A 56,823-nucleotide genomic window follows, 5' to 3' on the forward strand; every position below is an offset into this window, starting at 1 on the left:
CCAATCCTCACGTAAAGTGGTCGATATCATCAGCGTCATTGATAGTATCGCCTTCCAGACCAATATCCTGGCGCTCAACGCCGCGGTAGAAGCGGCGCGAGCGGGCGAGCAGGGCCGTGGATTTGCCGTGGTGGCATCAGAGGTGCGTAATCTGGCGCAGCGTTCGGCCAACTCCGCACGTGAAATTAAGAAGCTGATTGAGGAGTCGGTGGCCAATATCGATACCGGCAGCGATCTGGTGCAGCAGGCCGGGCAAACCATGGATGAGCTGATGCAGGGGGTTAGCAGCGTTACCACGTTGATGAGTGAGATCATGTCGGCGAGCCGCGAGCAGAGCATGGGGATCGATCAGGTCAACGTGGCGATTACTCAGCTGGATGGCAGCACCCAGCAGAACGCCGCGCTGGTTGAGCAGGTTTCAGCCGCCGCTCAGGCGATGGAGCAGCAGAGCGTACAGCTGGAGCTGGTGGTGCAGAGCTTTAAACTTTAATCCTGTGCCAAACGGTGCGCATGGATGCGCACCCAACAATTGTAGGGTCGCCATTTATGGCATAATGCCGCTCACTTAAGCAAAAAAATGCCTGTTTATGCAGGTGCGCATGAATGCGCACCCTACGAAAAACCGGCGATATTCACGTAGGGTCACCATTCATGGTGACCGATTCACGCTTAACTGACGAGCATTACGCCATGAATGGCGATCCGCTCACACTCTGCCCACATCTCCTCTGTTAACGCCTTTTTCCGCCTTTTTATGCTGAAACGCCCGCAGGCTGCTACGCTTTACGTTGCCCCCGTTAACGCACGGAATGTGCGCTATTTCCTCCATCAAACTTTTGGCGGTTGTGTACAATAGCTGCGAATTTTCCGAAGGAGTTGTCATGTCCGCCATTGAAGTTATTCTCGTTGACCACCTCGATCGTCCTATCGGCCAGATGGAAAAGCTGGAAGTGCATGAGAAAGGATTGCTGCATCGTGCGGTAACGGTTTACGTGTTCAATTCGCGCCATGAAGTGCTGTTACAACGCCGGGCCAGCGGTAAATATCACTGCGGTGGATTATGGAGTAACACCTGCTGCAGCCATCCTTATCCGCAGGAATCGACGCGCGATGCCGCCGAACGCCGTCTGCGTGAAGAGATGGGCATGAACCTGGCGCTGACGCCGGTGTTTGAGTTGAGCTATAACTTGCCGCTCAGCAACGGCTTAACTGAGCATGAGTATGGTCACGTGTTTTTTGCCATCAGCGATGAGCAACCGGAACTCAATCCGGATGAAGCCGATGCATGGTGCTATCGTTCGATTGCGCAAATTCAGCAGGAGATGGCAGAGAATCCCGAGCAGTTCACGCCGTGGTTCCTGCACACCTTCCCGCGCATCCCCAATACGCTCGGCGATTTCCGCCTGACCGCATAATGCTGGAGGTCGCCATCAATGGCGACCCTACGACGTGATGCAAGGTCGCCATTGATGGCGACTATGCGACGTGATGTAAGGTCGCCATTAATGGCGACTCTGCGACGTGATGTAAGGTCGCCATTGATGGCGACCTCTGTTAATCAATCACTGAAAATCTTCCGCATCCACGTCGTAACCCGACGGCTCCCAGCGAATCGCCAGCAGCGCCAGTAAGCCAATCAGCGGTGCGAGGAAAATCACCCAGAACACGCCGGTGCCAAAGGCGGCGACCAGCAGCGGGAAAGCAAACAGCGACACGGTTGAACTCCCGCGCATCAGCGTCTGATTGAAACCCACGCCAACGCCCCGCAGCGAAGCGGGATAGCTCAGCGAGGCAAAGGTCATCGTATGCGAGCCGGGACCAAAGCCCTGGCCAAACAAGAACAGCGCCAGCATGGCAATCGCCACCGCGGCCTGTTCGCCACCTTCTGGACGACCAATCAGCGCCAGGCCCAGCAGCGCTATGCACTGGCACGCATAACCGGCAACCGACATTTTCCACGCGCCAAGCCGCGGCACCAGCCGCACCGCCAACAGACCGCCAACAAAAGCGAACAGCAGATTCAGCGCCAGCGACACCAGAATGGTGGTCAGCATCGATTGGGCAAAAAAGCTGGAGATTATCACCGGCAGGCCAAACGCCACCGCGTTATAGGCAAAGGAAGAAGCGATAGAGGTGACGGTCGCTAACAGGGTGCGACGGCGATAAACGCCCTGCAGCAGCGCGCCGTAGTTGCGCCAGCTGGCCTTACGCACCACCTTCTGCGGCGTTAAATCGGCATCCTCCGCCACCTGCGCGTTGATGTTGTAGGCGCTGCGCAGAATCTCCGCCGCACCTTTCAGGTTACCCTGATTGGCGGCCCAAATCGGCGATTCACTCATATAGCGGCTGCGAATGGCAATGATCAGTAGCGCGGGCACTGCGCCAAAACCCAGGATCAAGCGCCACAGCCAATCGGTGTGGGTTGCCGGCAGCACCGCATACAGCAGCAGTACCAGCAAATAGGAAATACTGATCGCCGCATACCATGTCGGGCACCACATCGCGATGCTGGCCGCTTTATTCCCTTGTCCGCGAAGCTTGGAGAACTCCGCCAGAAACGCCATCGCCACCGGTAAATCGATACCGACGCCCAGGCCCATCACGAAGCGCGCAGCGGCCAATACGTATTCGTTAGGTGCAAACGCACAGGCTAACGCCGCCACCACGAAGAAGAACATGTCGGCCATAAACACGCGATAGCGGCCAATTTTGTCAGTGAGATAGCCGCCGATCAAGGCACCGACTATCGCGCCAAATGTGATCGCCGAGGCCACCATGCCGGTGCCCGCTGGCGTGAGCTGGAACTCGCGCGTCACGTCTTTGATGCCAAAGGCGAGTGCGCCAAGATCGTAGGCGTCGAGGAACACGCCGCCCAGCGCAATGGCGATAACGATACGCGCATTGCTACGCGATTCGTTGCTGTTATTAACCAAACCAGAGACGTCGGCCGCGCTGCGGATCCATTTCGTCTCACCGCCTGGTGTATTCCCTGCCTGCGCGACATGCGCGGGAGAAGCTAAGTCGGACATGATGTTATGTAATTTATTGTAATGAGTGGGACTGTGAGAATAAGCCGCCGCCACGCCATTAAAAATTCCATTTGGTTATAAGTGCTGCGTTTAGGTTATAACCAGCGCGCTATTGATAGCAGAAAAAGAACGAAATGCAGCGCTTGACCGCACCCATCCGCTTTCGCCAGGCTACGCTTGATAGTCACACAATGAAAACAAATGAGGGAAGCACAATGATAAAGCAGGGGTTATTGGGGATGATGGCACTGGCGTTGAGCGTAAGTGCGGCACAGGCAGCGGACCCGGTAAAAGTCGGTTCCAAGATTGATACCGAAGGCTCGCTGCTGGGTAACATCATCCTGCAAGTGCTGGATAAGCATGGGGTGAAAACCGTCAATAAAATTCAGCTGGGGACCACTCAGGTGGTGCGCGGCGCCATTACGGCTGGTGAGCTGGATATCTATCCGGAGTATACCGGCAACGGTGCGTTCTTCTTCAACGATGAGAAAGACGCTGCGTGGAAAAACGCCCAGCAGGGCTATGAGAAGGTGAAAAAACTCGATAGCGAGAAAAATCACCTCGTGTGGCTGGCACCTGCGCCCGCGAACAACACCTGGACGATTGCGGTGCGCGGTGACGTGGCGCAGAAGAATAACCTCAATTCACTCGACGATTTGAGCGCCTATCTGAAAAAAGGCGGCACCTTCAAACTGGCGGCCTCGGCGGAATTTATCGAACGCAGCGATGCGCTGCCAGCATTTGAAAAAGCCTACAACTTCAAGCTGGAGCAGTCGCAACTGCTGTCGCTGGCCGGTGGCGACACCGCGGTGACCATCAAAGCCGCTGCGCAGCAAACCTCGGGCGTGAATGCGGCGATGGCGTACGGCACCGACGGTCCGGTGGCGGCGCTGGGCCTGCAAACCCTCAGCGATCCGAAAGGCGTGCAGCCAATTTATGCGCCAGCGCCGGTGGTTCGCGAAAGCGTCCTCAAGCAATATCCCGACATTGGCAACTGGCTGCAGCCGGTATTCAGCAAGCTGGATGAGAAAACCCTGCAGCAGCTGAATGCGCAGATTGCTGTCGATGGCCAGGATGCCAGCCAGGTGGCGAAACAGTGGCTACAGCAGAATAAGTTGTTGTAAGCAGTGCTGTCGCTGTTACTCAGACCACGCCAGCAGCCGGTGCTGCTGGTGTTAACCACGCTTATCACGCTGGCGCTATTTGCCTTGCCGCTTCTGAGCTTTGCGGCCAATCGGCTGGTTTCCGGCCAGCCGCTGCTGTTTTGGCAGGTGTCGAACAGCTGGTTGGTATTGCTGCCGCTACTTTGGCTGTGGCAAGGATTATGGTGGCCCGCACGCCGCCTTAGCGCGGTGATGGTGCTGCTGGATGCCGAAATCCTGCTGGCGCTGCTCTTCTGGCTGGCGGGAAATCAGGCCACCGAGCTGGCCAACAGCGGCAGTCCGCTGGCGCGCACCGCGTTTGGCAGCGGCCTATGGTGCGCGGCTGCGCTGTCACTGCTGCTGGCGGCGGAAGCGGTGCGTCAGATCACGCGCAGTACGCCGTGGCGCATCGTACTCAACCTGCAACTCTGGCTGCTGCCGCTACTGCTTCTGCTCAGCGGTCATCTCGATCGACTCTCTCTCCTGAAAGAGTACGCCAACCGGACGGCGGTATTTGACGCGGCCTTCACTCAGCATTTGTGGCTGCTTGGCGGCACGCTGCTGCCAACAGTGCTCATCGGTTTGCCGCTCGGTCTGGCGATTGCTCGCCGTCCGCGCTGGCAAAATGCCGCCTTCAGCGTGCTTAATCTGATTCAGACTGTGCCATCGGTGGCGCTGTTTGGGTTGCTGATTGCGCCGCTGGCGGGCTTGGTGGCGCACTTTCCCGTGCTGGCGCGCTGGGGCATTAGCGGCATCGGCATTGCACCGGCGCTGATTGCCCTGGTGCTGTATGCGCTGCTGCCGCTGGTGCGCAGCGTAGTGGCCGGCTTGCAGCAGGTGCCGCAGGAGGTGCGTGAAACTGCACGCGGTATGGGCATGAGCGCGTGGCAGCAGTTCTGGCACGCCGAGCTGCCGCTGGCGCTGCCGGTGTGGCTTTCTGGCTTGCGCGTGGTCGTGGTGCAAACCGTTGGCCTGGCGGTGGTGGCGGCTTTGATTGGCGCGGGCGGGTTCGGTGCCATTGTTTTTCAGGGATTGCTCAGCAGCGCGCTGGATCTGGTGCTGCTTGGCGTGATTCCGGTTGTGGCGCTGGCGGTGATTTTTGATGCGCTGCTGCGTTTACTGTCGGCATTGCTGGAGAGACGTCATGATTGAATTTCACCAGGTGAGCAAAGTGTTCGCCGGGAAAGAGGCGATACGTAACTTATCGCTAAAGATTGAGAAGGGCAGTTTTACCGTGTTGATTGGCACCTCGGGTTCCGGTAAATCCACCACGCTGAAGATGATCAACCGCCTGGTGGAGCACGATAGCGGGGAAATCCGCTTTGCCGGCGAACCCATTGAGCGCATGGATGCACGCGCCTTACGTCGCCGCATCGGTTACGCCATTCAGTCGATAGGCCTGTTCCCGCACTGGAACGTCGCCCGGAACATTGGCACCGTGCCGGCGCTGCTCGGCTGGCCGCAGGCGAAGATCAATCAACGCGTCGAGGAGCTGCTGGCGCTGCTCAATCTCGATAGCCATCTGGCAACGCGCATGCCGCATCAGCTTTCAGGCGGACAGCAGCAGCGCGTGGGGGTGGCGCGTGCGCTGGCGGCCGATCCGGAACTGCTGCTGATGGACGAACCGTTCGGCGCGCTCGATCCGGTCAATCGTCTGGCGCTGCAACACGAGATGCTGCGCATCCAGAAAATGACCGGCCGCACCGTGGTGCTGGTGACGCACGACATTGACGAAGCGCTCACGCTGGCCGATCAATTGGTGCTGATGGACGGTGGTGAAATTGTGCAGCAGGGCAGACCGATTGATTTGCTGACGCAGCCGGTGAATGACTTTGCCCGCGAATTCTTTGGTCGCAGCGAGTTAGGCGTACGTTTGCTGGCATTGGGGCGTGCAGGCAGTGCCGCCCGACGCGGCGAGTGGCTTGATGCCGAGCCGATAGCGGCATCACTGACGCTGCGTGAAGCGTTATCGCAGTTTATTGCGCGCCGCACCGACAAACTGCCGGTGGTTGATCAGCAGCAACAGCCGCTTGGCGTGCTGCACTTTAGCGATCTGCTGCGCCAGCGGGAGGCGAGCTGATGCGCCTGTTACGCGATCCGCTCTACTGGCTGCTGGCGGCCTTTCTGCTGTTGCTGTGGGGATTGCCGCACAGCGGTCCGCTGTTTGCGCACTGGTTCCCCCAGCTTGAGCGTCCACTCTATCAGCAGGAGAGTTTCTGGCGACTGGCACTGGCGCATCTGGCGCTGGTGGTGAGCGGCAGCCTGCTGGCATTGGTGGTGGGCGTGGGCTGCGCGGTGTTTGCTACTCGTCATGCCGGGCGCGCATTTCGTCCGTTACTGGAAACGGTGGCCGCGGCAGGTCAGACGTTTCCACCGGTGGCGGTGCTGGCGATTGCGGTGCCGGTGATGGGATTTGGCGCAACGCCCGCGATCATGGCGCTATTTCTCTACGCGCTGCTGCCGATCCTGCAGGGCACGCTGGCGGGATTAGATAGCGTTCCGGCCAGCAATCGCGAAATTGCCGTGGGCCTTGGCATGGGGCCGTGGCGACGTCTGTGGCAGATTGAGCTGGCGCTGGCTGCGCCGGTGATCATGGCGGGGGTGCGGACGTCGGTAATGATCAGCATCGGCACCGCGACCATCGCCTCCACGGTGGGAGCTGAGAGCCTGGGGTCGCCGGTGATTATTGGCCTGAGCGGTTTTAACACCGCGTACGTCATTCAGGGGGCGCTGCTGGTGGCGCTGCTGGCGTTGATTTGCGATCGCCTGCTAGAGCGCGTGCAGCGCAAACTTAGTTGGTATGCACAATAAGGCTGTAGCCGACCAGCATCATGCCGCCCATGCCGCCAATTGCCATAATGGCAAACAGAGAACCGACAAGCAGTTTATTCCAGTTCATAACGGGACCTGAAAAAAGAAATTGAGGGCGGCATCATAACGCGCACACCTGGCCAGGCAAAGGCCGTGTGTGCGATTTTTACTTACGCGGGATCGTGCAGGTGGATGGCAAAACCTTGTGCCTGCCAATGTTCAAACTGCTCAATCTGGCGACGCGTCGGCTTTTTACCGGTCCAGATAAACAGGTTTTGTCCGGGGAACAGTTCAGGCCGCGGCATGTCGAGCGGCTCTGCCAGCACATCCATACGCCAGCCCTGCTGCGACAAGCGCCAGGCCTCCAGCCAGATACGGGTGCGATCTTCCACGCCCCAGCCAATCATCAGCGCATCTTTTCCGGCTTTCTTGCGTGCGCCTGTCAAACAAAACGCCACATAATCAATCAAGGCGCCATCAAGCAGGCTGCACATCGTGCGCGCGGTGTTTTGATCTAAGCCCAGGCGCTGACGAACCGGCACGAACACGTGATCGATCAGCGCATCAACCGGATGTTCCCGGCCGATGGTGGCAATTTTCGCGCGCAGTTTTGCCGGACGAACGTGACGCAACACGCTCATCAACTCTTCCTGCAGGGCGCTCCAGCCGTCATGTGCGTTAACGGTTTCGCCTTCCAGCAACGCTTTTACCTTGCCAACAGGCACGCCACTCTCTATCCAGCGTTTTATCTCTTCAATACGCTGAACATCTTCATCATCAAATTGCCGATGACCACCTTCGGTGCGCTGGGGTTTTAACAGACCGTAACGTCGCTGCCATGCGCGAAGCGTTACCGGGTTGATTCCACAGCGCTCGGCAACATCCCCGATACTGTATAAGGCCATAGTGCCCTCGAAAATTCTGACCTGCATTACAACACCTTAACCCCCCAATCTGGGTTGTACAACGATTTTTTAGTTGTACAACTTGACCGTGTGGCGGATTCGTAGTGTTATCTCATATATGAGATTTAATTCCCAAAAGTGAGAGGTTAACATGTCTGTGACGGATACCGACGACCGTTTGGCGTCGCGACTGGCCGAATTACGTGTACAACGCGGTTGGTCATTAGATGAATTAGCGATGGCGACCGGCATCAGTCGGGCATCATTGTCGCGCATTGAACGCGCCGAAACTAGCCCCACAGCCGCTTTGCTTAATCGGCTATGCGTGGCCTACGGATTGACCATGTCGCGCCTGCTAAGTGAAGTGGAAGAAGAGGCGGCGCTGCTGCTAAAAGCAGATCAACAGCCGGTATGGCATGACGATGCCAGCGGTTTCCAGCGCCGCAACGTATCGCCACCCGCCAACCACTTTAAAGCGGAGCTGGTGGAAGGCGTGCTTCGTCCCGGTGCGCGCATTGAATACGACGCGCCGCCGGTGCAGGGGCTGGAGCAGCATATCTGGCTGCAATCAGGCGAGCTTACCATCAGCATGGATGCTCAGCGCTGGACGCTACACGCGGGCGATTGCCTGCGCTTTCATCTCACTGGCAAATCCACCTTCGCAGCCCATCACGAAGGCGGTGCGCGCTATTTTTTAGTGGTATGCAAACCATGAATGATATCGAACTGTTAAGCGCCACCCAGGCGCAGCCGCTGCTGGCGGCATTGTGTGATGTATTACAGGCGTGCGTGGCCGATGGCGCCAGCGTGGGCTTTATTGATGCGCACGATCGCTCGGCGATTGAGCGCTTCTGGCAGGATAAAATCTTCAGCCTGGCAAGCGGCGACAATCAGCTGCTGGTGGCGTATCAGCAGGGTGTGATTATGGCAACGGTGCTGGTGGGTTTCAGCGCGATGCCGAATGGGCGTCATCGCGCTGAAATCAGCAAGTTGCTGGTGCATCCCCGCGCGCGACGTCAGGGCATTGCGCGTCGCCTGATGCAGCAGGCGGAACAGCTGGCAGCGCAGCAGGGGAAAACCCTGCTGGTGCTGGATACCCGCAGCGGTGACGTGGCAACCACATTGTATTTGTCGATGGATTGGCACATTGCCGGATCGATTCCGTTCTATGCGGAGTCAACCGAAGGTGTGCTGGATGCGACTACGGTGATGTATAAGGTGTTGCGCTGATTTTCCCCTCACCCTAACCCTCTCCCGCAAGCGGGCGAGGGAACCGATCGGAGCGAGCATGTGGCAGCATCGCCCTCTCCCTGTGGGAGAGGGCCGGGGTGAGGGCATCAGGCCGCACAATCCCAAAATGCACCAACTCAGTGCGCCGCATCCGCCTCGGCAATCCCCAGCGCCTGCATAAACAAACGGATAATCGGATTTATTTTGCGGCCCTTTTTCATAATCAAACAAAACGGGTTTTCGCGGCGAATCGACTCATCGCCCAGTTCGCATAATTGACCGCGCGCAATAAACGCGGCGGCATAATGCTCGGGTAAATAACCAATAAAATGGCCGGTTAAAATCAGCATCGCCACCGATTCGACCTGTACCGCTTGCGCACCGCTCTCCTGCAAAGGAATGATGCGACGATCGTCACGCGGGGTCACATATAAATGATTAATAATCTTCTGCTCACGTAATGTTTCCAGCGATATATTTTTATCATGTGATCCTGAATATAAAGGATGTGACATGGAGCAATATAATTTTGAATATTCCTTATAAAGCGGGAAGTAATCAAAGTCGCTTTTCATTTCATAAACCGGGGCAATGCCACAATGAAAACGACCTTCGCTGATGCCGCGCTCAATATCATCTAATTGCGCGGTTTGCAGGCGGATTTGTACCTTTGGCGCTTTCTGGTGCAGCTGTTGCACCGCCGCGGTGACCGGGGATTGCGCATCGGAAATGGTGTTATCGACGACGCAAATGGCAATATCGCCCAGCAGTTCGTTGCGGCTATTGTGCAGCCGCTCACGAAACAGATTCAGCGACACGAACAGCTCTAGCGTGGCTTGATACACGTTAATGCCGTATTGCGTCAGTTCAAAACCTTCGCGCCCGCGGCTGCACAACGTCATGCCGAGACGTATCTCTAAATCGGAAACCTGTTTACTGATGGCCGCCAGACCAATATTCAATTCGTGACTGGCAGCGGTTAATCCGCCGGCTTCCACCACGCATTTAAATACGCGCAGCAATTTTAAATCGATATTACTCAGTGCCAGAACCGCATTATCACTACGATTATTTGCATTGTTTCCGGACTGGGAAACTTTACTTTCCATTTTTGCTATTCAACTCCGGAATAATTGCGGTAATTGTACAGTGAACCTGAAATGCGCGGTATTTACTAGTTTGTTCATAAAATAAGTTTTTATTATCGCTAGTGGCGCAACCATATCTTTTTCATATCGCTGATGATTATCTGTAAGGGGAAATAGCATGTCTGATAATGCCGAACTGTTATGGGGCGCGCGTTTTAAAGCGGCACCGGCGGCGAGTTTAACCGCGCTGTCTCGTAGCCCGGATTATTATTTTGCGCTGGCACCTTACGATCTGGCGGGCTGCCGGGCGCATGCCCGTGAGCTGGCGCGCGGCGATCTGCTGAGCGCAGAAGAACTCAGCACCATGCTGGCAGCGATTGACGCATTGGATGCCGATTATCGTGCCGGTCAGCTGCATCCGATTGCCGCCGATGAAGATGTGCACACCTTTATCGAACGCGCGCTCACCGAACGCTTAGGGCCGCTCGGCGGCAAGCTACGCGCCGGACGTTCGCGTAACGATCAAACCGTCAACGATCTGCGTCTCTATCTGCGCGATAACGGCCGCAAGGTGGTGAGTGCACTGCTGGCGTTGCAGCAGGCGCTGGTGGAGCAGGCGGCAGCGCACACCGAAAGCGTCGCGCCCGGTTTTACCCATTTGCAGCAGGCGCAGCCGATTGTGTTTGGTCACCAGCTGCTGGCCCATGCGCAATCTTTTGCTCGCGACATCGAACGCATGCAGGATTGGGATCGCCGCAGCGCGCGCTGTCCGCTCGGCGCCGCCGCCATGGCCGGTTCCGCCATTGCGCGTCAGCCGGCGCAAGCCGCCGCCGATCTTGCCTACCTCGCGCCGTGCGAAAACTCGATTGATGCCGTTGCCAGCCGCGACTACGCCGCTGAATTCCTGTTTGTCACCAGCATGATCGGCATCAACCTGTCGCGCCTGTGCGAAGAGGTATGCATGTGGGCCTCGCGCCAGTTCCGCTGGGTGGAGCTGCACGACAGCTACGCCACCGGCAGCTCAATCATGCCACAGAAGAAAAACCCGGATATCGCCGAGCTGACGCGCGGTCGCTCTGGCCGCCTGGTCGGCAACCTGATGGCGCTGTTGACCACCATGAAAGCGATGCCGCTCTCCTACAACCGCGATCTCAGCGATGACAAGCGCAACGTGATTGATGCGGTAGATACCCTGCTGCTGGTGCTGCCGGCGATGGCCGGGATGATGGCAACGCTAACGTTCAATACCGAGGTGATGCGCGAGCAGGCGCCAGATGGCTTTACGCTGGCGACGGAAGTGGCCGACTGGCTGGCGATGCGCGGCGTGCCGTTCCGTGAGGCGCATGAAATTACCGGACAGCTGGTGCAGCTGTGCGAGCGCGAAAGCTGCGGGCTGTCGGATCTCAGCGATGCGCAGCTGCAGACGGTAGACGCCCGCTTAACGCCCGAGGTGCGCCACGCCCTGACGCTGGAAGCCGCACTGGCGGCGCGCAGCGGTTACGGCGGCACCGCGCCGGCACGGGTGCGTGAGCAACTGGCGCGTCTGCAAACCCTGATGCAGGACCAGCAGCGCTGGACCGAAGATTACGCTGGCCCGCGCGCCTGAGGAGGCTTTTATGTCGTCAACGCCTATTGAGCCGAGTTTAAACAACAGCCGCGAGCAGACGCATTACGATCTCGATCGCTATCAGGTAGTGCCACGCCGCTACTACGGCCGCATAACGGCGTCGGCGGTGATTCTGATCCTGTTAGCGCTGCTGGTGAATGCGTTTGCCCATGGCAATATTGAGTGGTCATTTGTAGCGCAGTTCTTCACCGCGCAGGCGATTCTCAACGGCGTGGTGAATACGCTGATCATGTCGGTGCTGGCGATGGGACTTGGCGTGCTGTTCGGCGTGATCACCGCCATCATGTATATGTCGCCGAATCCGGTGCTGCACTACATCGCCGTTGGCTATGCATGGATCTTCCGCGGTACGCCGCTGATTTTGCAGCTGCTGCTGTGGTTCAACCTCGCGCTGGTGTTTCCCACCATCAGCATTCCCGGTCTGTTCAGCGTGCAAACCGTCACCTTTATGACGCCATTCCTCGCCGCGCTGCTTGGGTTGAGCATCAATCAGGGGGCGTACACCTCGGAAGTGGTGCGTGCCGGATTGTTGTCAGTGGATACCGGACAGTACGAAGCGGCGAAAGCCATCGGCATGCCGCGTCTGCAGGCGCTGCACCGCATCATTCTGCCACAGGCGATGCGCGTGATTCTGCCGCCGGTCGGCAACGAATTTATCAGCATGATCAAAACCACCAGTCTCGCCAGCATGATTCAGTACTCCGAATTGCTCTACAACACGCAAACCATCTACTTCGCCAACGCGCGCGTAATGGAGCTGCTGTTCGTGGCGGGCATCTGGTACCTGATAGTGGTCACGCTGCTGTCGTTTGGGCAAAGCAGACTGGAACGTTACTTCTCACGCGGCCATCGTCAGCGTCAGTAAGCAGGAGCCAAACATGAGAAACATCGTGCGCGCCGTGAAGGTGAACAAATATTTCGACCAGTTCCACGCCCTAAAGGATGTCAGCCTCGAAGTGAACTACGGCGAGGTGATGTGCATCCTCGGCCCGTCCGGTTCCGGCAAAAGCACCTTTTTGCGCTGTATCAATCAGCTGGAAAAGGTCGATAAAGGCGGGATTTGGGTCGACAACGAACTGGCGGGCTATCGCATCGCTGGCAACAAATTGCATGCCTTAAGCGACAAGCAGATTGCGCGTCAGCGCCTACAAACCGGCATGGTTTTCCAGCGCTTCAATCTCTTCCCGCACAAAACCGCGCTGGAGAACATCATCGAAGGGCCGTGTCGCGTGCTGCTGCGCCCGAAGCGTGAAGCCTGCGAAGAGGCGATGGCGCTGCTGGAGCGCGTGGGCATGGCGCATAAAGCGCATGACTATCCGCAGTCGCTCTCCGGCGGCCAGCAGCAGCGCGTGGCGATTGCCCGCGCGCTGGCGATGAAACCCAAACTAATGCTGTTTGACGAACCCACTTCGGCACTGGATCCGGAGATGGTGGGCGAAGTGCTGGCGGTGATGCGTCAGCTGGCAAAAGAGGGCACCACCATGCTGGTGGTCACCCACGAAATGGGTTTTGCCCGTGAGGTGGCCAATCAGGTGGTGTTTATGGACGAGGGACGCATTATCGAGCAGGGCGCACCGGAAGACATTCTGCTGAACCCGCAAAATCCACGGATGAAAAACTTTATTAACGCGATTCTTCTTTAACGTGACCGGGGTGAATATGAAAAAGCTGTTATTGAGTGCCATCAGTGCCGCCGTGCTGCTGCAATCGTCTGCCTGGGCAGATATCGCCGTGCCTGCCGCCATCAAAGAGAAAGGGCTGACGGTAGCGATCATGCCGAACTATCCGCCAATGGATTTCAAAGATCCGGCCACCAACCAGCTAACCGGGGTGGATTACGATCTCGGTCAGGCGATTGGTGAAAAACTCGGTGTGAAGATCAACTGGCAGGAGATCGCCTTTGAACAGATGGTGAACGCGGTAGTAACCAAGCGCGTCGATCTGGTGATGTCCGGCATGACCGACACCAAAGAGCGCCAGCAGGTAGTGAATTTTATCGACTACTTCAAAACCGGCCCGCAGTTCTATACCCAAACCGCGCGCAGCGATATCAATAGCGCGATGGATCTGTGCGGTAAGAAAGTCGGCACCAGCCGTCGCACCACCTTCCCGTTAGAAATTGCCAACTGGTCTAAAGCCCACTGCGAGGCGGCTGGCAAGCCCGCCATCATCGTGGTCGGCGCCGAAGGTACCGCCGATGCGCGCACCCAGCTGCGTCAGAACCGTCTGGATGGCGTGGTGCAGGGCAGCGAAACCCTGCCGTACATCATGGATCTGGAGAAGGGCAAATATAAGCCGCTCGATAAAGCCTTCTCCTTCCAGTACACCGGCATGGCGGTGGGCAAAGATGCGGGCGAACTGACCACGGCAATTCAGGCAGCGATTGATGCCATGATCGCCGATGGCTCTTACCAGAAAATCCTCGGCAAATGGGGCCTGGCCGATAACGGCGTGACCAAGGCAACGGTCAACCAGGGCTAAAGGAGCGAGCAGATGCAACAACCGGGCGCAGTGCGCTGGCCGCAGGGAAAACGCGGCTGTATGGCGCTGGCGTTTGACCTCGACGGTCCCACCGGCGATGCCATGTTGAATGGCAGCCTGTGGTCAACGCCAGAGTATTTCACCTTTGGAGCCTACGGGCCGTACCGCGCGCTCGGGCGTCTGCTCGACCTGCTGCGCGCCTTCCAGATTCCCGCCACCTTTTTCGTTCCGGCGTGGGTGGTGGAGCAGTGGCCGCAGCAGTGTCAGGCGATTATCGAACAGGGCCACGAAGTGGCCTATCACGGCTATCGCCACGAATCGTTCTGGTCAATCTCCCCGGATGAACAACGCGCAGTAATGGCGAAGTCCGCTGAGATTTTTAAACAGTATCTCGGCATCACCGCCTGCGGTTTTCGCACGCCATCGGGCGACTGGCATGCCGAAACGCCGCAGATTCTGCGCGACGCGGGCGTGATCTACTCCAGCAGCATGCGCGGTGACGATCGTCCCTACAGCATTCCGGTGGCGGGGCATACGCCGCTGGTGGAGATCCCCGGCAAATGGGAGATGGACGATTACGCCTCGCTGGCTTATACGCGCCAGCCCGATTTCCCCAAAGGCGGCGATCGTATCGCTAGCTATGCGCACACGCGCGATAACTGGCAGCGCGAGTTTGATGGCGCGATGGATGAGGGCTTGTGCCTTACCACGCTGTTCCATCCGAAAATCTCCGGCCAGCCGGGACGACTTCTACTGTTGGAACAGCTGTTTGAACAGATGACGGCGCGCGATGACGTGTGGTTTGCGCGCTGCGACGCAGTGGCGCAGTGGTATCTGCAGGAGCAACAGCATGACTGAACCTTCACGCTGGCCGCTGGGCTTCCAGTCGGCGGCGATCCTCACTATTGATTTCAACGATATTCACGGCATTCTCACCCAGGCACCGGCGGTGGCGGGCCGCGATAAAACCCTGTCGGTGTGGCGTTACGGCACGCTGCGCGGCGTCGATCGCCTGCTGGCGCTGCTGGCGGAAAAGCAGCTCAAAGCCAGCTGGTGCATGCCGGCGATGGTTGCCGAAGAGCAGCCGGAATTAGTGCAGCGCATGGTGGCGGATGGCCATGAAATCGCCTGTAGCGGCGATGGGCATGAAGATTTCTCGGCTTTAACGCTGGAGCAGCAGATCGCCAGCGTGACGCGCGGTTGTGACAAGCTGGCGCAGCTCACCGGTCGCGCCATCACCGGCTTTCGCACGCCCGCCGGCCAGTGGAAACCGGGGCTGGCGCAGGCGCTGGTTGAGTGCGGCATTCGCTGGTCATCGAGCTGGCGCGGCGACGATTTGCCGTACTTCCATCCCGGCACGCGCTTAGTTGAGCTGCCGATGCACTACACGCTGGAAGATGAGCCGTACTTTGCTTTTAATCTCAGCCCGGCGATCCCGCCAGGCCAATCGCGCATCGCGCCCTATGGCGAAACGCTGGCGAACCTGACGCAGGATTTTCACGGCTTCCACCGCTTTGGTCTGTGCTATTTGCTGCGGTTGCATCCGGAAATCATCGGTACCGCCGGACGCATTGGCCTGCTGCGTTCGCTGCTCGACACGCTGCAACAGCATAACGTGTGGATCGCCACCGCTGAGCAGGTGGCGGCGCACTGGCAGACGCAGCCGGAGAACGATTTCTCGCATCCGGCGGAGGTGTTCAGCCGCATCATTGGAGGTGCACATGACGAGCACGCTTGATCAACTGGCAGCCTTTATCGCCGAAACCCGTTTTGCACAATTGCCTGCGCCGCTGGTGGAGCAGGCGAAACGCCATCTGCTGGATACGCTCGGCGCTTCACTGGCGGGCTGCGATAGCCCGATTTGGCGTGAGTGTCTGGCACTGGTCAATGCTGAAGGGGGACGCGAAGAGGCGCAGGTATGGGGCAGCGCGCAGCAGGTTAATGCGCGTCAGGCGGCGTGGCTGAACGGCGTGGCGGCGCACATGTATGAACTGGATGATACCGGCGGTTGCGATCACTCCGGTGCGGTGGTGATCCCGGCGCTGCTGGCGGCGCTGCCGCTGGCAACGCAGCCGGTGGATGGCCAGGCGCTGATCGTTGCGATGGTGATTGGCTATGATGTTGGCCGCCGTGTGCTGGAAGCCTGCGGCGGCTATTCTGCCCACAACGGTGCGGGCTGGCATTCCACCGCCAGCTGCGGCGTATTTGGTGCGGCAGCGGCGGTCTGTTCGCTGCTGCAACTGGATCGCGCGCAGTGTGCTTCTGCGCTGGGGATTGCCGCCAGCTTTAGCGGCGGTTTATGGGGCTTTATCCACGACGGTTCGCACACCAAAAAACTGCATGCCGCGCGTGCCGCAGAAGGCGGCGTGCAGGCGGCATTGCTGGCGCAGCGCGGCATTAACGGGCCTGCCACGGTATTCGAGGATCGCTGGGGCGGTTTTCTGCAAACCGTAGCGCCAGAGACGCAGCAGCCGCAGGCGCTGACGGCGGATCTTGGCGAGGTGTGGAAGCTGGCGCGCTGCTCAATCAAGCCGTACGCTTCGTGTCGTGGCACCCATGCGGCGATTGATGCGCTGAATATATTGCTGCAACAGCATGATGTGCGCGTGGAGCAGATTGCGCGCATCGTGGTGGGGGTGAATTCGTTCCTGCTGGAGATGTGCGGCGGACGCGAGCTGCGCAGTCTGGCAGCGGCGCAAATGAGCTTGCCCTATGCGCTGGCAGCGCGCGCGCTGTATGGCTCGGCGGAGCTGGCGAGCTATGACGACGCTAAACGCCTGCATCCGAATGTGGAAGCGCTGCTGGCGCGGATTGAGCTGGTGATTGATGAGCAGCAGAGCCGCGACGACGAGCCGTGGGTGAGGCTAGAAACGCAGCAGGGCGCACAGTGGCAGCAGCATGTACCGGTGCCATCGGGCGCGCCGACCAATCCGTTAAGCCTTGAGGCGCTGTTGACGAAGTACCGCAGTCTGGCGGGGCGCGTGCTGCCGCTGCCGCAGGTCGACCAGCTGGAAGCGGTGTGTCTGGAATTGGATGAAGTGGCCGACGTACGCGAAGTGGTGGGGCTGTTGGCGGTCAGGTAAAAACCAGGTCGGCATAAATGCCGACCCTACAACGTCAGCAATTACGTCAGTGCCGCCGACCCTACAATGACCGTAGGGTCGCCATTTATGGCGACCGCTATCAAATCCGTGCCGCCAACCTTTCAACCCGCTCAATCGCCGCCAGCAAACGCGCCTCTGTCACCGCTTCGGCCATATTCGCCATATCCGGCGCGTGCACCGATTCACGCACAATCAGCGCCAGCTCACGCTCATCCAGTTCTGCAATCTCGCCCAGCGTCAGCGGCACGCCGCAGTCGCGCGCCAGGCGCATCTCATCCAGCACCTCTTCATCCGCGCGGTGCTCCAGCGCCAGCAAGCACAGGTTGCCGAAGCCCACCAGCAAACCGTGGCCAAATTCACGCGTTTTATCGCAGAAGGTGAAGCCTTCATAAATCGCATGCGAAGCCGCCGCGTGCGCGCCGTTGCTCATCAGCGAGGTCAATCCCGCCCAGGTAAAAATCGCATCCAGCACCTGATCCAGCGACGCGCTGCTCTCACTGCGCTGTACTGCGGCATAGGCCGCTGGGCCGTGTTCCGCAATCACGTCATAACAGATTTGGCTGTGCGCCAGAGAGGATAACGCATTGCCTGCGCGCGCCGGATGACGTGCACTGACCGCGCGGAACTCGTACCATTTCGCCAGCGTATCGCCCAAGCCAGCCGCCAGCCAGCGCGGCGGCGCGTTGGCCAGCAGTTCGCTGTCGATAATCACTGCCGCCGGTGCCTGCGGCAGCGGGAAGATATCGAAGAAATTGCCGTTATCGTCATAGCGAATACTCAGCGGCGTCACCGCTGAACAGGTGGCGGCGATGGTCGGCAGCGTCACCACCGGCAAGCCGAGCTGCGCGCCGACCGCTTTCACCGTATCCAGCGACTTACCGCCCCCAACGCCAATCAGCACCTCGGCGTGCAACTCGCAGGCGATGGCGGCCAGACGATTGATGTGCGTGATCGAGGTTTCGCCGCCAAACCATTCCTGTGCCAGCAGCGTGACGTTGGCCGTCAGCAGCTGCGCGCGTACCTGCGCTTCTACCGCCTGCAATGCCTGATGGCCGCCAATCAGCAACGCACGTTGGCCGAGTCCGGCGCAAATCGCGCCCAGTTGATTGATCACGCCCGCACCGCGCAGCACGCGCGCCGGAAACACCAGATTCTGTTGTGTCATCACTTGTTCTCTGTGTAACGGACGCCGGGCAACACGCACAGCATCTCATAAAGGATATTGGCCGCCAGCTGTGAGGTCATGCCGCTGAGGTCATACGGCGGCGACACTTCTACCAGATCGCCGCCCACCAGGTTCAGCCCACGGCAGCCGCGCACGATCTCCAGCCCCTGCATTGAGGTCAAACCGCCCACTTCGGGCGTGCCGGTACCGGGCGCCCAGGCGGGATCGAAGCTGTCAATGTCGTAGGAGAGATACACCGGGCCATCGCCGATGCGCGCGCGCACCTCGGCCATCAGCGGCGTCATCGAGCGATACCAGCACTGCTCGGCAGGCACCAGATGGAAGCCTTGATCGACGCCCCATTGGAAATCGTCGGCGGCATAACCCTGCGCACGCTGGCCAATCTGCACCACGCGTTGGCAGTCAAGCAGCCCTTCTTCCACCGCGCGGCGGAAAGTGGTGCCGTGCGCGATCTTCTCGCCAAACATCTCGTCGTTGGTATCGGTATGCGCATCAATATGAATCAATCCCATTGGGCCATGCTTCTTCGCCAGCGCGCGTAAAATTGGCAGCGTTAGCGTGTGATCGCCGCCGAGCGTTAAGGGAATAATCGGCCAGTTATTCAGTTCGGTATAATAGTTTTCAATGATATCGACCGATTTCAGCAGGCTGTAAGTGTTAATCGGCACATCACCGAGATCGCCAACGCGCAGCGAATCAAACGGCGCTGCGCCGGTGGCCATGTTGTACGGGCGAATCATCACCGAATCGGCGCGAATGGCGCGCGGACCATAGCGCGTGCCGCTGCGCTGCGAGGTGCCGATGTCCAGCGGGATACCGACAAAAGCGACGTCCAGATTGGCTGGGGACTCCACGGCGGGCAAACGCATCATGGTGCCGCGTCCGGCGAAACGGGGCATTTCATTGCCGCCTTGCGGCTCAGGGAAATCGGTCATCACGGGCTCCTGCGGCTAAGTGAAGCCCATCTTTACCCAGGCGTTGCGCAGGAAAAATCCTTGACAGCAGATAATCACTTCAGAGATTACTTAACTTTAGCCAGCAATCTCTGAAGGATAATCGGTGCAGACGCTTCCCAATCTCAAACTGCTGCAGGTGTTTGCCAGCGTGGTGGAACATCAGGGTTATTCGCGCGCGCAGCAGGCGCTGAACATGACCACCCCGGCCATCAGCGCCTACATGAGCGAACTGGAAACCCAGCTTGGTTTTATCCTGTGTCAGCGCGGACGCGGCGGCTTTACGCTCACCAGCAAAGGCGAACAGTTTTATCGCTACAGCCAGGAGATGCTGGCGACGCTGGCGGGATGGCAGCAGCAGGTAGAAACGTTGAAAAGCGCGCAGGGTGGCACTTTTTCCCTTGGCGTAGTCGATGCGACCGTCACCGACGGCACGCTGGATCTGCCCGCCGCGATTGCCCGCTTCAACCAGCGCTTTCCGGCGGTGTTCTTTAATCTGAGCGTGCGCGATCCCAATGAGTTGCAGCAGCAGTTGCTGGAAGATCGGCTCGACCTGGCGATTGGTCACTTTCCGCTGCGCGCCAGCAATCTGGTCACCGTTCCGCTGTATGAAGAGCAGCATTGGCTCTATTGCAGCCCTGAACATCTGCTGGCTGAGGGCCATCCAGATGTGCGTACCGTGCAGCAAACCGGCATGGTGACGCGGCGTTACTGGAATCAGCAGGAGCTGAACAAGCGCGGATTCCGCCAGAGCAACGCGTCGGTAGAGAGCATCGAAGCGCAGCTGACCTTAATACTCTCCGGTCGTTTTATCGGCTATTTGCCCGAACACTACGCACGCGGCTGGGAACAGCAAGGCGCGTTATGCCGCCTGCTGCCGCAGCATTTCCACTTCCGCGCGCCGTTCTCCTTTGCTTTTCGCCGCGGACGTGCGCGCGAAATGCTGATCCGCGCGATGCGTGAAATTCTGAATCCAGCGCGAAAAAATAGCAGCGAAAGCTGACGCTGCGCCAATACTGTGTAAAAATACAGGCCAATTCAGCAAACAGTAATGAATATGGCCCTGACAGCAGCGATAAAAAGCCAGATTGCGCAATGGTATAAGGCGCTGCAGCAGCAGGTTCCTGACTTTATCCCGCGCGCGCCGCAGCGCCAGATGATTGCCGAAGTGGCAAAAAGCCTGGCCGGTGACGAGGGGCGCCATCTGGCGATTGAAGCCCCAACCGGCGTGGGTAAAACGCTGTCTTACCTGATTCCCGGCATTGCGGTGAGTCGCGCCGAAGAAAAACGCCTGGTGATCAGCACCGCCAATGTGGCATTGCAGGACCAAATCTTCAGCAAGGATCTGCCGCTGTTGAAGAAAATCATTCCCGATCTCACCTTCACCGCTGCCTTTGGCCGCGGACGCTATGTGTGCCCGCGTAATCTTGCGGCGCTGGCGGCCACCGAAGATCAACAGGGCGATTTATTGCTCTATCTTGATGAAGAGGCGGTGACCGGTTCGAAAGAGGAGCAGAAATTCTGCGCCAAATTAGAGAAACAGCTCAGTAGTTACCGCTGGGATGGCTTGCGCGATCACACCGATGTGAACATTGAAGACAGCTTATGGAAACGCCTCTCCACTGACAAAGCCAACTGCCTCGGCCATCACTGCCGCTGGTATCGCGAATGTCCGTTTTTCGTTGCACGTCGCGAAATTGAGCAGGCGGATGTGGTGGTCGCGAACCATGCGCTGGTGATGGCGGCGATGGAGAATGAATCGGTGCTGCCGCCGGCAAAAAACCTGATGCTGGTGCTGGACGAAGGCCATCATCTGCCAGAAGTGGCACGCGATGCGCTGGAGATGAGTGCAGAAATCACGCCGGGCTGGAGCAGTTTGCAGCTCGACCTGTTCGTACGGCTGGTGGAAACTATTATGGCGCAGTTTCGGCCAAAATCGCCGCCGCCGCTCACCAATCCGGAACGCCTCAAAGGCCACTGCGACGAAATGCGCGAGCTGTTGCAGATGCTTTGCGATGCCCTCAATCCTCTGCTGCCGGGCAACAATCAGCCGGGCGAATTCCGCTTTGTGCTGGGAGAGCTGCCCGAAGAATTGCTGACGATGTGCGCGCGGCTGTTCAAGCTTAGCGATGCGCTGCGCGGTTTAAGCGAAGGCTTGCTTAACGAGCTCGGCGATCAAACCGGTAAAGCCGACATCATGCGGCTGCATAAAGCCATCATTCAGCTCAATCGCCATTTCGGCTGGTTCGAATCGATCAGCAAATTGTGGCGACTGGCGGCGATGGAGAAAGCCTCGAATGCGCCGGTATCGAAGTGGATCACGCGCGAAATCCGTGAAGGACAGGCGCATCTGCTGTTCCACTGCGCGGGCATTCGCGTTAGCGATCAGCTGGAAAAAATCCTGTGGCGCAAAATCCCGCACGTGGTAGTAACCTCGGCGACGCTGCGTTCGCTCAACAGCTTTAATCGATTGCAAGAGATGTCGGGGCTGAGCGAAAAAGCCGGCGACCGCTTTGTGGCGCTGGATTCACCGTTTAACCATATCGATCAGGGTAAGCTGGTTATCCCACAAATGCAGTTTGAGCCGCTGATGGCGCAGGAAGCCGAACACATCGCCGAGATGGCGCGTTTCTTCCGTCAGCAGATTGCCGAAGAGAAACACAAAGGCGTGCTGGTGCTGTTCGCCAGCGGACGCGCGATGCAGCAGTTTGTTAGCCACGTTACCGATTTGCGCTTGTCGATGCTGGTGCAGGGCGATCAACCACGTTCGCGCCTGGTGGCGCTGCATCGCGAACGTGTGGAAGCGGGCAAAACCAGCATTCTGGTCGGGCTGCAATCTTTTGCGGAAGGGCTGGATTTGAAGGGCGATCTGCTATCACAGGTGCATATCCACAAAATCGCTTTTCCGCCGGTGGACAGTCCGGTAATTTTGACCGAAGGCGAATGGCTGAAGAGCCTGAAACGTTATCCATTTGAGGTGCAGAGCTTGCCGAGCGCCTCGTTTACCTTGATTCAGCAGGTCGGGCGTTTGATTCGCAGCCACAGCTGCTTTGGCGAAATCGTGATTTACGATCGCCGCCTGCTCAACAAGGCTTACGGCAGTCGACTGCTGGCCGCATTACCGGTGTTCCCGATTGAGCAACCGCCGATGCCGGAAGCCAGCGGTGAAAAAGCAAAAAAACGCCGCAGTAAAAAAACCTAATTATCAATGTTGGCAGCCGCACTGCGGCGCGCCCTGGAAGCGGGAATGCCTGATGGAACTGAACAAAATCATTAAAGAGATTGGGCGTGGCAAAAATCACGCGCGCGATATCGATTTCGACACGGCGCAGGCGCTATACAGCGCGATGCTGGCGGGTGAAGTACCGGAACTGGAGTTGGGTGGCATCCTGATTGCGCTGCGCATTAAAGGCGAAGGTGAAGAGGAGATGCGCGGTTTTTACCACGCGATGCAGCAGCAGATGATGCCGCTGCAGGCGCCCGCTAATCGTCCAATGCCGATCGTTATTCCCAGCTACAATGGCGCGCGTCGTCAGGGCAATCTGACGCCGCTGCTGGCGCTGCTGCTGGTGAAACTCGGCTTTCCGGTGCTGCTGCACGGCGTGAGCGACGACCCGACGCGCGTCACCAGCGAAGCGGTGCTGGCGGCGCTGGATATCGCGCCCGTCACGACAGCGGAACAGGCGCAGGCGAAGCTGGATAACGGCGAACTGGCGTTTATCACTATCGACCATTTGTGCGCGCCGATGGCGAAACAGCTGTCGCTGCGCTGGCGCATGGGCGTGCGCAACAGCGCGCATACGTTGGCGAAGCTGGCCACTCCGTTTGCTGAGCGCGCCGCGCTGCGGCTGGCCAGCGTGTCGCATCCGGAATATGTGCCGCGCGTCGGTAAATTCTTTCAGGACATTGATGCACCGGCGATTTTGCTGAATGGCACGGAAGGTGAGGTGTATGCCAATCCGCAGCGCTGTCCGGCGATTAACCACATTCGCGGCGCAGGAGCCGAAGCGGAAGTGTGGGTTGAGCGCCAGCCGGAAGTGAGTGTGGAGCTGCCGGAAAGTAAAAGCGCACCGGATACCGCCGCGTGGATCAAGCAGGTGTTAGCCGGTGAACGCGCCGTGCCGCAGGCACTGCGTTTGCAGCTGGCATGCTGTTTGGTGGCGACCGGTGAATCGGCCAACCTGGCAGACGCGGACGCGCGTTTACAATTGGCAGAGATTTAATCGAATGGGTGTCGCTGCCCGGTGCGCATTAATGCGCACCCTACAGGTTTCGTAGGGGCGCCATTTATGGCGCCCAAAAGGCGTAATCATTGTTGTAGGGGCGCCATTTATGGCGACCGCGATCAGGTTTTCGCCAGCACGCGCTCCACTAACTGCTGCCAGAAGGTAATACCAATCGGCAGCAGCTCATCATTAAAATCGTAATGAGCGTTGTGCAGCGGTGCGGAAGGTGTCGCGCCATCGGCACCTAACCAGAAATAGGCGCCGGGACAGGCTTCCAGCATGCAGGCAAAATCTTCTGATGCCATAGAAGGGTTAACCTGCCAGCTAACCTGCGCCTCGCCGAGCATATCCACGGCAACTGCGCGCACCTGCTCTGCCTGCTTGGCATGGTTGGCAGTAACCGGATAGCCGGGATACCAATGAATCTCGCCGCTGACGCCAAACGGGCGCGGCAATGTCGTCACAAAATCCTCAATCAGACCGCGCACGCGATTGCGCACGTCGGTCTGCAAACATCGCACCGTGCCGCGCAACACAATCTGCTCGGGGATAACGTTAATCGCTTCGCCACCGTGGATCTGCGTTACGCTCACTACCGCCGATGCCAGCGGCGACAGCCGACGTGACGGAATGGTTTGCAGCGCCAGAATCAGTTCCGCCGCCACCACCATTGGGTCGGCACCGCTTTCCGGCATCGCTGCATGGCAGCTTTTACCGTGCAGCGTAATTTCAAACGAGTCGAGTGACGCCATCATCGCATCAGGATTCACTGCCAGCGTACCCACCGGCATACCCGGCCAGTTGTGCATGGCGTAAACCGCATCCATCGGGAAGCGCTGAAGCAGACCTTCTTCCACCATCTTGCGCGCGCCGCCGAGATTCTCTTCGGCGGGCTGGAAGATAAAGTGAAGGGTGCCGCTAAAGTTACGCGTTGTCGCCAGATGACACGCCGCCGCCAGCAGGATAGCGGTGTGGCCATCGTGACCGCAGGCGTGCATCACCCCCGCTTGCTGTGACTTCCACTGGGGATCGCCTTTTTCGGTGATCGGCAGCGCATCCATATCAGCACGCAGACCAATTATTGGGCCGGGACCGTTTTCTAACGTGCCAATGACGCCGGTGCCCGCCAGGCCACGAAACACCTGTAATCCGGCATCAGCCAGAACGTTAGCGACCAGCTCGCTGGTTTGCTGCTCCTGGTAACCCAGTTCAGGATGTTGATGTAACTGACGACGCCAGTGCAGGGCGTTTTCCAGCAGGACAGCAGGCAGGCTCATAAGATAAGGCTCTCCATCAGCAGCAAGGGCTGCAAAATAATGTATTTACTGTAGTGGCAAGCGCATGGCGGCGTCTATCGTGGAGCGTAAGAATTTGGCTATAGGGTATAGCGGAATGGAATAAAGGTTTGGCTCGATCGGCCCCTTCTCTCGCGAGCGGGAGAAGGCTGGGATGAGGGGAATGGGGCAATGTTCAGATAGTGCGTGCTGGCCCTCACCCTAACCCTCTCCCGCTGGCGGGAGAGGGGACTGATTGGAGAACGTGGGTTAGACGTTACTTCTGCATCGGCAGGTTTAAGTCATGCTGTTGCGCACAGGCCTGCGCCTGCTCGTAACCCGCATCCGCGTGACGCATCACGCCGGTCGCCGGGTCGTTCCACAGCACGCGACCCAAGCGTGCATCGGCTTCTTTCGTGCCGTCACATACAATCACTACGCCGGAGTGCTGCGAGAAGCCCATGCCGACGCCGCCGCCATGATGCAGGCTCACCCAGGTTGCGCCGCCTGCGGTGTTCAGCAGGGCATTCAGCAGCGGCCAATCCGATACCGCATCTGACCCGTCTTTCATCGCTTCGGTTTCACGGTTAGGTGATGCAACGGAACCACAATCCAGGTGATCGCGCCCAATCACGATAGGCGCTTTCAGCTCGCCGTTGCGCACCATTTCATTGAACGCCAGCGCCGCTTTATGACGTTCGCCAAGGCCGAGCCAGCAGATACGTGCCGGTAAGCCCTGGAAGGCGATGCGCTCCTGCGCCATATCTAGCCAGCGATGCAGGTTTTGATGGTCCGGGAACAGCTCCTTCAGTTTGGCATCGGTCTTGTAGATATCTTCTGGATCGCCCGACAGCGCTACCCAGCGGAACGGGCCTTTGCCTTCGCAGAACAGTGGACGTATATAGGCCGGTACAAAACCCGGGAAATCGAAGGCATTCTGCACGCCTTCTTCCAGCGCGACCTGACGGATGTTATTGCCGTAATCCACGGTTGGCACGCCCATATGATGGAAATCCAGCATCGCCTGCACATGCACCGCCATGGCGGCGCGCGCGGCTTTTTCTACCGCTTTCGGGTTGCTGATGCGCTCAGATTCCCAGCGTGCCACATCCCAACCGATCGGCAGATAGCCGTTAATCGGATCGTGCGCAGAGGTCTGATCGGTAACAATATCCGGCTTCATGCCGCCCGCCTTGGCGCGCTTAACCAGCTCTGGCACGATTTCAGCCGCGTTGCCTAGCAGGCCAACAGAAATAGCACGTTTCTCTTTATTTGCCTGATCAATAAGTTCCAGCGCGTCGTCCAGCGTATAGGCTTTATGGTCGACGTAGCGAGTACGAATACGGAAATCGATGCGTGACTCCTGGCATTCAATCGCCAGCACGCTGGCACCGGCCAATACGCCCGCCAGCGGTTGGGCGCCCCCCATGCCGCCTAAACCGGCGGTGAGGATCCAGCGGCCGCGCAGATCGCTGGCGTAATGCTGGCGACCGGCTTCGGCAAAGGTCTCAAACGTACCCTGCACGATGCCCTGCGCGCCGATGTAGATCCACGATCCGGCCGTCATCTGGCCGTACATCATCAGGCCTTTTTTATCCAGCTCGTGGAAGTGATCCCACGTTGCCCAATGCGGTACGAGGTTGGAGTTAGCCAGCAGCACGCGCGGCGCATCGGCATGGGTGCGGAACACGCCAACCGGTTTACCAGACTGGATCAGCAGTGTCTCTTCCGGCTGTAATGCACGCAGCGAACGCAGAATTTGTTCAAAGCACTCCCAGTTACGCGCGGCTTTACCGATGCCGCCGTACACCACCAGATCTTCCGGGCGCTCTGCCACATCAGGATCGAGGTTGTTCTGGATCATGCGGTACGCCGCTTCAATCAACCAGTTGGCGCAGTGTAATTCATTACCGCGCGGTGCACGGATTTCACGGGCTACAGCCTGAGTCAAAGTTTCGCTCATCATCGATTCCTTAATTAACAGTCTTACGCTGACTTGGCAGCAGCGCGGTAAGGGATTGTGGCCAGACAGAATCGCTGGCCCACAGGCGCATAGATTCAATATCCGGCGCCAGTAAACGGTCGTGATCGAGGAAGGCCACTTTTTCACGGATGCGGCTCATCTCCTGTTCCAGCGTCGGCGAACTCTGCAGCGGGCGATGGAAATCAATACCTTGTGCGGCAGCCATCGCTTCAATGCCCACCACGGCTGCGGTGTTGAAGCACATGCTGCCGAGGCGGCGTGCCGCGTAGGTCGCCATGGAGACGTGATCTTCCTGGTTCGCCGAGGTGGGCAGGCTGTCAACGCTGCCCGGATGCGCCAGCGATTTGTTTTCGGAAGCCAGCGCCGCCGCCGTCACCTGGGCAATCATAAAGCCGGAGTTGACACCGCCATCGTGTACGAGGAACGGCGGCAGGCCTGAAAGACCGGTATCCAACAGCAGCGCCAGGCGACGCTCAGAAATGGCACCAATCTCGGCAATCGCCAGTGCCAGAATATCGGCGGCAAAGGCCACCGGTTCGGCGTGGAAGTTACCGCCGGAAATCACATCGCCGCTGTCACTGAACACCAGCGGATTATCGGAGGCGGCGTTGGCTTCAATCTGCAATACCCGTGCAGCGTGCGTCAGGTTATCCAGGCAGGCGCCCATCACTTGCGGTACGCAGCGAATCGAGTAGGGATCCTGCACGCGACCACAGTGGGTGTGTGAGCTGAGAATTTCACTGCCGGATAATAAAGAAGAGATGGCGGCGGCGACGTTGATCTGTCCCACCTGACCGCGTGCTTCATGAATCCGCGCATCAAACGGTTTTACTGAGCCCTTGATCGCTTCCAGCGATAGCGCACCGGCCATCAAGCCCGCTGCGAACAGGTTTTCTGCTTCAAACAGACCGCGCAGCGCCAGCGCAGTCGAGACCTGGGTGCCGTTTAGCAGCGCCAGGCCCTCTTTAGGCCCCAGCACAATTGGCTGTAAGCCAACGCGCGCCAAACCTTCGGTGGCGGGGATCAATTCACCATTAACCCGCACCTGGCCTTCGCCCAGCAGCATCAGTGAAAGGTGTGCCAACGGCGCCAGATCGCCGGACGCGCCGACCGATCCTTTCTCCGGAATGCAGGGCATCACACCCGCGTTGAATAGCGCCAGCAGTGCTTCGATCAGTTCGATGCGCACGCCAGAATGGCCGCGCGCCAGGCTGATAATTTTGGTCGCTACCACCAGGCGTGCGACATTATCCGGCAACAAATCACCCAGGCCAACGCTGTGCGACAGCACCAGATTACGCTGCAGCTCCGCCAGCCGCGCCGAAGGAATCTGCGTCTGTGCCAGCTTGCCAAAACCGGTATTAATGCCGTACACCACGTTGCCGGATGCCACAATGGCATCAACGGTTTCATGGGCACGGTCGATGGCCGCACGCGCTTCATCTGCCAATGTAAGCGTCACCTTGCTCTGATAAATACTGCGCAAGGTCGCGAGGTCCACTTCACCGGGAATGAGGCGAATTTCCTGAACCGAACCTGACATAGTCTACTCCTGTCTATACAAGTGTGCTGGCAGGTATTGGACGCCGATACTTTGCGATGTAGCTGACCAATTTGCCGTGGATTGCGATGAGTGAAGCATAAGTGTCTAATCTTGTCTATACAAGTAGCAAGCGCTATGCCAGATTGATCGTATTCTGTGAAATGTGCCGCAATGCGCGTTAACAGGCGAAACGGTAAACCGGCTGCACCAAACTGGATCGAAAGCTGCACCAGCGCTGGGCGCGCTGCACTATTGGATGTATATACATTTACGCCCTGAGACAGTAAACTTTAGACATTATTGGAAAAAGGAACAGGAAATGGCGGAGCAAACGGCAGTAGCACAGCTGGCTGCGGCGATGGGGGATGAACCCGCGCCAATTTACCAGCGGGTGAAGCAGGCGATCGTTAGCCAGATCCGTGAAGGTCACTGGAAAGCCAACCAGCGTGTGCCCTCTGAAAGTGAGCTGGTCAATGAGCTAGGCGTAAGCCGTATGACCATTAATCGCGCGTTGCGTGAGTTAACCAGCGAAGGTTTTCTGGTGCGCATGCAGGGAGTTGGCACCTTTGTCGCGGAGATGAAGGGCTACACCGCGATGCTGGAAGTGCACAACATCGCCGATGAAATTGCCCAACGTGGGCATCAGCACAGCTGCCAGATTTTGTCGATTGGGCAGATGAAGGCCGATCCGGAACAGGCGGCGGTGCTGGGCTTGTCTACCGGACAAACGCTATTCCACTCGCTGATCGTGCATTACGAAAACGATCTGCCGGTACAGCTGGAAGACCGTTTGGTAAACCCGCTGGTGGCGCCGGATTATCTTAGCCAGGATTACCATCAGCTGACGCCCTATACCTATTTGATGCGCGTGGCGCCGCTGACGGCGGGTGAACATATTGTGGAAGCCGTATTGCCGGATCTGCGCCAGCGTAAGCATCTGGCGCTGGATGAGCACGAACCCTGCCTGCTGATTCGCCGTCAGACGTGGAGCGATAACAAGATTGTGACTTACGCGCGTCTGCTTTATCCGGGCTCGCGCTATAAGTTGCTGGGACGGTTTAGAGGCCACGGGTAAGCGCCACGAACAGCAGCCTGGCATCATGCGTTTGCGGTGCCAGCTGTAGCTTTTCATCCAGCCACCAAATCCCCTGATTCACTGCCAGCGTTTCCCCGGCTGGCGTTTGCCATGAGCCCGCTACCACCCACGCCACACCGTTTTCACCGCTAACCGCTGTTTGCGCAAGGTTGACCGCAGAGCGCCAGCTGCCGCGCCGCGTCATAATATTGAAGTCCTGACAGCTGCCGCTAATTTTGGCGTCAATCGCCCATTCACCGGGGAATGCCCACGGCTGCAGCGGCTGTAACCGCTGCTGAAGGTGGGCACTTTCCAGCAAGACGCTGTCGCCGTGCAGCAGGGTAATCACGCGATCAATGCCGGGGAAGGGGGAAAAGGGGCCGTCGGCGGAAATGGTCGCGATGCTGGCGCGCCACTCAAACTGCGCTTCGCCCGGCGGATAGCTGATAATTTCACGCGTCTCACCGCCGCCGTTGCGCCAGCGGCTCACCGGTAGCTGGTCATAGGCAAAGCGCGTTCTCATTGTAACGCCCTCATCGCTTCGGCAAAGTGCGCTGCCGCCTGGTGTTCTGCCGCATGATGGCCTTGATGAATGACCTGCTTGCCCGCCACAAACACGTCGCGAATCTGCTCGCGTTGCCCACCAAACAGCCAGCGATTCAGCAGCGAAGCGGTGCTAACGCTGCCGAGAAACGCATCTTCTGCCAGCACCAGCCAGTCGGCACGTTTGCCGATGGCTAATTCGCCAGCCTGCACGCCGCACGCCTGCGCGCCACCCTGCGCGGCTTGCTGCCACAGCAGATCGCCCACCGACGGCTGGTTCGGCAACGTAATGCGGTTGCGCCGACGATCGCGTAGTCGTTGGCCGTACTCCAGCCAGCGTAATTCCTCCAGCGCGCTAAGCGATACATGGCTGTCAGAACCAATGCCCCAGCGGCCACCGCGAGCAATGTACTCCACCGCCGGGAAAATGCCGTCGCCGAGATTGGCCTCGGTGGTTGGGCATAAACCTACCACTGCGCCACTCATCGCCATGCGCTCAATCTCATCGTCATCCAGATGGGTGGCGTGAATCAAACACCAGCGTTGATCGACATCGAAGCGATTGAGTAGCCAGGCCACCGGACGTTCGCCGCTCCACGCCAGGCTGTCATTCACCTCTTTTTCCTGCTCGGCAACGTGGATGTGCACCGGCACATCCTGCGGGCAAGCGGCTAACACCTCGTGCATCTGCGCTTCATCCACCGCGCGCAGCGAATGGAAACAGATGCCATGATTAAGCAGCGGCTTATCCGCGCTCCAGCTCGCCACACGCTGCTGCTGTTGCAGGTAGGCCGCAGTTTGCTGGATAAAACGGCGCTGGCCGTCGCTGGCGGGCTGCGAACCAAAGCCGCTATAGCTGTACAACACCGGCAGCAGCGTTTGGCCAATGCCGGCGGTGTCGGCCGCAGCCATCAGGGCGAGCTGCATCGCATCATCAGCATAGGGTTGGCCGAGCGGATCGTGGTGCAAATAGTGGAATTCCGCCACCTGGCTGTAGCCACCTTTCAGCATATCGATGTAGAGATGGGTAGCGATAGCACCGACCTGCTCTGGCGACAGTCGCTGCACCATGCGATACATCAGATCGCGCCACGTCCAGAAGCTATCCTGCGGATCGCCCGCCACTTCGGCCAGCCCGGCCATCGCACGCTGGAAGGCGTGGGAATGCAGGTTGGCCATCGCCGGGATAACCGATCCAACCAGGCGCGTCGCCGTGCCGGGCTCGCTGTTGGGTGTAAGGTCAGTGATGTGTCCGGTCGCGTTGGTGGCGATCAGCACGTGTTCGTGCCAGCCATCGGCCAGCAGCGCGCGGGGGGCAAAAAAAGTTGTCATGGTTGATCCTCCATGGCGGAAAGTTGTATATACATATACATACTTTGATGCGCAGTGTAAATCGCCGAACGTGAAGGGGAGTGGGATGGCAGAAACGAAGCAGATCGACAGCCTGTGGCTGGGGGCCGACATCGTTACGATGCGTGACGGGCACTACAATCTGATTGCCGACGGCGCGCTGGCGGTCGATCAGGGGAAACTGATTTGGCTAGGGCCGCGCAGCGAATGCCCGGCGTTTACTGCACGCGAAGAGCATGCATTTAGCGGCGGCATCATCACGCCCGGTCTGGTGGATTGCCATACGCATCTGGTGTTTGGCGGCGATCGCAGCCAGGAGTTTGAGCAGCGTTTGAATGGCGTAAGCTACGCAGAGATCGCGGCGCAGGGCGGCGGCATTCTCTCCACGGTGCGTGCTACCCGCGCTGCATCGCAGCAAGAGCTGGTGGCGAGCGCGCGCTGGCGGTTGGATCGGCTGCTGGCGGAAGGCGTGACCACGGTAGAGATCAAATCGGGTTACGGTCTTGATGAAGCCAGCGAGCTGACCATGCTGCGTGCCATTCGCGAGCTGGCGGAAACGGTGCCCGCCGATGTGCAGGCCACCTGCTTAGCCGCGCACGGTTTCCCGCCGGAGTTTAAAGATAACCCGCAAGGCTGGATTGATATCATCTGCCAACGCCTGTTACCGCAGGTGAAAGCCGAAGGATTGGCGGATGCGGTGGATGCATTTTGTGAGCATTTAGCCTTTTCGCCGCAGCAGGTCCGCGCGGTATTTGATGCAGCTAAGGCACTGGATTTTCCGGTGAAACTGCATGCTGAACAGCTGTCGGCGCTGGGCGGCGCGGCGCTGGCGGCGCGTTATGGCGCGCTCTCCGCCGACCACCTCGAATACGCTACCGAAGAGGATGCGAAAGCCATGGCGCAGCACGGTACCGTTGCAGTACTGCTGCCGGGCGCGTTTTATCTGCTGCGTGAAACCCAGCGCCCGCCGGTGGAACTCTTCCGCCAGCACGGCGTGCCGATGGCGCTGGCCAGCGATGCCAATCCGGGCACTTCACCGGCATTATCGCTGCGCCTGATGCTCAACATGGGCTGCACGCTGTTTGGTTTAACGCCGGAAGAGGCGCTGGCAGGCGTGACCTTGTGGGGGGCCAAAGCGTTAGGACTTCAGCAGTCGCACGGTTCGCTGGAAGTGGGCAAGGTGGCGAATTTTGTCCACTGGCCGCTGGCGCGTCCGGCTGAGTTGGTTTATTGGCTGGGCGGCGAACTGCCGTGCCAGGTTATTTATCGTGGAGAAGCGCAATGACATCTTTTCATTTCACGGCCGGTAAGATTCCGCTGCTGGTCAGCATTCCGCATGCGGGCATCCAATTAACGCCAGAAGTGGAGGCCGGATTGAGCGACGCGGCGCGCGGTTTACCGGACACTGACTGGCATATTCCGCTGCTGTATGACTTTGTCCGCGATCTTGGCGCCAGCGTGTTAATTGGCCACTATTCGCGTTTTGTCATCGATCTTAATCGGCCGGCGGACAATCAACCGCTCTACGCCACGGCCACCACCGGTTTGTATCCGGAAACATTATTCGACGGCACGCCAACCTTTGCCGCCGGTAAAACGCCGAGTGCCGAGGCGCGCCAGGGCTATCTGGACACGATCTGGCAGCCGTATCACCAGCAGCTGCAGCAAGAGCTGACGCGCCTGAAAGCGCAGCACGGTTATGCATTATTGTTTGATGCGCACTCCATCGCTTCGGTGATTCCGCGCCTGTTTGAGGGACGCTTGCCGGATCTCAACATCGGGACTAATGATGGCGCCAGCTGCTCCAGCGCGGCGATCGATGCGATTAAACACGTGTGCAATGCGCAGAAAGATTACAGCTGGATCGTTAACGGTCGCTTTAAAGGTGGCTATATTACGCGCGCTTATGGTCAACCCGAGCAGGGCGTGCAGGCGGTGCAGCTGGAACTGGCGCAGCTCAATTATATGGATGAGACGCCGCCGTTTGCGTGGCAACAGGATCGTGCTGGGCAGCTACAGAAGGTGCTGAAACCGCTGCTGCAGGCGTTTATTGAAGCGGGTAAAACGGTTTAAACACGCTCCCAACATCTGTAGGGTCGCCATTTATGGCGACCGGTTTACCCTGTGCGTCATCCAGACGGTCGCCATGAATGGCGACCCTACGTGCACCATAGTGATGCGCGCCTCGCCTCCTTGTAGTGCACTATTTACGTTCATCGCGTGATTATCCCCCTGATTTTGCGGCTTTGCTATTTTGGCATAGCGCTTGCTAGGTTGTATGTACAAGTAAAGACCACGTAGCGATTATGTTTTTTTATAGTGGCTGGCTCACAAAAAGCTTATGCCGACAATGATCTGCCGCACGCTAACTTGTATATACATGAAAGGTCATCTGCAAATTCACCTTCAGCAGAGACCGCCTCATTCGATTAATGACCAGGAGAAGCCGCATGACGCACCGCGCTCAGATTCGCCGTTTTTGCCTCACGACCCTGTTTGCCAGCCTGATGATCAGCGGCGTTGCTGCACAGGCTAAAGAGTGGAAATCGATCACTATCGCTACCGAAGGCAGCTATGAACCCTGGAACCTGACGCTGCCGGGCGGCAAGTTAGGCGGTTTTGAACCTGAGCTGATGGAAGATCTGTGCAAGCGCATGGGTGTGCAATGCAAACTGGTGGTGCAGAACTGGGACGGCATGATCGCCGGCCTGAATGCCGGTAAATATGACGTAATCATGGATGCGATTGTCATCACGCCAGATCGTAAAAAAGTGGTCAACTTCACCGCGCCTTATGCTTCGACGCCCGCCACCTTTATCACCACCAAGGACAGCCCGCTGCTGCCGGCCGATCACAACATCATCAAGCTGCATGACGATGAGAAAGAGATCAACGCAGCGATTGCCCCGCTGAAAGCGGCGCTGAAGGGCAAAACCATCGGTATCGCCTCCGGCACCGTCTACACGCCGTTTATTGATAAGTACTTCAAAGGTGATGCCGACGTACGCGAGTACACCTCATCCGCGGATGCCATCCTCGATTTGCAATCAGGACGTATCGATGCGGTGTTTGATGACGTCACTTTTGCGCAATCGATGCTGGCGCGCAAAGAGAACAGCAACCTGATCTTCAGCGGTCCACAGCTCGGCGGCCCAATCTGGGGCGAGGGCGAAGCGATGGGCGTACGCATGGCGGATAACGATTTGAAAGCCAAACTCGATGAGGCCATTCATGCGGCGCTGGCTGACGGTACTGTCAAAAAGCTCAGCGAGAAGTGGTTTAAAACTGACGTAACCCCGTAAGTGAGGTGAAAGATGATGAGCCTGCTGAGTTTTGGTGCTGATGGCTGGGGCCGCCTGATCCTGAGTGCTGCCTGCACCACGCTGCTGCTGTCGCTGGCGGCGCTGATGATTGGTGCGGTAGTCGGTTCCGGGGTCGCGGCGGCTAAGTTATCGCCTCAGCGCTGGCTGCGCTGGTTGGGTGAAGGCTATTCGGTGGTGTTTCGTGGCATCCCGGAACTGCTGGTGATCTATCTGTTCTATTTTGGCGGATCGGGCCTGATTACGCTGGTGGGACAGATGTTCGGCGCGGATGGCTTCATTGAAGCGCCACCTTTTCTGATTGGTGCGCTAGCGATTGGGCTCATCTCCGGTTCATATCAGGGGGAAGTGTATCGCGCGGCACGTTTGGCGCTGGCCAAAGGTGAAGTTGAGGCGGCCGTGGCGATTGGTATGCCGCGTTGGCGTATTGCGCAGCGCATTCTGCTGCCGCAGGTGGTGCGCTATGCGCTGCCGGGCATGTCGAATGTGTGGCAGATGAGCCTAAAAGATTCGGCGCTGGTATCGGTGACCGGCATCGTTGAATTGATGCGCGCCAGCCAGGTCGCGGCCGGATCCACGCGCGATTACTTCACCTTTTATCTGGTCGGCGCTGCCTGCTATCTGGTGCTGACATTAGTGTCTAATCATGCGTTCCGTCGGGCAGAATCGCGCCTGGGTCGTGCGTGGCAAAGTCGCACTGCGGCACAGCATTAAGGAGCAGCAGCATGATCGATTTCGCCTTTCTCTCCGACACCTTTCTCAAGCTCAGTGCGGCGCTGCCGGTGACGCTCGGCCTGTTTATCAGCGCCTTTCTCTGCGGCGGCATTTTGGCGATTGGCATTTTGTCGCTGCGCATGAGTCGCTGGCGGGTGCTGAGCGGCTTTGCGCGCGGCTACATTTTAGTGTTTCGCGGCTCGCCGCTGATGATCCAACTGTTTCTGATCTATTACGGTCTCGGCCAATTTGGTGTGATTCGCCATAGCTTTGTCTGGCCGTTCCTGCGTGAGCCGTTCACCTGCGCGGTGCTGGCGTTGTCGCTGTGTACGGCGGCCTATACCGCGGAAATTCTGCGCGGGGCGCTGCTGGCAGTGCCTGCCGGACAGGTGGAAGCCGGGCTGGCCTGCGGCATGTCGCGCTGGCTGCTGCTGCGCCGCATCATCGCACCGATCATGCTGCGCTATGCGCTGCCGGCTTACTCCACCGAGGCGATTCTGCTGGTGAAATCCACCGCGTTAGCCAGCCTCGTTACCGTTTGGGACGTCACTGGCGTCGCACAGCAGATTATTCAGCGCACCTATCGCACCATGGAAGTGTTTATCTGCGCCGCGGCTATTTACCTGATTCTTAACTTTATTATCGTCCAGCTGTACGCGCTGTTAGAGCGCCGTCTGAGTGCGCAACATCGTGCCGCAAAAAAGCCGTTGCCCGCCGTTAAACCGCTTGCCGGAGAGTAATATGCACCACACATCACCCGTTACCTTATCCGCCACCGATATCCATAAATCTTTTGGCGCGATGGAAGTTCTGAAAGGCATTTCGCTGCAGGCCCATAAAGGCGATGTCATCTCGATTCTCGGTGCCAGCGGCTCGGGCAAAAGTACCTTGCTGCGCTGCATCAACCTGCTGGAAACACCGGATGCCGGTGTGGTGAGCGTCGGTGGTGAAACCATTGAGATGAAACACCATGCGCGTGGGCACCGCCTGGCGGCGAATCCCAAACAGATTGAGCGTCTGCGCTCGCGCCTTGGCATGGTATTCCAGAGTTTTAACCTGTGGTCGCACATGACGGTGCTGCAAAACGTCATTGAAGGCCCGCACTTTGTTCTGAAACGCGATAAGAAAAGCTGCATCGCACAAGCGGAGCAGCTGCTGGACCGCGTGGGTTTGCTGAATCGCAAAGATTTCTACCCGGCGCAGCTCTCCGGCGGCCAGCAGCAGCGTGTGGCGATTGCCCGCGCGCTGGCGATGGATCCGGAAGTGATGTTGTTCGATGAACCGACTTCTGCACTCGATCCTGAACTGGTAGGCGAAGTGCTGAAAGTGATGCGCAGCCTGGCAGAAGAGGGGCGCACTATGCTGGTGGTGACCCACGAAATGGGCTTTGCGCGTAATGTCTCTAACCGCGTGGTGTTTATGCATCAGGGCACCATTGATTGCCAGGGCGCGCCGGAAGAGATGTTTGGTGAACAGGGATCGCAGCGCTTCAAGCAGTTTATCTCCAGCCATCATGGCGCGGAGCCGCAAGCATGACCGTGGTGTGGGGCGATGGTCCCTTAACGTGGCAAGAACTGGTGCAGGTGGCGCGGCACGATGCGGAACTCGGTCTGAGCGTCAGCGCCTGGCAGCGCATCGCGCAAGGGCGCGCTATTGTTGATGAGATTGTGGCGAGCGGCCACATCGCTTACGGCATCAATACCGGATTGGGCGCACTGTGCAACATCACGCTGCCGGAAGATCAGCTCAGCCAGCTTTCACGCAATACGTTGCTGAGCCATGCGTGTGGCGTGGGCCCGCTGCTAACGCGTGAACAGGCGCGCGCCATTCTGTGCGCGGCGATTGCCAACTACAGCCATGGCAAATCCGGCGTGTCGGTAGCGCTGGTGCAGCATCTGCTGGCGCTGCTGAATCAGCAGATTACGCCGCAGGTGCCGTCGCAGGGATCGGTCGGTTATCTCAGCCACATGGCACATATTGGCCTGGCGCTGATTGGTGTGGGTGACGTGGAGTATCAGGGCCAGATTATGCCTGCCGCGCAGGCGTTGGCAACAGCAGGGCTAACGCCCTATCGCCCCGGCGCCAAAGAGGGGTTGAGCCTGGTCAACGGTACGCCGTGCATGACCGGTTTATCCTGCCTTGCGCTGGATGATGCGGCGCGTCTACTTGATTGGGCGGACGTGACCGGCGCGATGAGTTTTGAGGCGTTACGCGGACAGCTGGTGGCCTTTGATGCCGAAGTGATTGCGCTGAAAGCCAGTCCGGGTATGCAGCTGAGCGGCCAGCGCTTGCGCCAGCTGCTCAGCGACAGCCCGCTGCTGGCGGCAAGCGTGGGTATTCGCACCCAGGATGCGCTGAGCCTGCGTTCAATGCCGCAGGTACACGGCGCCAGCCGCGATCAGTTCGATCACGCCGCGCGCCAGATTGCTACCGAACTCAATGCCTGCACCGACAATCCGCTGGTGCTCGGCACGCCGGATGCGTGGCGCGTGGTGTCGCAGGCTAATCCTCACGGTGAATCGGTGGCGATGGCGGCGGATCTGCTGGCGATTGCGATGGCGGAAGTGGGCAGTATCGCCGAGCGTCGCCTCGATCGCCTGGTCAATCCTTTGGTTAGCGGCTTACCGGCGTTTCTGGTGGCGCAGCCGGGCGTCAACTCCGGCATGATGATTGCGCAGTATGTGGCGGCGTCGCTGTGTGCGGAGAACCGTCAGCTAGCGCAACCGGCGGTGCTGGATAACTATGTCACCTCCGGTTTGCAGGAAGATCATCTCAGTCTCGGTACCGGCGCAGCGCTCAAGCTGCTGAAGCTGGTGGGCAATGTGTGGCAGATTCTGGCGATTGAGTATCTGCTGGCGGCGCAGGCGCTGGATTTCCACGGTGAAGCGCAGCTGGCGCAGGGTACGGCGCAGGCCCTACGCCGCCTGCGCGCGGTGGTCGCTAACTGGCAGGAAGATCGCTGGCTGGCACCGGAGATCGCGCGCGCGGTAGCGGTGTTGAAAAACGGGTTGTAACGCGTGGTTTTTAAGGCGGTCGCCATCAATGGCGACCCTACAAACCGCATGAGCCCATCGTAGGGTCGCCATTGATGGCGACCGGGCTTACGAGGAGCGGCGGGCGTCCGGGCGCACCAAATCAAAGCGCAGCGCTTCACTGATGCCGTAATAGGCCGACGGGCCACCGGCACGCAGGATCGGTTGCGCTTTGGCAGTTTGATAGATGCCATTTTCCAGCAGTGCTTCATCAATATGAATGGCGACGGCTTCTCCCAGCACCAGCCAGCTATCAATCGGGTTACCCTGCGCATCCTGCAGCTGAATCAGCTGTGTCAATTTACACTCAAAATTTACCGGGCTTTCCGCCACCATGCTGACATTCACGTGTGACGCCGCAAGCGGCGTTAATCCCGCCAGCGCGAACTCATCCTGATCCGCAGCCACCGAGGCGGAACTCTCGTTCATTGCTTCAGCCAGCGGGCGCGTTGCCAGGTTCCAGACAAACTCTTTGGTCTCTGAGATATTTTGTACGCTGTCTTTCCAGCCGCTGCTGGCAAAACCGATAATCGGCGGATGGTAATTGAAGCAGTTAAAGAAGCTGTACGGCGCCAGATTGCGCGTACCGCTGGCGCTCTGTGAGCTGACCCAGCCAATGGGGCGTGGACCGACGATGGCATTCAGCGGATCGTGCGGCAAACCGTGTCCAGCGCGTGGCTGATAAGAGTAACGTTGGCGTGTCATTTCTGCTCCCGATGATGATCAATGTTTTATCTTAGCGGGTTAGCTTCTGCCGCCATAGCCAGCAGTTGCGTACAGCGCACGCATTGCTCCCCGTTGTTTACCCAAGCGTAATGCGGCTAGTATGGCCTTTTCGTGAGGGCAGGGAGCGATAATGAAACATCCGGATTTAAATCTATTAATTGCGCTGGATATCCTGCTGGAAGAGGGCAGCGTGGCGGCGGCTGCCCGGCGCATGCATCTTAGCGCACCCGCCATGAGCCGCACGCTCGGCCGAATTCGCGAGACGTTGGGCGATCCGATTTTTGTTCAGGCAGGGCGCAAAATGGTACCGACACCGCGCGCGCTGGCGCTGCGTGAGCAGGTGCGCGCGGCAGTTGAACAGGCGACGCAGGTACTGACGCAAGGGGAGAATGCGCCTTTGGCGGAGCTCGAGCGCCGCTTTAATGTGCGCGCCAATGACACCTTCACCGGCTTTTATTCTGGTCGCGTATTAGAGGCGATGGCGCAGGAGATGCCGCGTGCGCTGCTGCATTTCGCTCCGGAAGAGGATGATGTGGATGTTGAATTACTGCGCAGTGGCCGTGTCGATCTGTTTATCAGCGCCGCTCGTCAACTGGGGCCAGAGATTCGCGTACAGCCGCTGTTTACCACACGTTTTGTCGGCTTGGCGCGTAACGACCATCCCATTTTCGCCAGCGATATTTCCCCCGAACAGCTGACGCGCTGGGGACATATCAGCATTTCTCGGCGTGGTAAAGCCAGCGGGCCGATTGATAGTGCGCTGGAGCAGCAGGGGTTGCAGCGTCAGGTCTCGCTAATTGTAGCAACACCCTATAGCGCGATTTTTGCGCTGCAGGATTCGGATCTGCTGCTGCCGCTACCGGAACATCTGGCGCGCAGTGCCATTACCGCCGGAATGCGGGTGCGCATGTTTGAGCTTCCGGTGCCGCTAGAGACCGTGCTGCTGACGCAAGCCTGGCATCCACGCTTTCAGCAGGATGCGGCGCATCGCTGGTTGCGTCAGACCCTCCGCCAGTTATGCAGCAGCGACAGCTGAAGAGTGATTAACCCGTGCGTTTAACGCACTCATCAATTTAATAATCGTCACTTTTACGCATGGATTCCTTTCCCTACAGTGAGCCCAACTTTCACGGTTGAGGATCATCCATGCAGTCCCGCATTCTCTCATCTATCCACCGGCTCGTGTCGCATTGCGATTTCACGACGCCGCGCGCGACCTATGTATTGCGCGCCTTGCTGGCCGCCAATCTCGCGCTGGTGGTGGCCTACGCGCTGGAACTGGATATGCCGTATTCCGCGGCGACCACCGTATTACTGGTATTGAACCCCGTTCAGGGGGCGGTATTGGGTAAGGGAAAATGGCGTTTGATCGGCACGCTCGCCGGCATGGTGGTGGCGCTGGCGCTGATGGCCGCTTTCGCTCAGCTTCCCTGGCTATTCGTCCTGACAGAAAGCCTGTGGCTCGGCATCTGCGTACTGGCGATGAGCGTGCTGCGTCACTTTCGCGCCTCAGGCGCGGCGGTGGCCGGATACACCATTGGGCTGGCAACGCTTGGTGCCATGCAGCATCCCGAACTGGCCTTTGAACATGCGGTGGGGCGCGCCTCGACCGTCGCGATCGGCGTGATGTCGCTGGGTTTGGTGACGGCGCTGTTCAGTCGGCGCACGCTCAGCAGCAAACTTGATGCTTTACTCCTGCGGTTAACGCAACAAACCGCCGCGCTGCTGGCCGCCCAAGGGCCCGCTACGGCGCAACATCGGCTGATGACAGAAATCTACAGCGTTGATGATTTGCTGGCGGCGGCACGTCACGAGTCCGTCACGCTGGCGCAGCATACGCGCGCGATCCAACAGGCGATGGATGCGTTGGCTGAAATGGTGGCGTCTTGCCAACACTCGCAACAGACAGTCTGGCAGGATGTTGCCGCTGCGCTCGCGCAGGGCCGGGCGGGATTAGCGGCGGCACGACATCTGCTGCGGGAGGCGCGTGCCGATGAAGCGCAATCTCATCAGTCTCATATCATCGCCATGCAACGCGTGGTGCAGGTGCTCAGCTATTTGCCGTATACCTCTTCTTCGCCCCGCCTGGTTGCACCGAGTTTTCATCGTGACTGGAGCGGTGCGCGGCGCAATGGATTACGCGCTTTTGTAACCTTGCTAGCGGCATCATCTCTGTGGCTTGGCAGCGGCTGGCCAGCCGGGGACATCATGCTGCTGATCATTGCGCCTTATTGTGCGCTGCTCTCTACATCTCCTCATCCCGCCGCGGGTGCGCGCCAGTTTCTGCGTGGAACCTTCTATGCGCTGCCAATGGCATTGATCTGCGCCTTTGTGGTGCTGCCGCTAATTAATGGTTTGCCGCTGTTGTTACTGGTATTGAGTCTGTTCTGGCTGCCGGGCATTTATGCCACCAGTTTTCCACAGCATCTATTGAGCGGACTGGCGTATCTGGTGGGATTCAACACCTTAACTGCGGCCAGCAATCCGATGGTGTATGACATTTCCCAACTTCTCAATTGGTCGCTGGCGTGGCTGACGGGCACGGCCTTGACGCTGCTGGCCTTTCAGTTAATGCCCCGCAACCCGGCGCGGCATGTGCAGAGACTGCAGGCGCGGATTCGGCTCAGTAGCCTTGCACTGCTGGCAGGAAAGCCCGCCAGGCCGCTGCGCTGGCAGCAGCAACAGCAGCATCGATTGGCGCAACTTGGCGCACTGCTGCGCACGCACCCAGAAGAGCACGATCGCGTATTGCAGCAGGGATTAGCCAGCCTGCAATTAGGGCGTGAAATCCTGCGCCTACGCGCCCTGACGCTGAATTCTCAATGGCAGGCGCAAATGGTTCGCGCTCAACAGCGCATCGCACGGCGCGTTGGCAACCCGCGCCAGGCGGCAAAACATGCCCAACGCACGGCACGCATCCTGCGGGAAGATGCCGCCTCGGCGGCCTGTTTAACCGCCATCGCCCATGTTTTACAGCAGCATGCCGACTACTTCTCGCCGCAGCAGATAGGGGGATCGCATGTTAAGTGAGGTGTCGATTGCGGGCATCTATCTGCCGCCTTTCTTTATCTATCTCTGTGCCACGTTCCCGCTGTTCCTTGCAGCACGCGCGCTGCTGTTGCGTTGTGGTGTGTTGCGTTGGGTCTGGCATCCGGCGCTGTTCGAATTTGCTTTGTCGTTTCTCTTACTGGCGGTGTTCATTCTCTATGTCTGATTCAACATTCTCATGGAAGTCTTCCCTTAAGGTCTTAATGACGTTGGCCGTGGTGGCGGCCGCACTCTGGCTGGCGATGGTGTTATGGCGCGCCTACGTGCTGGCGCCCTGGACACGCGATGGTCGCGTCAGTGCGCAGGTGATTCGTATCGCCCCGGAGATCTCTGGCACGGTGCAGGCGGTGCCGGTAGCGGATAACCAGTTTGTCGCGCGCGGCACCACGCTGTTTGTGATTGATCCGCTGCGCTTTCAGCTGGCGCTGGCGCAGGCGGAAGCCCAGCTCAGGGAGGCCAATGCCACGTTGCAACAAAAACGCGATGAGGCGCAGCGGCGGCGACAGATGGCTGCATTACTGGCGGCCGAGGAGGTCCAGCGCGCACGCGAAGCGTTGCAGGTAGCGGAGGCGCAGCAGCAGCAGGCGAGTGCGGCGCTGGCCCTCGCGCAGCTGAATTTACAGCGATCTACGGTGCGGGCGCCGGTGGATGGCTACGTGACGCATTTGCGCTTGCAGGCGGGTGATTACGCGGTGGCCGGTACGCCGGAGGTGGCGCTGGTGGATGCACATAGCTTCTGGATCACCGGCTACTTCGAAGAAACCAAATTACATGCCATCCGAATTGGCGACCGCGTTGATGTTCATCTGATGGGCGATAGCCAAACGCTCAACGGCCACGTTGCCAGCTTTGGGCGTGGCATCAGTGACGCCAATCAGCAGGTTGATGCGCAGGGCTTGCCCGGCGTAGAGGCCACCTTCAGCTGGATTCGCCTGGCGCAGCGCATTCCGGTGCGTATCGAACTGGATGCGTTACCGAAAGATAAATTACTCACGGCTGGCATGAGTTGCAGCATTGCGGTGGCGGGTGAAACGCCCGCGCACGGGCGTCTGACAGCGCTGCTGGCGAAATGGCTTTAATCCTTCTCAGGAGGTTGTATGTCTTTAAATCAAAACGATTTTTACGTCTATGATGTTCAGGATTTCCCGCTGGTTTATCTTAACCAGCAGGCCGTGCTGCCAGGTTACGCCAGCCAATGGGAAGCCGAAATGCTGGCGCTGCTACAGCAAGAGTCGCCGTTTGTGGTGGTCTATGATCATATGCGGGTAGAGGAAACCGAGGCCGACCGGCGGCAGCGGGGGGACTGGCTGATTCGCCATCGCCAACTGCTGAGTCAACGCTGCAAAGGAATGCTGAGTATTGAGAGTGAGGCATCGCGCTGTGCGGAACTGCGCAAGATGCGCAAAATGTTCGGCATTCCGCATCAGGTGGTGAGTTCACGCACTTATGCCCTGGCGCAGATGCAGCAATGGCTGGCTCGCGCACAGAAATAATGGCAAAAAACGGCGGCTGATAATTTCTTTTACGCGCGCAGCGGGGTATCTTACGCCCGCGCTATTTTCCGGAGAAACTATGAACAAGCCAGCCGCCACGTCACCTTTCCATCCGCGTAACCGCCATCAGGGCCGTTATGATTTTGCGGCTCTTACCGCAGCCCATCCGCCGCTGGCGGTGAAAGTGCGTCCCAACGGCTACGGCGAGTTGTCGGTGGATTTCGCCGATCCTGAAGCAGTGATGCTGCTGAATCAGGCGTTATTAAAACTTTTCTATAACCTGAACTGGCAGCTGCCGGCAGGCTACCTCACCCCGCCGGTGCCGGGCCGCGCTGACTATGTGCATGCGCTGGCCGATCTGCTGGCGAGCGATAACGGCGGCGTGATCCCGCGTGATTTGGATGTGATGGATATCGGCTGCGGCGCGAACTGCATCTATCCGCTGATTGGCAATGCCGAATATGGCTGGCGCTTTACCGGTACCGACATCACCGCGGAGGCCATTACCGCGGCGGGACAGATCGTGGCGAGTAATTCTGGCCTGCAGCGCGCAATTCGTTTGCGTCGACAAAAGGATGCGTCATCCATTTTCGCGGGCGTAGTGCATAAAAACGAACGCTACCATGCGGTGCTGTGTAATCCACCGTTCCACTCCTCTGCAGAAGAAGCAGCCAGCGTTGGCCAGCGTAAAACGCGTAACCTGGGCCTGGGCAAAAACGCGCCGCTCAATTTTGGCGGTCATCACAGCGAATTATGGTGCGACGGCGGTGAACGTAAGTTCGTTGGTCAGATGATCGATGAAAGCGTGACGCACGCGGACCAGATTGTGTGGTTCACCTCGCTGGTCTCTCGTAAAGAGAATCTACCGGCGCTGCGTGACCAGCTGCGCGATCGGGAAGCCTATGAAGTGCGCATCATCGAAATGGCACAAGGGCAGAAGCAGAGCCGCTTTATCGCCTGGACATTCCAGCCGCCCGCGTCACGCGCGAAGCGGCTGAAACGCTAAGCTTATTGCGCCGGTGGCAACGCCGGTAAGCTGGCAGCCGAGGTGATATCGCTGCCGGTTTGCATCACTTCCACCGTTTGGTGCGGCGCTTTAATGCCGGCCGCATCAAAATGCTTCTTCACCTTATCATCCAGCGCAAAACGCACCGTCCACTGCTTCAGCGGTTGAGTGGTGAAGGAGACGCGCACGGTAAAGGATTGATTGGTTAATCCCACCAGGCCGGCAAAGCTTGGCTCGCCGATCACCATGCCGCGAATCTCCGGGTTCTCCAGCAACTCTTTTACTGCCGCTTGCAGCGTCGCGTTAACGCGTTCGGTATCTTCACTGCGATCCACATCATAGTTGGCGACGAATGAGCCGATACCGCGCACAAAGTTGGCGAAGGTGGTGATCGAAGACCACGGAATAATGTGATAGGCGCCAGTATCCTGACGTACGCCCACCGAGCGAATCGACATGCGCTCCACCGTGCCGGTAATCGGCCCAATCGTCACTAGATCGCCGGTGTTCATGCCGTTTTCAAACTGAATGAAGATGCCCGTAATGATGTCTTTCACCAGCGTTTGTGAGCCGAATGAGACCGCCAGACCGAGCGCACCGGCACCGGCCAGCAGCGGCGCAATGTTCACGCCGACTTCTGACAGTAAAATCATGATGGTGATGGTGCTGATGACCACCGCCAGCGCATTACGGAATAGCGTCAGCAGCGTACGGGTGCGCGCGCTGGGCATGGGACGACCGTGCGAATCTGAGGCCAGGCGGCTCTCAATCAGGCTGGCCAATAGCGTCCAGCCTACCGCCGACAGCAGCACAATCATCACGATGCGAATCAGCACATCCACCATTTTCTGTCCGCTGCCGAGGGTCAGCCAGTGCCAGAGATCAAACAGATTCCACGCGTTCAGCAGTAGCAGCAGCGTGGCAAATACGGTGAGCACACGCGCCAGTTTCAGCAGCGCTTTTACCCAATCATTAACGCGCTTTTGCAATTCAGGGTAGTTGCGACGCAGATCCGGCGACAGCGTGACGGTTTTACCTATCCAGCGCGTGAGGATGCCGGAAATCAGTGCGGCAATCACGACGATCGCCAGGCTGCGCACCGTGGCGGACATCATAAATTTCAGACTGTCGCCAGGATTGAAGATCGAAAGGAGAAACAGCGTGAGAAAATAGGCGCTTGCCAGCCAGTGCCACACCACGCCAAAGGCGCGAATAAACAGCGCGAAAAACGTCATGCTGCGATCGGCCAGTCGCGACAGCTCATGCTGAATATTGCTTCTGTTGCGGAAAATCAGCCACAGGGCCCAGCCGGTCATGATGAACATGATCAGCATATTAACCAGCGCAGCCACCTGAATGTTGACCTGATTGGCAACAATGGGCACCACGACTAATAAACCATAACCAATAATCCCGCTCAGCCAGCTTAACCGGGTATTCCAGTAGCTGGCGCGCGCGTCCGCCAGGTGGAAGAAGCGCAGCGCGGGAAAGTGCGGGCAGAAAATCAGGCGCAATACCGCTTTGAAAAATTCAATCAGCGCGAAGGCGTTGAGGAACAGCCCTTGCTGATAGGCGATGGTGCGGTTGCCGTTGTGATAGTTGTCGCTGATGATCTGGCCGACAAACAGCGTCAGCGCCAGCAGCAGGAGATCGAGGATAAAGGCCAGTACGATCATAGCGGGCAGGTGCAGCCATTTGGTGCGTTCAAGATTTTGCTTGCGTCCCCAGCGGCCCATGCGCTGCCAGACTGGCCACATCAAACGGCGCGTGAGCCAGTAGAAAGCAAACACCGCCGCAGCGAGGGCGGCGAAGTATTTCAGCGCATTGAAAAAGGTTTGCTGGTTAAAGGCCTTATGCGGCGCATTGGTGATGTTGTCATGCAGCTGAACGAATTGTGACGCCACCGCGCCGCCATATTCACGCGTGACGCTGGTGATACTCTCCAGCACCGTCGGATCTTCCTGATCCGCCTGCGGCGGCGCCAGCACCGGCTGTTCGCTGGAGGATTTGCTGTTGGCGGCCTGGCGCAGCTGATCGATCAGTTCCTGACGTGAGGCGTTGTTATCCAGAATATTGGCCAACGCGGCGTAAGCGGCTTTTTTCTCTTCTACACTGGGTTCGCCTTCGGCGGTGCTGCTCGCGGCCGGCGTTTGTGTCTGCTGTGCCGCGACGGCGGCCTGAGGCAGATTGACGGCCTGCGCTGAAGGCATGAGAAACAGGGTGAGCAAACTGAAGAGTAACCACAGAGTGGCACGACCTGGTGGGCTGGCAGACAACATCGCTTTCTCCTTGAACGGCACAAGAGAGAAGTATAGTCAGTGATGGAAGGTACAGATTCTGCAAGGAAAATTGATTTGCGCGCGAGGCGGTGGGGGAAGAAGGTCGTCATCAATGACGACCTTACAGAATCGGTCGCCAACGATGGCGACCAGGCTATCAGGAAACGTGCTGCAGGAACTCGCGCAGGCGATCGCTTGGCGGGTTGGTGATCAATTCATCCGGGTTACCGTCTTCAGCTATGGTCCCTTTATCGATGAAGATCAGACGCGAAGCCACTTTCTGCGCGAAACCGACTTCGTGCGTTACGATGACCATGGTCATGCCTTCTTCGGCCAGATCCTGCATCACTTTCAATACTTCGTGACGCAGCTCAGGATCGAGCGCTGAGGTAGGTTCATCAAACAGCATCATTTTCGGCTTCACCGCCAACGCGCGCGCAATCGCGACGCGCTGCTGCTGACCACCGGATAGCTCAGAAGGGAAGTGGTGCGCGCGCTCGGCGAGGCCCACTTTACCCAGCAGCTCACGGGCCAGCTTGTGGGCTTCTTCTTTCTTCGCACCACGAACGCGGATGGGGCCAAAGGCGACGTTATCCAGCGCGCTCATCTGCGGGAACAGATGGAACTGCTGGAACACCATGCCCGCTTCCTGACGAATCAGGCGGTCATCGACTTTCGGATCATTGACCTTCATGCCATCGACAATCAGCTCGCCGGTCGTGATCTCTTCCAGCTTGTTGATGCAGCGCAGCAGCGTAGATTTCCCGGAGCCGGATGGTCCAATAATTACCACCACTTCGCCTTGATTAATTTTCAGGTTGATGTCGTGCAGAACCTGGGTCTGGCCGAAATTCTTCGAGACGTTTTTAAATTCAATCACAGGATTTTCACCCTTTTCTCAATACGGCGCAGCACAAAGCTCAACACCAGCGTAATAACCAAATAGATGATGGCAACGGCGCTCCAGATTTCTAACGCGCGGAAGTTACCGGCGATGATTTCCTGGCCCTGACGCGTCAGTTCAGCCACGCCAATCACGATAAACAGGGAAGTATCTTTAATACTCACAATCCACTGGTTACCCAGCGGTGGCAGCATACGGCGCAGAGCCAGTGGCATAATCACATAACGCAGCGTCTCGCGGCTCGATAAGCCCAGCGCCAGACCCGCTTCACGGAAGCCTTTGTTAATGGATAGCACCGCACCGCGTGTGATTTCTGCGATATAAGCACCGGAGTTGATCATGATGGTGACCACCGCCGCGCTGAACGGATCGATACGCAGGTCGGGGAAGGCCATCGGCAGGGCGAAGTAGATAAACATCACCTGTACCACGATAGGTGTACCGCGGATCAGCTCGATGAATACCAGGGCGATGTTATTCGTGATCCAGCCGCCGTAAGCACGGGCAAAACCGGCGACCAGGCCGATAATTAAACCGCCGACCAGGCCGAGGACCGAGATCAGCAGGGTCATTTTGGCGCCTTCGATTAAAATCGGCAGTGCGGGCCAAATGACGCTCCAGTCAAACTCCATGGTGTGACTCCAAAATCTGTTGCGTGGAAATGTAAAAAGCAGGGAGGCAACGCTCCCTGCTGGAATATCGACTTAAGCCGGCATTATTTTGGTTCAGTACCGAACCATTTTTTATAGATAGTGTTGTAAGTGCCGTTATCACGCAGCGTTTTCAGTGCGCCGTTCACTTTTTCACGCAGATCGTCGCTGCCTTTCGGGAAAGCGATGCCATATTGCTGCGCTTCAATTGACTCGCCTACCGCTTTGAAGCGGCCTTTACCGGCGGTATTGATGAAGTAAAGAATGTTTGGCGTGTCGTGCAGGACGGCGTCAGCGCGGTTGGTGCCCAGTTCCATGTAAGCGTTATCGATGTTCGGGAATTGACGCAGGTCTTTCGATTTGATGTGCGCTTTGGCGTAATCTACCGAACCGGTGCCGCTCTTCACTGCCACCACTTTGCCGTTCAGATCGTCGATACTTTTAACGTCTTTTTCATTCTCGCGCACCATCACCAGCAGGCCGCTTTTGTAATAGCCGTCTGAGAACTCAATGGCTTTCTTACGCTCTTCGGTGATGGTGATACCTGCTAATGCCAGATCCACGTTTTTAGTTTGCAGAGCGGGGATAATGCCGCTGAAATCCATCGGTTTGAAGGTGTAATCCAGCTTCAGTTCTTTGGCGACCGCGTCCCACAAATCGATATCAAAACCGACGTACTTATCGCCTTGTTTAAACTCGAAGGGAACGAATGCGGTGTCAGTGGCGACAATCAGTTTTTTATCTGCTGCGGTGGAGGAAAGCGAGAAGGCCAGCGCCAGCGCGGCCACGGAGACTTTAATCAATGACTTCATCATTATTTTCCTTATTACCCTTCAGGCCTGGTGGCCCGATGTACGGCTTATCATATGAAAAAATTATGCCAACTTTTCATTTTTCACGAAATCAGTCGTTTTAAGCACTTGCTGACACGATTTTGCGCAGAAGAAAAATTTTGCACCAGTGGTGGGCACCATAATGGTGCGTAGTGCCGTTGTGGTGCAGGAACAGTGTGCACCAAGGGCGTGGCAAGCGAAAGAAGGGATTAAGGAATTGTTAACAACGTCAAAAAAAGTACCAGAATGTTACAGGCATAAAAAAAGGCGGGATAACCCGCCTTCACTGTTACGCTGAAAATTATTCGATGTTGGATTCAATGAACCACAGGAATTTATCCAGATCGCGCGATGCCGCAGTAAAAATATCCGCAGTATCTTCATCGCTCACTTCAGTAATCGCTTTGCGCGTATCATTAGCGACAACGGCATAGCGATCGGCTAGCGCTTTCAGGTGATCCTGCACGCTATGGATGTTTAGCGGATAACTTTTCAGTGGTGTCTTATCGTTGACGATCTGAGTCGTACCCAGCGCCACACCGCCTAACTGAACCACACGTTCAGCGATAGTGTCCTGGTGATCGGTAATTGCCGTACGGAAGCCATCAAGCATCTCATGCACGCCAATAAAGTTGGCGCCACGCATATTCCAGTGCGCCTGCTTGGTGATCAGCGACAGGTCAATAAATTCCACTACCAGACGGTTGAGCACCTCGATGGTCGCTTTTTTATCGCTGTCAGCGACGTCATTACGGGTGTAAATCAGATCAGACGATTTAGTTTTAACCAGTTTTGCGGTACTCATCATTAATGTCCTCTTATTGATGGTTGTCCTAATCAAGCACGGAAATAAGTATAGCAGCACATTTAAGTTCTGCAGGAATGATTAGATCAATGGCAGGAATAGATAAACCTTACTGTTGCTCAGGAATTGTGCGTTATTATTTTTAAGGTTTATAAAACAACGAGTTAATCTATATGTTAATTATTTATTAATCGTGTTGCAAAATAATAATAAGCACCGGTGGGGTAACCGGTGAAATGATAATGAGAACGCTTTTATATTCAGCCTGCTATATAGCAGGCTGAATAATCACTTATTTATTACTGATGAGTAATATCTACTTCGTTTATTTGCGCGCTTTTTTGCTTCATGGTGAGAGTTGAACCGGCAGAGGCGATAATAATCGCCAGCAGCGCAATCCACTGCTGCAGCGTTAACAGTTCACCGAGGAACAACATGCCCGAAAGTGCTGCCATTGCCGGTTCCAGGCTCATCAGGGTGCCGAAAATACGGGCAGGAAGACGCGTCAGCGCCATCATCTCAAGAGAGTAAGGAATAGCGCTGGAGAGCAGGGCGATAAGCAGCGCCAGCGGCAGGATTTCCCAATGCCAGATGCCCGGCGCGGCAAATGTCAGGCCAAGAGGAACAAAGATTACGGAGGCGATGAGCGAGCCCATCGCCACCGTTGCCGGCCCATGTTCGGCACCAGCACGCTGGCCGGCAAGAATATAAACTGCCCAACAGGCACCCGCACCTACCGCCAGCAGCGCACCGAGCGGATCGATATGGCTCACACCATCACCGATTGGCAACAGGAACCATAAGCCCACTACCGCGAGCAGTACCCAAATAAAATCCAGCGGACGGCGCGCGCCAATCAGAGCCAGCGTCAGCGGACCCAGGAACTCTAATCCGACCGCCACGCCAAGCGGCACGGTGCGAATCGCTAAATAGAAGAGATAATTCATGCAGCCGAGCGCAAGGCCATACATCAGCAGCGGCTTGCGCTGTTCACGTGTGAAACGTAAACGCCAGGGTTTAAAGATGACGCAAAGAATGAGGGTGCCTAAGCCGAGTCGCAGCGCGGTAATGCCTGGGGCACCAACGGTAGCAAACAGCGATTTCGCCAGTGAAGCTCCACCCTGCAGCGAAAGCATCGCAATGAGAAGAACAGCGATGGGGAACAAAACCGGGGCCAGATTTTTAGTCGTTAAAGGCGCAGACATCCTGTTATTCATTCCTTTATTTATTAACAGCGGAGCAACAAGAGCTCAGTGTAAAGGAATCTTCAGTAAATAAGGAGATACGATCCGGGGAAAAAAAACGTGATGAGTGGTTAGAATTTGGCCATTTTCAGGGCCATTTCCGTAAAGAAATGTCAGGTTAGTTTAGGAATTTACTTAAACGCATTTTTTGTGATCGAAATTTATGTTGCAGGAATATGAAGGTTTTTATAAGTAAAATGAATGACATAGGAAACTTCATTAACTTTCTGTTACACCAAACAATCTGTTAGACAACAAATTGCGGGCAGAGTTTCTTGCTGTTTTTTGTTATATTTATAGCGTTGTCAGGAGAGAAGTATATTCACATTTGAGGTGGTTATGAAAAAAATTGCATGTCTTTCAGCATTGGCTTGTGTACTTGCAGTTTCTGCAGGTTCTGCCATGGCACAAAGCACCGTTACCGGTGGTTACGCTCAGAGCGATTATCAAGGCGTTGCTAACAAAGCAAACGGCTTCAACCTGAAATATCGTTACGAAGACGGTACTAACCCACTGGGTTGGATCGGTTCTTTCACTTACACCGAGAAAGATCGTACTGACGCTGGCGTTTACAACAAAGGTCAATACTACGGCATCACCGGTGGTCCAGCTTACCGTCTGAATGACTGGGCAAGCATCTACGGTGTTGTGGGTGTAGGCTACGGTAAATTCCAGCAGAACGATACTGCAGTACGTTCTAAGTCTGATACAAGCGACTACGGTTTCTCTTACGGCGCGGGTATGCAGTTCAACCCAATCGAAAACGTCGCACTGGATGTAGGTTACGAGCAGAGCCGTATCCGCAGCGTCGACGTTGGTACCTGGATTGCTGGCGTAGGTTACAGCTTCTAAGTTTTTGCTTAGACCAGTTGCACAATAAACGGTCCTTCGGGACCGTTTTTTTATGGGTGCAATTCACCGTTCAGCAGGCTTTACCACATCAAAAAGCACAAAGCCCGCGACAGAGGCGGGCTTTGTAGGAATAAGCGTGAGTAGGGAGAGCGTTAGCCGCGCCAGATCAGGTTTGGGCACGGACGTTCAACCAGCTGTTTGCCCGTGAGCTTTTCAATCAGCATCAAACGCAGTGCAAACGGCGAGCGAGTAAACAGGCACAGCAGCGATTTCAGCTCGAAAGCCGGTTTGCTCTGTTCTGTCTGGAAGCACTTACCACAGTCGAGGCAGTTTTTCATGGTAGTCATGTTCACCTCCCGAGTGAATTACGACATAAAACAAGCAGGAGCAGCGAAACGGTGTTCGTCTTTGCATCCTTTATAAGCTATTCGCTTACATTATCAACAAAGATAGCACTGGCTATACTCTTTAGCCAACACTATTTAGGAAAAATTTGTGCTTATTTGTGCCTGGTTTACAATGGGCGCAGCCAGACCGCATCGCAGGTACAGTGCGGCAGATAATAAAGAGGAAGTTGAATGAGTCGTCGTGCAAAAATCGCCACCAACATGCCCCAGGGGCCGCTGAAAGAAATTGAGGAGCATGTCGAAGGATTTCGGCAGGTGCGCGAAGCGCATCGTCGTGAGCTGATTGATGACTACGTTGAGTTAATCTCTGATTTGATTCGTGAATTTGGCGAGGCGCGTCAGGTGGACATGGCTGCACGCCTTGGCGTTTCTCAGCCGACGGTGGCGAAAATGCTTAAGCGCCTCGGTACCACCGGTTTAGTGGAGCAAGTGCCATATCGTGGCGTGTTCCTCACCGCCGAAGGTGAGAAGCTGGCTGAAGCGAGCCGCGTCCGCCACCACATTGTTGAAACCTTCCTGCTGGCGCTGGGTGTTAGCCCGGAAACCGCGCGCCGTGATTCAGAAGGCCTGGAGCATCACGTCAGTGATGAAACGCTGGCCGTCTTCCAGAAATTTTACGAGAGTCGCTAACCACAAGGCTTCCGCCATCATGCCCATAGTGCTTCGTTCCTTAATGCGCGATCGTATCTTGCATTTGCTGTTGCTGCTGGGCGTGATTATGGTGCCGCTGGCGAATTTCCATTGGTCGCAGCTGCCTGGCGCGGTTGACTGGCATACCATCATGACGCTTACCGGCTTATTGATGCTGACCAAAGGGCTGGAGAACAGCGGCTATTTTGATGTACTCGGCGCGCGTCTGATCCAGCGTTTCCAGCATGAGCGCGCGCTGGCGCTGTTTATGGTTTGCGCGGCCGCGTTGCTCTCAACCTTTCTCACCAATGATGTTGCGCTGTTTATTTTGGTGCCGCTAACGTTAACCCTGCGCAAATTCTCACGTCTGCCGATCTCACGCCTGATTATTTTTGAAGCGCTGGCCGTCAATGCGGGTTCGTTATTAACCCCGGTCGGCAACCCGCAAAATATTCTGCTGTGGAGTCATGGAGCGCTCAGCGTTCCCGCTTTTATTGCGCAGATGGCGCCGCTGGCGGCATTTCTGATGTTGACGTTAATGGCGCTCACCTGGTGGAGTTTCCCGGCCCGCAGCATTCAAAAGCATGAACAAGGCGAAAGCCAGCCGTGGCACAAGCCGCTGTTTCTGATCAGCGTGCTGCTTTATATCGTCTTCATTGTCGCTTTGGAGCTAAAAATGACCGGTTGGGCGCTGCTGCTCGTAGCGACCTGTTTCCTGATCATGGCGCGCAGCGTGTTGATCAGTATCGACTGGAGTTTGCTGCTGGTATTTGTCGCGATGTTTATCGATGTCTTTCTGCTGATGCACTTGCCATGGCTGCAACCCCATTTTGCCGCCATTGGGCAGTTAGGCGAGGGCGGACTTTATCTGTTAGCCATCGGTCTGTCACAGGTCATCAGTAATGTGCCGGCCACCATCCTGCTTTTGCAGAAAGTGCCACCTTCCGATGTGCTGGCGTGGTCGGTGAACATCGGCGGCTTTGGTTTATTGCCGGGCTCACTTGCCAACCTGATTGCCCTGCGCATGGCGCAGGATGCGCGGGTGTGGTGGCGATTCCATCTGTTCTCCCTGCCAATGCTTGCCTGGTCGATGCTGGGTGGATGGCTACTTTTGCACTTAATGCGTTAGACGGCCAGCCAGTGTCGGCTTGTGTAAAGTTGCATTGGCATTTGTCAATTTCCCATCTAAGGTTATGTTGACCGTTTTTGCCCGGGAATCGGGACAACCGCCTACGATGAAAAATTATGAGTGAAAACCAGAATCAGCCGTCCGAACGCGATCAGCAAGATCCGCAAAACTCTGCACAATCGAATCAAGATAACAACGAACCAGAACGTAAACGCCCCGGAAAGAAGCCCCTGATTTTTCTCGCCATCGTGGTGGTGATTATGATCGTGGTGGCATTATGGTTCTGGCTCACCACGCGCAACATTGAAAGCACCGATGATGCCTTTACAGAAGGTAACGCGGTGACCATCGCCCCTAAAGCCTCGGGTTATGTGGTGAAGCTGCTGGTAAGCGATAACCAGCGGGTGAAGCAGGGCGATTTGCTGGTGGAGATTGATACGCGTGACACCGCGGCACAGCGCGATCAGGCCAAAGCGCAGTTGGGCCTCGCAGAAGCTCAGCTGCATCAGGCGCAGGCGCAGTTAGCCTTATCACGCGTGCAGTATCCGGCACAGCGCGATCAGGCGCTTGCCGATCAGGCCAAAGCGCAGGCAAACCTGTTAAATGCCCAGGCCGATTATCGTCGCCAGCGCGGTGTTGATCCTCGGGCAACCTCGCAGCGCAATATTGATACCGCCGCCGCTCAGTTGCGTTCCGCCGAAGCACAGTTACAGAGCGCCAAAGCGCAGGTTGAAGTGGCTTCGCAGGTTCAGTTGCAGATTCGCCAGCAAGAAACCAACGTTGAAGCGCGCGAGCAGCAAGTTGAACAGGCTAAAGCGCAGCTCAATACGGCCGAATTAAATCTCTCTTATACCCAGGTACGTGCGCCTTACGACGGCTTTGTGACCAAGCGAAATGTGCAGCTTGGCACCTTGGTTCAGGCTGGCAGCGCGCTATTCTCGCTGGTTTCACCGGAAATCTGGATTAACGCTAACTTCAAAGAGTCACAGCTGGAACGAATGAAGCCGGGTAATAAAGTGGAGATCAGCGTTGATGCCTGGCCAGATATGAAGTTGGAAGGGCACGTTGATAGCGTACAGATGGGGTCGGGTTCGCGCTTCTCCACTTTCCCCGCTGAGAACGCCACCGGCAACTACGTGAAAATCGTGCAGCGCGTACCGGTGAAAATCGTTATCGATAAAGGTTTGGATCCGAATCATCCACTACCGCTGGGCCTGTCGGTTGAGCCGAAGGTGACAGTGGAATGAGTGCGAGCGAAAGCTGGCGTCCGGCCAGCAACCCGTGGCTGGTTGCCATCACGGTGACGCTGGCGGTGTTTATGGAGATCCTCGACACCACTATCGTCAACGTGGCGCTGCCGCACATTGCGGGCTCGCTCTCCTCCAGTTACGACGAATCCACCTGGGTTTTAACCTCTTATTTGGTGGCCAACGGCATCGTATTGCCGATCTCGGCGTTTTTTAGTCGACTGTTTGGCCGTAAGCAGTTCTTCCTGATCTGCATTGTGATGTTCACCATCTGCTCATTCCTGTGCGGTATCGCTACCGAACTGTGGCAAATCATTTTGTTCCGCGTCCTGCAGGGCTTTTTTGGTGGTGGGTTGCAGCCGGTACAGCAATCGGTGCTGCTCGACTATTTCAAAGCGGAAGATCGCGGCAAAGCGTTTGGCCTGTCGTCGATTGCCATCATCGTTGCGCCGGTGATTGGTCCGACGCTCGGCGGCTGGATCACCGATAACTACAGCTGGCGCTGGGTGTTCTTCATTAATATTCCCGTGGGTATTTTAACGGTGATGGCGATTTATCAGCTGCTGGAAGATCCGCCGTGGGAACGTAAGTGGGCGAAAGGCCGGCTGAAGATTGATTACATTGGTATCAGCCTGATCACGCTTGGGCTTGGCTGTTTGCAAGTATTCCTCGATCGCGGTGAAGATGAGGATTGGTTTGCTTCGCACTTTATCGTCCTGTTCGCCACGCTGGCGCTGGTGGGTATTGTCGGCGCCGTGTATTGGCTACTGTATGCGCGCAAGCCGGTGGTCGATATCATGGTAATGAAAGACCGCAACTTCTGGGTAGCGGGTTTGCTAATGGCGGGCATGGCGATGATTCTGTACGGCAGCTCGGTGGTGCTTCCCCAGCTGGCGCAGCAGGATTTGGGCTACACCGCCACTTGGTCGGGGCTGGTGCTGTCGCCCGGCGCG

General features: G+C 57.3%; 56 protein-coding genes (2 of these 56 cut by a window edge). 37 read left to right on the plus strand and 19 right to left on the minus strand.

Features of this window, described 5'->3' with window-relative positions; translation table 11 throughout:
- Positions 1-490 carry the end of a methyl-accepting chemotaxis protein gene (locus AC07WB_RS06095; protein ID WP_097094483.1) on the plus strand. Its footprint begins 1,406 nt before the window's first position, so the window shows 490 of its 1,896 coding nt (coding positions 1,407-1,896); its start codon lies off the left edge, out of view; the stop codon is at positions 488-490.
- Positions 491-881: 391 nt separating this feature from the next.
- Positions 882-1,415, plus strand: a complete 534-nt coding sequence (idi, locus tag AC07WB_RS06100) for an isopentenyl-diphosphate Delta-isomerase (protein ID WP_097094482.1) — start codon at positions 882-884, stop codon at positions 1,413-1,415.
- A 147-nt stretch (positions 1,416-1,562) separates the two neighbouring features.
- On the opposite strand, the gene AC07WB_RS06105 is transcribed toward idi, so the two are convergent.
- Positions 1,563-3,029 carry an MFS transporter gene (locus tag AC07WB_RS06105; RefSeq protein WP_345827031.1) on the minus strand — a complete coding sequence of 489 codons (1,467 nt, stop codon included), beginning with the start codon at positions 3,027-3,029 and terminating at the stop codon, positions 1,563-1,565.
- A 215-nt stretch (positions 3,030-3,244) separates the two neighbouring features.
- On the opposite strand from AC07WB_RS06105, the gene osmF reads away from it, so the two are divergent.
- Genes osmF through AC07WB_RS06125 form a run of 4 tightly spaced genes read left to right on the plus strand, consistent with a single transcriptional unit; the run spans position 3,245 to position 6,982 of the window.
- On the plus strand, positions 3,245-4,153 hold the full coding sequence (gene osmF, locus AC07WB_RS06110; protein WP_494940188.1) for a glycine betaine ABC transporter substrate-binding protein OsmF: 909 nt from the start codon (positions 3,245-3,247) through the stop codon (positions 4,151-4,153).
- 3 nt (positions 4,154-4,156) lie between these two features.
- A complete protein-coding gene (locus AC07WB_RS06115; protein ID WP_097094480.1) occupies positions 4,157-5,323 on the plus strand; it encodes an ABC transporter permease in 1,167 nt (388 codons plus the stop codon).
- Entirely contained in the window at positions 5,316-6,251 is a 936-nt protein-coding gene (locus AC07WB_RS06120; RefSeq protein ID WP_097094479.1) for an ABC transporter ATP-binding protein, read from the plus strand. Before AC07WB_RS06115 ends, AC07WB_RS06120 begins: the two co-directional genes overlap by 8 nt.
- Positions 6,251-6,982: an ABC transporter permease gene (locus AC07WB_RS06125; protein WP_400455147.1), complete on the plus strand. Its 732-nt coding sequence runs from the start codon at positions 6,251-6,253 to the stop codon at positions 6,980-6,982. The genes AC07WB_RS06120 and AC07WB_RS06125 overlap by 1 nt, the downstream gene beginning before the upstream one ends.
- Here the strand turns inward: AC07WB_RS06125 and AC07WB_RS06130 are convergent.
- Both AC07WB_RS06130 and AC07WB_RS06135 read right to left on the minus strand, forming a co-directional pair.
- Positions 6,963-7,070, minus strand: coding sequence for a hypothetical protein (locus AC07WB_RS06130; protein ID WP_494940189.1), 108 nt, complete (start codon positions 7,068-7,070; stop codon positions 6,963-6,965). The two genes, AC07WB_RS06125 and AC07WB_RS06130, sit on opposite strands and share 20 nt — an antisense overlap.
- An 82-nt stretch (positions 7,071-7,152) precedes the next feature.
- Positions 7,153-7,887, minus strand: a complete 735-nt coding sequence (locus AC07WB_RS06135) for a MerR family transcriptional regulator (RefSeq protein WP_097097566.1) — start codon at positions 7,885-7,887, stop codon at positions 7,153-7,155.
- A 151-nt stretch (positions 7,888-8,038) separates the two neighbouring features.
- Between AC07WB_RS06135 and AC07WB_RS06140 the strand changes: the two genes are divergently transcribed.
- Entirely contained in the window at positions 8,039-8,602 is a 564-nt protein-coding gene (locus AC07WB_RS06140; RefSeq protein WP_097094477.1) for a helix-turn-helix domain-containing protein, read from the plus strand.
- Positions 8,599-9,117: a GNAT family N-acetyltransferase gene (locus AC07WB_RS06145; RefSeq protein ID WP_097097565.1), complete on the plus strand. Its 519-nt coding sequence runs from the start codon at positions 8,599-8,601 to the stop codon at positions 9,115-9,117. The genes AC07WB_RS06140 and AC07WB_RS06145 overlap by 4 nt, the downstream gene beginning before the upstream one ends.
- 137 nt (positions 9,118-9,254) lie before the next feature.
- Here the strand turns inward: AC07WB_RS06145 and AC07WB_RS06150 are convergent, their stop codons facing one another.
- Entirely contained in the window at positions 9,255-10,226 is a 972-nt protein-coding gene (locus tag AC07WB_RS06150) for a LysR family transcriptional regulator (protein ID WP_097094476.1), read from the minus strand.
- A 157-nt stretch (positions 10,227-10,383) separates the two neighbouring features.
- Between AC07WB_RS06150 and argH the strand changes: the two genes are divergently transcribed.
- From argH to AC07WB_RS06185, 7 genes are read left to right on the plus strand one after another with little or no spacing between them, the layout of a single operon-like run.
- Positions 10,384-11,811 (plus strand): argininosuccinate lyase, encoded by a 1,428-nt coding sequence (argH, locus tag AC07WB_RS06155; RefSeq protein WP_494940190.1) that lies wholly within the window; start codon positions 10,384-10,386, stop codon positions 11,809-11,811.
- A gap of 10 nt (positions 11,812-11,821) precedes the next feature.
- Positions 11,822-12,697 carry an amino acid ABC transporter permease gene (locus tag AC07WB_RS06160; RefSeq protein ID WP_097094474.1) on the plus strand — a complete coding sequence of 292 codons (876 nt, stop codon included), beginning with the start codon at positions 11,822-11,824 and terminating at the stop codon, positions 12,695-12,697.
- Positions 12,698-12,710: 13 nt separating this feature from the next.
- The gene (locus tag AC07WB_RS06165; RefSeq protein ID WP_097094473.1) at positions 12,711-13,475 is read left to right on the plus strand and encodes an amino acid ABC transporter ATP-binding protein; all 765 of its coding nucleotides are present in this window, start codon (positions 12,711-12,713) and stop codon (positions 13,473-13,475) included.
- 16 nt (positions 13,476-13,491) lie between these two features.
- Positions 13,492-14,313: an ABC transporter substrate-binding protein gene (locus AC07WB_RS06170; protein WP_097094472.1), complete on the plus strand. Its 822-nt coding sequence runs from the start codon at positions 13,492-13,494 to the stop codon at positions 14,311-14,313.
- A 12-nt stretch (positions 14,314-14,325) separates the two neighbouring features.
- A complete protein-coding gene (locus tag AC07WB_RS06175) occupies positions 14,326-15,171 on the plus strand; it encodes a polysaccharide deacetylase family protein (protein WP_494940191.1) in 846 nt (281 codons plus the stop codon).
- The gene (locus AC07WB_RS06180; protein ID WP_494940192.1) at positions 15,164-16,051 is read left to right on the plus strand and encodes a polysaccharide deacetylase family protein; all 888 of its coding nucleotides are present in this window, start codon (positions 15,164-15,166) and stop codon (positions 16,049-16,051) included. The genes AC07WB_RS06175 and AC07WB_RS06180 overlap by 8 nt, the downstream gene beginning before the upstream one ends.
- A complete protein-coding gene (locus AC07WB_RS06185; RefSeq protein WP_494940193.1) occupies positions 16,035-17,396 on the plus strand; it encodes an MmgE/PrpD family protein in 1,362 nt (453 codons plus the stop codon). The genes AC07WB_RS06180 and AC07WB_RS06185 overlap by 17 nt, the downstream gene beginning before the upstream one ends.
- A 100-nt stretch (positions 17,397-17,496) precedes the next feature.
- On the opposite strand, the gene AC07WB_RS06190 is transcribed toward AC07WB_RS06185, so the two are convergent.
- A complete protein-coding gene (locus tag AC07WB_RS06190) occupies positions 17,497-18,582 on the minus strand; it encodes an iron-containing alcohol dehydrogenase family protein (protein WP_494940194.1) in 1,086 nt (361 codons plus the stop codon).
- Positions 18,582-19,538, minus strand: coding sequence for an agmatinase (gene speB, locus AC07WB_RS06195; RefSeq protein ID WP_494940195.1), 957 nt, complete (start codon positions 19,536-19,538; stop codon positions 18,582-18,584). The genes AC07WB_RS06190 and speB overlap by 1 nt, the downstream gene beginning before the upstream one ends.
- 124 nt (positions 19,539-19,662) lie before the next feature.
- On the opposite strand from speB, the gene AC07WB_RS06200 reads away from it, so the two are divergent.
- Genes AC07WB_RS06200 through ybiB form a run of 3 tightly spaced genes read left to right on the plus strand, consistent with a single transcriptional unit; the run spans position 19,663 to position 23,779 of the window.
- Positions 19,663-20,559, plus strand: coding sequence for a LysR family transcriptional regulator (locus AC07WB_RS06200; protein ID WP_494940196.1), 897 nt, complete (start codon positions 19,663-19,665; stop codon positions 20,557-20,559).
- Between the two features lie 54 nt (positions 20,560-20,613).
- Entirely contained in the window at positions 20,614-22,758 is a 2,145-nt protein-coding gene (gene dinG / locus AC07WB_RS06205; RefSeq protein ID WP_097097564.1) for an ATP-dependent DNA helicase DinG, read from the plus strand.
- 52 nt (positions 22,759-22,810) lie between these two features.
- The gene (gene ybiB, locus AC07WB_RS06210) at positions 22,811-23,779 is read left to right on the plus strand and encodes a DNA-binding protein YbiB (RefSeq protein WP_494940197.1); all 969 of its coding nucleotides are present in this window, start codon (positions 22,811-22,813) and stop codon (positions 23,777-23,779) included.
- Between the two features lie 122 nt (positions 23,780-23,901).
- Here ybiB and AC07WB_RS06215 read toward each other — a convergent pair whose 3' ends face one another.
- From AC07WB_RS06215 to hutH, 3 genes are all read right to left on the minus strand, one after another.
- Positions 23,902-25,059, minus strand: a complete 1,158-nt coding sequence (locus tag AC07WB_RS06215; protein WP_494940198.1) for a M20 aminoacylase family protein — start codon at positions 25,057-25,059, stop codon at positions 23,902-23,904.
- Between the two features lie 274 nt (positions 25,060-25,333).
- Positions 25,334-27,019, minus strand: a complete 1,686-nt coding sequence (hutU, locus tag AC07WB_RS06220; RefSeq protein ID WP_345827019.1) for a urocanate hydratase — start codon at positions 27,017-27,019, stop codon at positions 25,334-25,336.
- A gap of 10 nt (positions 27,020-27,029) precedes the next feature.
- Positions 27,030-28,583 carry a histidine ammonia-lyase gene (gene hutH / locus AC07WB_RS06225; protein ID WP_345827018.1) on the minus strand — a complete coding sequence of 518 codons (1,554 nt, stop codon included), beginning with the start codon at positions 28,581-28,583 and terminating at the stop codon, positions 27,030-27,032.
- 319 nt (positions 28,584-28,902) lie between these two features.
- Between hutH and hutC the strand changes: the two genes are divergently transcribed.
- Positions 28,903-29,658, plus strand: coding sequence for a histidine utilization transcriptional repressor HutC (gene hutC / locus AC07WB_RS06230; protein WP_097094461.1), 756 nt, complete (start codon positions 28,903-28,905; stop codon positions 29,656-29,658).
- Here the strand turns inward: hutC and AC07WB_RS06235 are convergent.
- Together AC07WB_RS06235 and AC07WB_RS06240 are read right to left on the minus strand one after the other, a co-directional pair.
- A complete protein-coding gene (locus AC07WB_RS06235; protein ID WP_345827017.1) occupies positions 29,642-30,181 on the minus strand; it encodes a HutD/Ves family protein in 540 nt (179 codons plus the stop codon). The genes hutC and AC07WB_RS06235 overlap by 17 nt on opposite strands.
- Positions 30,178-31,533: a formimidoylglutamate deiminase gene (locus AC07WB_RS06240; protein ID WP_494940199.1), complete on the minus strand. Its 1,356-nt coding sequence runs from the start codon at positions 31,531-31,533 to the stop codon at positions 30,178-30,180. Before AC07WB_RS06240 ends, AC07WB_RS06235 begins: the two co-directional genes overlap by 4 nt.
- An 85-nt stretch (positions 31,534-31,618) precedes the next feature.
- On the opposite strand from AC07WB_RS06240, the gene hutI reads away from it, so the two are divergent.
- From hutI to AC07WB_RS06275, 7 genes are all read left to right on the plus strand, one after another.
- Entirely contained in the window at positions 31,619-32,836 is a 1,218-nt protein-coding gene (hutI, locus tag AC07WB_RS06245) for an imidazolonepropionase (RefSeq protein WP_345827015.1), read from the plus strand.
- On the plus strand, positions 32,833-33,624 hold the full coding sequence (gene hutG, locus AC07WB_RS06250) for an N-formylglutamate deformylase (protein WP_494940200.1): 792 nt from the start codon (positions 32,833-32,835) through the stop codon (positions 33,622-33,624). The genes hutI and hutG overlap by 4 nt, the downstream gene beginning before the upstream one ends.
- Positions 33,625-34,001: 377 nt before the next feature.
- Positions 34,002-34,853 carry a transporter substrate-binding domain-containing protein gene (locus AC07WB_RS06255; protein WP_097094456.1) on the plus strand — a complete coding sequence of 284 codons (852 nt, stop codon included), beginning with the start codon at positions 34,002-34,004 and terminating at the stop codon, positions 34,851-34,853.
- A 12-nt stretch (positions 34,854-34,865) separates the two neighbouring features.
- On the plus strand, positions 34,866-35,585 hold the full coding sequence (locus AC07WB_RS06260) for an ABC transporter permease (protein ID WP_400455176.1): 720 nt from the start codon (positions 34,866-34,868) through the stop codon (positions 35,583-35,585).
- An 11-nt stretch (positions 35,586-35,596) separates the two neighbouring features.
- Positions 35,597-36,325, plus strand: coding sequence for an ABC transporter permease (locus tag AC07WB_RS06265; protein WP_097094454.1), 729 nt, complete (start codon positions 35,597-35,599; stop codon positions 36,323-36,325).
- A 1-nt stretch (position 36,326) separates the two neighbouring features.
- Complete coding sequence (locus AC07WB_RS06270) at positions 36,327-37,121, plus strand: ABC transporter ATP-binding protein (protein WP_097094453.1); 795 nt, start codon at positions 36,327-36,329, stop codon at positions 37,119-37,121.
- Positions 37,118-38,599 (plus strand): HAL/PAL/TAL family ammonia-lyase, encoded by a 1,482-nt coding sequence (locus tag AC07WB_RS06275; protein ID WP_345827012.1) that lies wholly within the window; start codon positions 37,118-37,120, stop codon positions 38,597-38,599. Before AC07WB_RS06270 ends, AC07WB_RS06275 begins: the two co-directional genes overlap by 4 nt.
- 87 nt (positions 38,600-38,686) lie before the next feature.
- On the opposite strand, the gene AC07WB_RS06280 is transcribed toward AC07WB_RS06275, so the two are convergent.
- Entirely contained in the window at positions 38,687-39,322 is a 636-nt protein-coding gene (locus AC07WB_RS06280) for a flavin reductase family protein (protein ID WP_097094451.1), read from the minus strand.
- Between the two features lie 151 nt (positions 39,323-39,473).
- Here AC07WB_RS06280 and AC07WB_RS06285 point away from each other — a divergent pair, with 151 nt between their 5' ends.
- The 6 genes from AC07WB_RS06285 (at position 39,474) to rlmF (ending at position 44,890) form a co-directional block, all read left to right on the plus strand.
- On the plus strand, positions 39,474-40,379 hold the full coding sequence (locus AC07WB_RS06285) for a LysR family transcriptional regulator (protein WP_400455181.1): 906 nt from the start codon (positions 39,474-39,476) through the stop codon (positions 40,377-40,379).
- A 110-nt stretch (positions 40,380-40,489) separates the two neighbouring features.
- On the plus strand, positions 40,490-42,373 hold the full coding sequence (locus AC07WB_RS06290) for an FUSC family protein (protein ID WP_494940201.1): 1,884 nt from the start codon (positions 40,490-40,492) through the stop codon (positions 42,371-42,373).
- Positions 42,363-42,557: a DUF1656 domain-containing protein gene (locus AC07WB_RS06295; protein WP_097094448.1), complete on the plus strand. Its 195-nt coding sequence runs from the start codon at positions 42,363-42,365 to the stop codon at positions 42,555-42,557. The genes AC07WB_RS06290 and AC07WB_RS06295 overlap by 11 nt, the downstream gene beginning before the upstream one ends.
- On the plus strand, positions 42,550-43,470 hold the full coding sequence (locus AC07WB_RS06300; RefSeq protein ID WP_400455185.1) for an efflux RND transporter periplasmic adaptor subunit: 921 nt from the start codon (positions 42,550-42,552) through the stop codon (positions 43,468-43,470). The genes AC07WB_RS06295 and AC07WB_RS06300 overlap by 8 nt, the downstream gene beginning before the upstream one ends.
- A gap of 18 nt (positions 43,471-43,488) precedes the next feature.
- Positions 43,489-43,884, plus strand: coding sequence for a hypothetical protein (locus tag AC07WB_RS06305; protein ID WP_097094446.1), 396 nt, complete (start codon positions 43,489-43,491; stop codon positions 43,882-43,884).
- Positions 43,885-43,963: 79 nt separating this feature from the next.
- Positions 43,964-44,890 carry a 23S rRNA (adenine(1618)-N(6))-methyltransferase RlmF gene (rlmF, locus tag AC07WB_RS06310; RefSeq protein WP_345827007.1) on the plus strand — a complete coding sequence of 309 codons (927 nt, stop codon included), beginning with the start codon at positions 43,964-43,966 and terminating at the stop codon, positions 44,888-44,890.
- A 2-nt stretch (positions 44,891-44,892) separates the two neighbouring features.
- Here rlmF and ybiO read toward each other — a convergent pair whose 3' ends face one another.
- The 6 genes from ybiO to rhtA form a co-directional block, all read right to left on the minus strand.
- Positions 44,893-47,169, minus strand: coding sequence for a mechanosensitive channel protein (gene ybiO, locus AC07WB_RS06315; RefSeq protein WP_494940202.1), 2,277 nt, complete (start codon positions 47,167-47,169; stop codon positions 44,893-44,895).
- A 157-nt stretch (positions 47,170-47,326) separates the two neighbouring features.
- Complete coding sequence (gene glnQ, locus AC07WB_RS06320) at positions 47,327-48,049, minus strand: glutamine ABC transporter ATP-binding protein GlnQ (RefSeq protein WP_097094443.1); 723 nt, start codon at positions 48,047-48,049, stop codon at positions 47,327-47,329.
- On the minus strand, positions 48,046-48,705 hold the full coding sequence (gene glnP, locus AC07WB_RS06325) for a glutamine ABC transporter permease GlnP (RefSeq protein ID WP_097094442.1): 660 nt from the start codon (positions 48,703-48,705) through the stop codon (positions 48,046-48,048). The genes glnQ and glnP overlap by 4 nt, the downstream gene beginning before the upstream one ends.
- 83 nt (positions 48,706-48,788) lie before the next feature.
- Complete coding sequence (gene glnH / locus AC07WB_RS06330) at positions 48,789-49,535, minus strand: glutamine ABC transporter substrate-binding protein GlnH (RefSeq protein WP_097094441.1); 747 nt, start codon at positions 49,533-49,535, stop codon at positions 48,789-48,791.
- A gap of 322 nt (positions 49,536-49,857) precedes the next feature.
- The gene (gene dps, locus AC07WB_RS06335) at positions 49,858-50,361 is read right to left on the minus strand and encodes a DNA starvation/stationary phase protection protein Dps (RefSeq protein ID WP_097094440.1); all 504 of its coding nucleotides are present in this window, start codon (positions 50,359-50,361) and stop codon (positions 49,858-49,860) included.
- Positions 50,362-50,660: 299 nt separating this feature from the next.
- Positions 50,661-51,566, minus strand: a complete 906-nt coding sequence (gene rhtA / locus AC07WB_RS06340) for a threonine/homoserine exporter RhtA (RefSeq protein ID WP_494940203.1) — start codon at positions 51,564-51,566, stop codon at positions 50,661-50,663.
- Positions 51,567-51,944: 378 nt separating this feature from the next.
- Here rhtA and ompX point away from each other — a divergent pair, with 378 nt between their 5' ends.
- Positions 51,945-52,457 (plus strand): outer membrane protein OmpX, encoded by a 513-nt coding sequence (gene ompX, locus AC07WB_RS06345; protein ID WP_097094438.1) that lies wholly within the window; start codon positions 51,945-51,947, stop codon positions 52,455-52,457.
- A gap of 152 nt (positions 52,458-52,609) precedes the next feature.
- Here ompX and AC07WB_RS06350 read toward each other — a convergent pair whose 3' ends face one another.
- On the minus strand, positions 52,610-52,804 hold the full coding sequence (locus AC07WB_RS06350) for a hypothetical protein (RefSeq protein WP_097094437.1): 195 nt from the start codon (positions 52,802-52,804) through the stop codon (positions 52,610-52,612).
- A gap of 231 nt (positions 52,805-53,035) precedes the next feature.
- Here AC07WB_RS06350 and mntR point away from each other — a divergent pair, with 231 nt between their 5' ends.
- The 4 genes from mntR to AC07WB_RS06370 all read left to right on the plus strand — a co-directional run.
- The gene (gene mntR, locus AC07WB_RS06355; protein WP_008102536.1) at positions 53,036-53,494 is read left to right on the plus strand and encodes a manganese-binding transcriptional regulator MntR; all 459 of its coding nucleotides are present in this window, start codon (positions 53,036-53,038) and stop codon (positions 53,492-53,494) included.
- Positions 53,495-53,513: 19 nt separating this feature from the next.
- The gene (locus tag AC07WB_RS06360; protein ID WP_345827005.1) at positions 53,514-54,623 is read left to right on the plus strand and encodes an SLC13 family permease; all 1,110 of its coding nucleotides are present in this window, start codon (positions 53,514-53,516) and stop codon (positions 54,621-54,623) included.
- A 116-nt stretch (positions 54,624-54,739) separates the two neighbouring features.
- On the plus strand, positions 54,740-55,870 hold the full coding sequence (locus AC07WB_RS06365; RefSeq protein ID WP_097094435.1) for an HlyD family secretion protein: 1,131 nt from the start codon (positions 54,740-54,742) through the stop codon (positions 55,868-55,870).
- On the plus strand, positions 55,867-56,823 hold the 5' portion of the coding sequence (locus tag AC07WB_RS06370) for a DHA2 family efflux MFS transporter permease subunit (RefSeq protein WP_097094434.1). The gene runs 612 nt beyond the window's last position; only the first 957 of its 1,569 coding nucleotides appear in the window; its start codon is at positions 55,867-55,869; its stop codon lies beyond the right edge, outside the window. Before AC07WB_RS06365 ends, AC07WB_RS06370 begins: the two co-directional genes overlap by 4 nt.

It is taken from the genome of Pantoea sp. GW821-FHT03E06, assembly GCF_059420725.1.

Coding starts and splice junctions, on each gene's coding strand:
- dinG (WP_097097564.1), top strand. CDS start 20,614: ATGGCCCTGACAGCAGCGATAAAAAGCCAGATTGCGCAATGGTATAAG.
- AC07WB_RS06260 (WP_400455176.1), top strand. CDS start 34,866: ATGATGAGCCTGCTGAGTTTTGGTGCTGATGGCTGGGGCCGCCTGATC.
- mntR (WP_008102536.1), top strand. CDS start 53,036: ATGAGTCGTCGTGCAAAAATCGCCACCAACATGCCCCAGGGGCCGCTG.
- hutG (WP_494940200.1), top strand. CDS start 32,833: ATGACATCTTTTCATTTCACGGCCGGTAAGATTCCGCTGCTGGTCAGC.
- AC07WB_RS06270 (WP_097094453.1), top strand. CDS start 36,327: ATGCACCACACATCACCCGTTACCTTATCCGCCACCGATATCCATAAA.
- rhtA (WP_494940203.1), bottom strand. CDS start 51,566: ATGTCTGCGCCTTTAACGACTAAAAATCTGGCCCCGGTTTTGTTCCCC.
- AC07WB_RS06275 (WP_345827012.1), top strand. CDS start 37,118: ATGACCGTGGTGTGGGGCGATGGTCCCTTAACGTGGCAAGAACTGGTG.
- AC07WB_RS06300 (WP_400455185.1), top strand. CDS start 42,550: ATGTCTGATTCAACATTCTCATGGAAGTCTTCCCTTAAGGTCTTAATG.
- ompX (WP_097094438.1), top strand. CDS start 51,945: ATGAAAAAAATTGCATGTCTTTCAGCATTGGCTTGTGTACTTGCAGTT.
- glnP (WP_097094442.1), bottom strand. CDS start 48,705: ATGGAGTTTGACTGGAGCGTCATTTGGCCCGCACTGCCGATTTTAATC.
- AC07WB_RS06175 (WP_494940191.1), top strand. CDS start 14,326: ATGCAACAACCGGGCGCAGTGCGCTGGCCGCAGGGAAAACGCGGCTGT.
- AC07WB_RS06290 (WP_494940201.1), top strand. CDS start 40,490: ATGCAGTCCCGCATTCTCTCATCTATCCACCGGCTCGTGTCGCATTGC.
- AC07WB_RS06185 (WP_494940193.1), top strand. CDS start 16,035: ATGACGAGCACGCTTGATCAACTGGCAGCCTTTATCGCCGAAACCCGT.
- hutI (WP_345827015.1), top strand. CDS start 31,619: ATGGCAGAAACGAAGCAGATCGACAGCCTGTGGCTGGGGGCCGACATC.
- glnH (WP_097094441.1), bottom strand. CDS start 49,535: ATGAAGTCATTGATTAAAGTCTCCGTGGCCGCGCTGGCGCTGGCCTTC.
- AC07WB_RS06105 (WP_345827031.1), bottom strand. CDS start 3,029: ATGTCCGACTTAGCTTCTCCCGCGCATGTCGCGCAGGCAGGGAATACA.
- dps (WP_097094440.1), bottom strand. CDS start 50,361: ATGAGTACCGCAAAACTGGTTAAAACTAAATCGTCTGATCTGATTTAC.
- ybiB (WP_494940197.1), top strand. CDS start 22,811: ATGGAACTGAACAAAATCATTAAAGAGATTGGGCGTGGCAAAAATCAC.
- AC07WB_RS06130 (WP_494940189.1), bottom strand. CDS start 7,070: ATGAACTGGAATAAACTGCTTGTCGGTTCTCTGTTTGCCATTATGGCA.
- AC07WB_RS06165 (WP_097094473.1), top strand. CDS start 12,711: ATGAGAAACATCGTGCGCGCCGTGAAGGTGAACAAATATTTCGACCAG.
- speB (WP_494940195.1), bottom strand. CDS start 19,538: ATGACCGATTTCCCTGAGCCGCAAGGCGGCAATGAAATGCCCCGTTTC.
- argH (WP_494940190.1), top strand. CDS start 10,384: ATGTCTGATAATGCCGAACTGTTATGGGGCGCGCGTTTTAAAGCGGCA.
- AC07WB_RS06180 (WP_494940192.1), top strand. CDS start 15,164: ATGACTGAACCTTCACGCTGGCCGCTGGGCTTCCAGTCGGCGGCGATC.
- AC07WB_RS06365 (WP_097094435.1), top strand. CDS start 54,740: ATGAGTGAAAACCAGAATCAGCCGTCCGAACGCGATCAGCAAGATCCG.
- hutU (WP_345827019.1), bottom strand. CDS start 27,019: ATGAGCGAAACTTTGACTCAGGCTGTAGCCCGTGAAATCCGTGCACCG.
- AC07WB_RS06160 (WP_097094474.1), top strand. CDS start 11,822: ATGTCGTCAACGCCTATTGAGCCGAGTTTAAACAACAGCCGCGAGCAG.
- rlmF (WP_345827007.1), top strand. CDS start 43,964: ATGAACAAGCCAGCCGCCACGTCACCTTTCCATCCGCGTAACCGCCAT.
- AC07WB_RS06265 (WP_097094454.1), top strand. CDS start 35,597: ATGATCGATTTCGCCTTTCTCTCCGACACCTTTCTCAAGCTCAGTGCG.
- AC07WB_RS06215 (WP_494940198.1), bottom strand. CDS start 25,059: ATGAGCCTGCCTGCTGTCCTGCTGGAAAACGCCCTGCACTGGCGTCGT.
- AC07WB_RS06295 (WP_097094448.1), top strand. CDS start 42,363: ATGTTAAGTGAGGTGTCGATTGCGGGCATCTATCTGCCGCCTTTCTTT.
- AC07WB_RS06120 (WP_097094479.1), top strand. CDS start 5,316: ATGATTGAATTTCACCAGGTGAGCAAAGTGTTCGCCGGGAAAGAGGCG.
- AC07WB_RS06350 (WP_097094437.1), bottom strand. CDS start 52,804: ATGACTACCATGAAAAACTGCCTCGACTGTGGTAAGTGCTTCCAGACA.
- hutC (WP_097094461.1), top strand. CDS start 28,903: ATGGCGGAGCAAACGGCAGTAGCACAGCTGGCTGCGGCGATGGGGGAT.
- AC07WB_RS06135 (WP_097097566.1), bottom strand. CDS start 7,887: ATGGCCTTATACAGTATCGGGGATGTTGCCGAGCGCTGTGGAATCAAC.
- AC07WB_RS06240 (WP_494940199.1), bottom strand. CDS start 31,533: ATGACAACTTTTTTTGCCCCCCGCGCGCTGCTGGCCGATGGCTGGCAC.
- osmF (WP_494940188.1), top strand. CDS start 3,245: ATGATAAAGCAGGGGTTATTGGGGATGATGGCACTGGCGTTGAGCGTA.
- AC07WB_RS06125 (WP_400455147.1), top strand. CDS start 6,251: ATGCGCCTGTTACGCGATCCGCTCTACTGGCTGCTGGCGGCCTTTCTG.
- ybiO (WP_494940202.1), bottom strand. CDS start 47,169: ATGTTGTCTGCCAGCCCACCAGGTCGTGCCACTCTGTGGTTACTCTTC.
- idi (WP_097094482.1), top strand. CDS start 882: ATGTCCGCCATTGAAGTTATTCTCGTTGACCACCTCGATCGTCCTATC.
- hutH (WP_345827018.1), bottom strand. CDS start 28,583: ATGTCAGGTTCGGTTCAGGAAATTCGCCTCATTCCCGGTGAAGTGGAC.
- AC07WB_RS06285 (WP_400455181.1), top strand. CDS start 39,474: ATGAAACATCCGGATTTAAATCTATTAATTGCGCTGGATATCCTGCTG.
- AC07WB_RS06140 (WP_097094477.1), top strand. CDS start 8,039: ATGTCTGTGACGGATACCGACGACCGTTTGGCGTCGCGACTGGCCGAA.
- AC07WB_RS06190 (WP_494940194.1), bottom strand. CDS start 18,582: ATGACACAACAGAATCTGGTGTTTCCGGCGCGCGTGCTGCGCGGTGCG.
- AC07WB_RS06150 (WP_097094476.1), bottom strand. CDS start 10,226: ATGGAAAGTAAAGTTTCCCAGTCCGGAAACAATGCAAATAATCGTAGT.
- AC07WB_RS06255 (WP_097094456.1), top strand. CDS start 34,002: ATGACGCACCGCGCTCAGATTCGCCGTTTTTGCCTCACGACCCTGTTT.
- AC07WB_RS06305 (WP_097094446.1), top strand. CDS start 43,489: ATGTCTTTAAATCAAAACGATTTTTACGTCTATGATGTTCAGGATTTC.
- AC07WB_RS06280 (WP_097094451.1), bottom strand. CDS start 39,322: ATGACACGCCAACGTTACTCTTATCAGCCACGCGCTGGACACGGTTTG.
- AC07WB_RS06145 (WP_097097565.1), top strand. CDS start 8,599: ATGAATGATATCGAACTGTTAAGCGCCACCCAGGCGCAGCCGCTGCTG.
- AC07WB_RS06235 (WP_345827017.1), bottom strand. CDS start 30,181: ATGAGAACGCGCTTTGCCTATGACCAGCTACCGGTGAGCCGCTGGCGC.
- AC07WB_RS06170 (WP_097094472.1), top strand. CDS start 13,492: ATGAAAAAGCTGTTATTGAGTGCCATCAGTGCCGCCGTGCTGCTGCAA.
- AC07WB_RS06360 (WP_345827005.1), top strand. CDS start 53,514: ATGCCCATAGTGCTTCGTTCCTTAATGCGCGATCGTATCTTGCATTTG.